Source organism: Candidatus Villigracilis saccharophilus (assembly GCF_016711665.1).
In genome coordinates this window covers 1-48,771 of record NZ_JADJSO010000025.1, presented here as the reverse complement: position 1 = coordinate 48,771, position 48,771 = coordinate 1, and the positions used below count along the sequence as shown (strand labels likewise).

Annotated in this window: 49 protein-coding genes; 28 read left to right on the top strand and 21 right to left on the bottom strand. The window is 51.5% G+C overall.

The genetic code is table 11. The features are described 5' to 3' along the window. The 7 genes from IPL17_RS10275 to IPL17_RS10245 all read left to right on the top strand — a co-directional run. Positions 1-215: zinc metallopeptidase (locus IPL17_RS10275; protein WP_345306998.1), on the top strand; the 215-nt coding region annotated here is incomplete at its 5' end. Between the two features lie 80 nt (positions 216-295). Further along, on the top strand, positions 296-1,315 hold the full coding sequence (locus tag IPL17_RS10270) for a lysylphosphatidylglycerol synthase transmembrane domain-containing protein (RefSeq protein WP_345306997.1): 1,020 nt from the start codon (positions 296-298) through the stop codon (positions 1,313-1,315). An 11-nt stretch (positions 1,316-1,326) separates the two neighbouring features. Next, positions 1,327-3,873: a DEAD/DEAH box helicase gene (locus IPL17_RS10265; protein WP_345306996.1), complete on the top strand. Its 2,547-nt coding sequence runs from the start codon at positions 1,327-1,329 to the stop codon at positions 3,871-3,873. Between the two features lie 3 nt (positions 3,874-3,876). Continuing rightward, positions 3,877-4,446 (top strand): hypothetical protein, encoded by a 570-nt coding sequence (locus tag IPL17_RS10260; protein ID WP_345306995.1) that lies wholly within the window; start codon positions 3,877-3,879, stop codon positions 4,444-4,446. Positions 4,447-4,478: 32 nt separating this feature from the next. Next, positions 4,479-4,913 carry a chromate resistance protein ChrB domain-containing protein gene (locus IPL17_RS10255; protein WP_345306994.1) on the top strand — a complete coding sequence of 145 codons (435 nt, stop codon included), beginning with the start codon at positions 4,479-4,481 and terminating at the stop codon, positions 4,911-4,913. 388 nt (positions 4,914-5,301) lie between these two features. Further along, the gene (locus tag IPL17_RS10250; RefSeq protein WP_345306993.1) at positions 5,302-6,159 is read left to right on the top strand and encodes an RsiV family protein; all 858 of its coding nucleotides are present in this window, start codon (positions 5,302-5,304) and stop codon (positions 6,157-6,159) included. 17 nt (positions 6,160-6,176) lie between these two features. Then, a complete protein-coding gene (locus IPL17_RS10245) occupies positions 6,177-7,433 on the top strand; it encodes an MFS transporter (RefSeq protein WP_345306992.1) in 1,257 nt (418 codons plus the stop codon). Here the strand turns inward: IPL17_RS10245 and IPL17_RS10240 are convergent. Continuing rightward, on the bottom strand, positions 7,410-8,183 hold the full coding sequence (locus tag IPL17_RS10240; protein ID WP_345306991.1) for a hypothetical protein: 774 nt from the start codon (positions 8,181-8,183) through the stop codon (positions 7,410-7,412). The two genes, IPL17_RS10245 and IPL17_RS10240, sit on opposite strands and share 24 nt — an antisense overlap. Positions 8,184-8,281: 98 nt before the next feature. Between IPL17_RS10240 and IPL17_RS10235 the strand changes: the two genes are divergently transcribed. Further along, positions 8,282-9,595, top strand: a complete 1,314-nt coding sequence (locus tag IPL17_RS10235) for an alpha/beta hydrolase (protein WP_345306990.1) — start codon at positions 8,282-8,284, stop codon at positions 9,593-9,595. 8 nt (positions 9,596-9,603) lie between these two features. Here the strand turns inward: IPL17_RS10235 and IPL17_RS10230 are convergent, their stop codons facing one another. The 3 genes from IPL17_RS10230 to IPL17_RS10220 are packed head-to-tail and all read right to left on the bottom strand — an operon-like array spanning position 9,604 to position 12,031. Further along, positions 9,604-10,215 carry a CPBP family glutamic-type intramembrane protease gene (locus IPL17_RS10230; protein ID WP_345306989.1) on the bottom strand — a complete coding sequence of 204 codons (612 nt, stop codon included), beginning with the start codon at positions 10,213-10,215 and terminating at the stop codon, positions 9,604-9,606. 17 nt (positions 10,216-10,232) lie between these two features. Then, a complete protein-coding gene (gene mvk, locus IPL17_RS10225; RefSeq protein ID WP_345306988.1) occupies positions 10,233-11,162 on the bottom strand; it encodes a mevalonate kinase in 930 nt (309 codons plus the stop codon). Continuing rightward, complete coding sequence (locus IPL17_RS10220; RefSeq protein WP_345306987.1) at positions 11,159-12,031, bottom strand: decaprenyl-phosphate phosphoribosyltransferase; 873 nt, start codon at positions 12,029-12,031, stop codon at positions 11,159-11,161. The genes mvk and IPL17_RS10220 overlap by 4 nt, the downstream gene beginning before the upstream one ends. A gap of 29 nt (positions 12,032-12,060) precedes the next feature. On the opposite strand from IPL17_RS10220, the gene IPL17_RS10215 reads away from it, so the two are divergent. Next, positions 12,061-12,858 carry a TlyA family RNA methyltransferase gene (locus IPL17_RS10215; protein ID WP_345306986.1) on the top strand — a complete coding sequence of 266 codons (798 nt, stop codon included), beginning with the start codon at positions 12,061-12,063 and terminating at the stop codon, positions 12,856-12,858. Between the two features lie 3 nt (positions 12,859-12,861). Beyond that, positions 12,862-13,281, top strand: a complete 420-nt coding sequence (locus IPL17_RS10210; protein ID WP_345306985.1) for a zf-TFIIB domain-containing protein — start codon at positions 12,862-12,864, stop codon at positions 13,279-13,281. 17 nt (positions 13,282-13,298) lie between these two features. On the opposite strand, the gene IPL17_RS10205 is transcribed toward IPL17_RS10210, so the two are convergent. The 4 genes from IPL17_RS10205 to IPL17_RS10190 form a co-directional block, all read right to left on the bottom strand. After that, positions 13,299-14,327 (bottom strand): cation diffusion facilitator family transporter, encoded by a 1,029-nt coding sequence (locus IPL17_RS10205; RefSeq protein WP_345306984.1) that lies wholly within the window; start codon positions 14,325-14,327, stop codon positions 13,299-13,301. A 36-nt stretch (positions 14,328-14,363) separates the two neighbouring features. Beyond that, entirely contained in the window at positions 14,364-17,267 is a 2,904-nt protein-coding gene (locus IPL17_RS10200) for a cation-translocating P-type ATPase (protein ID WP_345306983.1), read from the bottom strand. 390 nt (positions 17,268-17,657) lie between these two features. Continuing rightward, entirely contained in the window at positions 17,658-18,035 is a 378-nt protein-coding gene (locus IPL17_RS10195) for a phage holin family protein (RefSeq protein WP_345306982.1), read from the bottom strand. Between the two features lie 160 nt (positions 18,036-18,195). Beyond that, positions 18,196-19,170: a GNAT family N-acetyltransferase gene (locus tag IPL17_RS10190; protein ID WP_345306981.1), complete on the bottom strand. Its 975-nt coding sequence runs from the start codon at positions 19,168-19,170 to the stop codon at positions 18,196-18,198. Between the two features lie 176 nt (positions 19,171-19,346). On the opposite strand from IPL17_RS10190, the gene IPL17_RS10185 reads away from it, so the two are divergent. Continuing rightward, positions 19,347-21,824: an AAA family ATPase gene (locus tag IPL17_RS10185; RefSeq protein ID WP_345307000.1), complete on the top strand. Its 2,478-nt coding sequence runs from the start codon at positions 19,347-19,349 to the stop codon at positions 21,822-21,824. 80 nt (positions 21,825-21,904) lie between these two features. Here the strand turns inward: IPL17_RS10185 and IPL17_RS10180 are convergent, their stop codons facing one another. Together IPL17_RS10180 and IPL17_RS10175 are read right to left on the bottom strand one after the other, a co-directional pair. Then, entirely contained in the window at positions 21,905-23,038 is a 1,134-nt protein-coding gene (locus IPL17_RS10180) for a trypsin-like peptidase domain-containing protein (RefSeq protein WP_345306980.1), read from the bottom strand. A 16-nt stretch (positions 23,039-23,054) separates the two neighbouring features. After that, positions 23,055-23,960 (bottom strand): J domain-containing protein, encoded by a 906-nt coding sequence (locus IPL17_RS10175; protein ID WP_345306979.1) that lies wholly within the window; start codon positions 23,958-23,960, stop codon positions 23,055-23,057. A gap of 127 nt (positions 23,961-24,087) precedes the next feature. On the opposite strand from IPL17_RS10175, the gene IPL17_RS10170 reads away from it, so the two are divergent. Further along, positions 24,088-24,669, top strand: a complete 582-nt coding sequence (locus IPL17_RS10170) for a TIGR00730 family Rossman fold protein (RefSeq protein WP_345306978.1) — start codon at positions 24,088-24,090, stop codon at positions 24,667-24,669. 40 nt (positions 24,670-24,709) lie between these two features. Here the strand turns inward: IPL17_RS10170 and IPL17_RS10165 are convergent, their stop codons facing one another. From IPL17_RS10165 to tmk, 4 genes are read right to left on the bottom strand one after another with little or no spacing between them, the layout of a single operon-like run. Continuing rightward, complete coding sequence (locus IPL17_RS10165; protein WP_345306977.1) at positions 24,710-25,213, bottom strand: ClbS/DfsB family four-helix bundle protein; 504 nt, start codon at positions 25,211-25,213, stop codon at positions 24,710-24,712. Between the two features lie 10 nt (positions 25,214-25,223). Further along, positions 25,224-25,907: a Type 1 glutamine amidotransferase-like domain-containing protein gene (locus IPL17_RS10160; RefSeq protein WP_345306976.1), complete on the bottom strand. Its 684-nt coding sequence runs from the start codon at positions 25,905-25,907 to the stop codon at positions 25,224-25,226. A gap of 3 nt (positions 25,908-25,910) precedes the next feature. Then, positions 25,911-26,654, bottom strand: coding sequence for a type I methionyl aminopeptidase (gene map, locus IPL17_RS10155; protein ID WP_345306975.1), 744 nt, complete (start codon positions 26,652-26,654; stop codon positions 25,911-25,913). Then, on the bottom strand, positions 26,651-27,271 hold the full coding sequence (gene tmk / locus IPL17_RS10150) for a dTMP kinase (protein ID WP_345306974.1): 621 nt from the start codon (positions 27,269-27,271) through the stop codon (positions 26,651-26,653). The genes map and tmk overlap by 4 nt, the downstream gene beginning before the upstream one ends. 145 nt (positions 27,272-27,416) lie before the next feature. On the opposite strand from tmk, the gene IPL17_RS10145 reads away from it, so the two are divergent. Beyond that, positions 27,417-28,574 carry a trypsin-like peptidase domain-containing protein gene (locus IPL17_RS10145; protein ID WP_345306973.1) on the top strand — a complete coding sequence of 386 codons (1,158 nt, stop codon included), beginning with the start codon at positions 27,417-27,419 and terminating at the stop codon, positions 28,572-28,574. An 86-nt stretch (positions 28,575-28,660) separates the two neighbouring features. On the opposite strand, the gene IPL17_RS10140 is transcribed toward IPL17_RS10145, so the two are convergent. Both IPL17_RS10140 and IPL17_RS10135 read right to left on the bottom strand, forming a co-directional pair. Continuing rightward, positions 28,661-30,262, bottom strand: coding sequence for a R3H domain-containing nucleic acid-binding protein (locus IPL17_RS10140; RefSeq protein WP_345306972.1), 1,602 nt, complete (start codon positions 30,260-30,262; stop codon positions 28,661-28,663). Between the two features lie 254 nt (positions 30,263-30,516). After that, positions 30,517-31,359 (bottom strand): hypothetical protein, encoded by an 843-nt coding sequence (locus IPL17_RS10135; RefSeq protein WP_345306971.1) that lies wholly within the window; start codon positions 31,357-31,359, stop codon positions 30,517-30,519. A 119-nt stretch (positions 31,360-31,478) separates the two neighbouring features. Between IPL17_RS10135 and IPL17_RS10130 the strand changes: the two genes are divergently transcribed. Further along, positions 31,479-32,789 carry a DUF389 domain-containing protein gene (locus IPL17_RS10130; protein WP_345306970.1) on the top strand — a complete coding sequence of 437 codons (1,311 nt, stop codon included), beginning with the start codon at positions 31,479-31,481 and terminating at the stop codon, positions 32,787-32,789. 153 nt (positions 32,790-32,942) lie between these two features. Beyond that, complete coding sequence (locus IPL17_RS10125; protein WP_345306969.1) at positions 32,943-34,391, top strand: phosphoglucomutase/phosphomannomutase family protein; 1,449 nt, start codon at positions 32,943-32,945, stop codon at positions 34,389-34,391. Positions 34,392-34,512: 121 nt separating this feature from the next. On the opposite strand, the gene IPL17_RS10120 is transcribed toward IPL17_RS10125, so the two are convergent. Further along, complete coding sequence (locus IPL17_RS10120; RefSeq protein ID WP_345306968.1) at positions 34,513-35,499, bottom strand: integron integrase; 987 nt, start codon at positions 35,497-35,499, stop codon at positions 34,513-34,515. Positions 35,500-35,661: 162 nt separating this feature from the next. Between IPL17_RS10120 and IPL17_RS10115 the strand changes: the two genes are divergently transcribed. The 9 genes from IPL17_RS10115 (at position 35,662) to IPL17_RS10075 (ending at position 41,614) form a co-directional block, all read left to right on the top strand. After that, on the top strand, positions 35,662-36,261 hold the full coding sequence (locus tag IPL17_RS10115) for a hypothetical protein (protein WP_345306967.1): 600 nt from the start codon (positions 35,662-35,664) through the stop codon (positions 36,259-36,261). A 99-nt stretch (positions 36,262-36,360) separates the two neighbouring features. Next, positions 36,361-37,593, top strand: a complete 1,233-nt coding sequence (locus IPL17_RS10110) for a transposase (protein WP_345306966.1) — start codon at positions 36,361-36,363, stop codon at positions 37,591-37,593. Continuing rightward, complete coding sequence (locus IPL17_RS10105) at positions 37,590-37,871, top strand: transposase (protein WP_345306965.1); 282 nt, start codon at positions 37,590-37,592, stop codon at positions 37,869-37,871. Before IPL17_RS10110 ends, IPL17_RS10105 begins: the two co-directional genes overlap by 4 nt. A 190-nt stretch (positions 37,872-38,061) precedes the next feature. Further along, complete coding sequence (locus tag IPL17_RS10100) at positions 38,062-38,676, top strand: Ig domain-containing protein (RefSeq protein WP_345306964.1); 615 nt, start codon at positions 38,062-38,064, stop codon at positions 38,674-38,676. A gap of 51 nt (positions 38,677-38,727) precedes the next feature. Next, complete coding sequence (locus tag IPL17_RS10095; protein WP_345306963.1) at positions 38,728-38,940, top strand: hypothetical protein; 213 nt, start codon at positions 38,728-38,730, stop codon at positions 38,938-38,940. Positions 38,941-39,101: 161 nt separating this feature from the next. Then, positions 39,102-39,779 carry a hypothetical protein gene (locus IPL17_RS10090; RefSeq protein WP_345306962.1) on the top strand — a complete coding sequence of 226 codons (678 nt, stop codon included), beginning with the start codon at positions 39,102-39,104 and terminating at the stop codon, positions 39,777-39,779. After that, entirely contained in the window at positions 39,763-40,044 is a 282-nt protein-coding gene (locus IPL17_RS10085; RefSeq protein WP_345306961.1) for a hypothetical protein, read from the top strand. The genes IPL17_RS10090 and IPL17_RS10085 overlap by 17 nt, the downstream gene beginning before the upstream one ends. A gap of 385 nt (positions 40,045-40,429) precedes the next feature. Beyond that, positions 40,430-40,600 (top strand): hypothetical protein, encoded by a 171-nt coding sequence (locus tag IPL17_RS10080; RefSeq protein WP_345306960.1) that lies wholly within the window; start codon positions 40,430-40,432, stop codon positions 40,598-40,600. Between the two features lie 801 nt (positions 40,601-41,401). Continuing rightward, positions 41,402-41,614 (top strand): UPF0158 family protein, encoded by a 213-nt coding sequence (locus tag IPL17_RS10075; RefSeq protein ID WP_345306959.1) that lies wholly within the window; start codon positions 41,402-41,404, stop codon positions 41,612-41,614. A gap of 49 nt (positions 41,615-41,663) precedes the next feature. Here the strand turns inward: IPL17_RS10075 and IPL17_RS10070 are convergent, their stop codons facing one another. Then, entirely contained in the window at positions 41,664-41,792 is a 129-nt protein-coding gene (locus IPL17_RS10070) for a hypothetical protein (RefSeq protein ID WP_345306958.1), read from the bottom strand. 143 nt (positions 41,793-41,935) lie between these two features. Here IPL17_RS10070 and IPL17_RS10065 point away from each other — a divergent pair, with 143 nt between their 5' ends. The 4 genes from IPL17_RS10065 to IPL17_RS10050 all read left to right on the top strand — a co-directional run bounded on the left by IPL17_RS10065 (position 41,936) and on the right by IPL17_RS10050 (position 45,179). Then, positions 41,936-42,475 (top strand): isoprenylcysteine carboxylmethyltransferase family protein, encoded by a 540-nt coding sequence (locus IPL17_RS10065; protein WP_345306957.1) that lies wholly within the window; start codon positions 41,936-41,938, stop codon positions 42,473-42,475. Positions 42,476-42,719: 244 nt separating this feature from the next. Beyond that, positions 42,720-42,959, top strand: a complete 240-nt coding sequence (locus IPL17_RS10060; protein WP_345306956.1) for a DUF3955 domain-containing protein — start codon at positions 42,720-42,722, stop codon at positions 42,957-42,959. A gap of 447 nt (positions 42,960-43,406) precedes the next feature. Beyond that, the gene (locus IPL17_RS10055; protein ID WP_345306955.1) at positions 43,407-44,288 is read left to right on the top strand and encodes a GNAT family N-acetyltransferase; all 882 of its coding nucleotides are present in this window, start codon (positions 43,407-43,409) and stop codon (positions 44,286-44,288) included. Between the two features lie 84 nt (positions 44,289-44,372). After that, positions 44,373-45,179 carry a class I SAM-dependent methyltransferase gene (locus tag IPL17_RS10050; RefSeq protein ID WP_345306954.1) on the top strand — a complete coding sequence of 269 codons (807 nt, stop codon included), beginning with the start codon at positions 44,373-44,375 and terminating at the stop codon, positions 45,177-45,179. 108 nt (positions 45,180-45,287) lie between these two features. Here the strand turns inward: IPL17_RS10050 and IPL17_RS10045 are convergent, their stop codons facing one another. The 3 genes from IPL17_RS10045 to IPL17_RS10035 all read right to left on the bottom strand — a co-directional run. Further along, a complete protein-coding gene (locus IPL17_RS10045; protein WP_345306953.1) occupies positions 45,288-47,060 on the bottom strand; it encodes a GAF domain-containing sensor histidine kinase in 1,773 nt (590 codons plus the stop codon). Further along, complete coding sequence (locus IPL17_RS10040) at positions 47,005-48,492, bottom strand: substrate-binding domain-containing protein (RefSeq protein ID WP_345306952.1); 1,488 nt, start codon at positions 48,490-48,492, stop codon at positions 47,005-47,007. The genes IPL17_RS10045 and IPL17_RS10040 overlap by 56 nt, the downstream gene beginning before the upstream one ends. Positions 48,493-48,611: 119 nt before the next feature. Beyond that, positions 48,612-48,771, bottom strand: a 160-nt coding sequence (locus tag IPL17_RS10035) for a zinc ribbon domain-containing protein (RefSeq protein ID WP_345306999.1), incomplete at its 5' end; no start/stop codon positions are given.

Genomic DNA, 48,771 nt, shown 5'->3' with positions numbered 1-48,771 from the left:
TCTTTGCACTGGCGACCCTGCCCGTGGAATTTAACGCCTCTGCCCGCGCGAAGCAGCTGCTCGTGCAAAGCGGCATCATCCAAACTGAACAGGAACAGCGCGGCGTCAACGCCGTTCTTAACGCAGCCGCATTGACCTATGTGGCCGGGTTGATCACAGCCATCCTGCAATTGCTGTATTATGTTTCACTGGTTGGCGGCGGCAGACGCAGATAATTTAAAAACAGAATACAGAACTCAATTCGCAAAAAAGAGCAGGGCAAACCTGCTCTTTTTTTATGTGTATAATCATTGGAATGAAGAAATTATTCCTGGTGGTTATATTATTCCTTGGAATTGCAGTAGTGGCGATCAGTTTCAGTGAACTGGAAACGATCATGCAAACTTTGCAAAAAGCGCACTTAACTTTTTTTATTCTAGCCATCCTTGTTCAACTGATCTGGTTCGTCACCACGGCGCGCATGTATCAATCCATTTTTCATTTGCTTGGAGTACACGAATCTGTGCAGACTTTGGCAAGGATATCCACCGCGGCAAACTTCATCAACGTGGTGGCACCAACTGCCGGCGTAGGCGGAATCGCCCTCTTTGCGTCCGAAGCGCGGCGGCGTGGGCATCCGCCCGGCAAAGTAACAGTCGCTGCCGCATTATTCCTGCTGCTGGATCAAGCCGCGTTTCTGGTTGTCCTGTCACTTGGGCTGATGGTGCTGGTTCGCCGCAATGATTTACAGGCAGGCGAAATATCAGCTTCCTTGTTCCTGCTTGGAACCGCCGTCACATACGCCTTTGTACTGTATCTTGGATATCGCTCTGAGGAAAAACTAGGCAACCTGCTGGGGAAGATCGCGCGAGACATCAACCGCGTTGTAAAATTATTCCGCAAGGAAGATTACCTGAGCGAAGTTCGCGCGCATGAGTTCGCACATGAGGTTTCGGAAGGGCTGGCCGGACTAACCGAAAAACCATCAAGTTTGGTCAGGCCGATCCTGTGGGGGATTTTGGATAAAGGGCTATTGATGCTCGTGCTGGTATTCTCTTTTCTTTCTTTTGAAGTTCCCTTTTCCGCCGGCACCATCATCGCAGGATTTTCGATCGCATATCTTTTTCTGATCGTTTCTCCCACACCTTCAGGCATCGGCATCGTGGAAGGGCTAATGCCCATCGCGCTGACATCCCTGAACGTCAATTGGAGCCAGGCGGTCGTGATCACCCTCACCTACCGCACGGTTACATTTTGGGTCCCGTTCGGGATCGGAGCATGGGCATTCCGCACCCTGCACACATTGGGCGAAGAGCCATCAGCCAGCAGCGCATAATCGGCAAAAAATTGAATCACCTTCAACAATTATTTGAGCATTGGAAACAGGACGAAAATACCGCGCCGAATTTTTCTGCGTGGAAAACGACTCCGCCGCGCGCGGCACAGACGCATCCCTTCCCGGCCGATCTGCCTGCCGCGCTTCGAGAGACATTGTCCACCCGCGGCATTGACCGACTCTACTCGCACCAACTTTCGGCGTGGACAAATGCCCGCGCCGGGAAAAATATCATCCTCGCCACCAGCACCGCCAGCGGAAAGACTCTCGCCTACAACCTGCCCGTCCTCGCAGCAATGATCCAAAATCCCGAAGCGCGCGCGATTTACTTATTCCCGACCAAGGCCCTTGCGCAGGATCAATACTCCAATCTTCAATCCATCCAATCGAAAATCGTAAATCTGAAATCATCAATCTATGACGGCGATACCCCCCAATCACAACGCTCCGCCATCCGCAAGAACGCCCGCATCGTACTCTCAAACCCAGACATGCTTCACACGGGAATTTTGCCGCATCATTCCAACTGGAGCGATTTTCTCAGCAACTTAAAGTTTATCGTCATTGACGAAGCCCACACCTATCGTGGAGTCTTTGGCTCGCATGTCGCCAATGTCATCCGCAGACTCAAACGTGCGGCGAATTTTTATGGAGCAAAGCCGCAGTTCATTCTCGCATCTGCAACGATCGGCAATCCAAAGGAACTTGCTGAAAACTTAATTGAAGAAGATGTTGAACTCATTGACAACGACGGCTCGTCGCGCGGCGAACGTCATTTCATTATTTACAACCCACCCGTTACAGATCATTCGCTGGGATTAAGAAAAAGCAGTTTATTGGAAAGTGTACGCCTCGCAACAGATCTGTTAAATCACAATATTCAATCTGTTGTCTTTGCGCGGACAAGAAGAAGCGTGGAAATTCTACTTACCTATTTACAATCATCAATCGTCAATCATCAACACTTGCACCGCACGCAAGTGCAGGTGTCGTCAATCAGAGGCTATCGTTCCGGCTACCTTCCCCATCAGCGCCGCGAGATCGAGCAGGGATTACGCGACGGCTCTGTAAAAACTGTAGTTGCCACCAATGCCCTTGAGCTGGGAATTGACATCGGTGGATTGGGCGCGGCAATTCTCGTCGGGTATCCGGGCACCATCGCAAGCGCGAGACAGCAATCGGGTCGGGCGGGACGCGGAGATGCTCCAGCCGTATCAGTGTTGGTCGCGTCGCCGAATCCGCTGGACCAGTTCCTCGCGCATCATCCAGAATATTTTTTCGGCAGTTCGCCGGAGCAGGCATTGGTCAACCCGAATCATTTGCTCATTTTGCTCGAGCATTTACGCTGTGCCATGTTCGAGTTACCCTTTCAAAAGGGAGATGGCTTCGGAAGCATCTCCGATGAGTTGCTCGATGAATATCTCGAATTTCTGGTTGCGAATCAAGATGCACATTTCTCGAATGAAAAATATTATTGGATGAAGGATCAATATCCCGCCGCGAATATTTCACTGCGTTCCGCATCGCCGCAAAGCATTGTTCTACAGAGCACGACCGAAGACGGCAGACCGTGGACAGTGGGAACAGTCGATGGCGAATCTGCCGCGTGGATGGTTCACCCCGGCGCGATCTACATGCACGAAGGTCAGCAATATTTTGTGCAGGAATTCAACCTCGAGCACCAACTCGCCCAGCTCGTTCCTGTCGGCCTAGATTATTACACCGAAGCGCAAAGAAGCTCTGAGATCGAAGTTATATCTAAACAGGCTCTAGCCGTCGTCCACGGCGGCGAAAAAGCGTACGGCGAAATTCAAGTGACAACTCAAGTTGTCGGCTTCAAAAAGATCCGCTGGTTTACGTATGAAAATTTAGGAGAAGAAACATTGGATATGCCTTCGTCTGAATTACAGACGACCGGCTACTGGCTTTCTCTTTCCGAAGAAGCAGTCTCGCATCTACGCGACGCCGGGAGCTGGTCCAACGACCCAAACAATTACGGCCCCGACTGGCTGAAGATCCGTGAGCGTGTGCGCGCACGCGACCAATATCAATGTCAGGTCTGCGGCGCCATCGAAAGCGGACGGCAGCATGATGTGCATCATAAGATCCCATTCCGCGCCTTTGTGCGTGAAGGCGCATTGGACCGTGACCAGGCTAATCGTTTGGAGAATCTCACAACGCTCTGCCCGACCTGCCACAAAAAAGTGGAACAAAACGTCCGCATCCGCAGCGGACTGGCCGGGCTGGGATTCGTGCTCGGCAACCTCGCGCCGCTCTTTCTGATGTGTGACCCGCGTGATCTTGGAATTCACACAGACCCGCTGTGGAAACCCGCAAATAATATGCCGTCCGTTGTCTTATATGACCATGTCCCAGCAGGAATCGGATTCAGTCAAAAGCTATTTGAAATTCATAATGAACTAATCCGCCGCGCATACGAACTGGTCAGTGAATGCGAATGTGAGGACGGCTGTCCCTCCTGTGTTGGCCCCGGCGGAGAGAATGGCATCGGCGGAAAAGTTGAGACGTTGGAGATATTGAAAGTTCTGACAGAATAAAAAATGAAGACCAAGTTTGTTATCCTGTTTACCATGTTATTAATTTCTGCTTGTTCATCATCGCTGCAAGTACCTGAGGTTACTACAACACTCTCTCCCACAAGAACCATAACGCCATCCCCAGAACCGACAAGCGCCGCTGCAATTGCGCCAACGCCAACAGGCATTCAATTGCCTTACAATGAAGTGCAAGAGAGTTCGGCGTATTGCCAATCACCATACGCGATTTTAGCAATCGCCAACGCGGAAGGTTTATCAAAAGAAAAAATTGCGCGGGTACTGGTTGGTATATGGCTGGAGCGATACAAAACCCCCAAGGCACATCCCTACTGCCGGATTGAAGATTATCGAGTTGATGATATTTATTCGAATCCAAAGGTAAACGCTACTTCACTTCAACCCAAGGGAGATTTTATGAGGGTGGTAAAGTTCTCTATAAAGTTGATCCAGGTGCCTACTGACTGGCTGGCCTTTCCTGGTGAAATTGATACAGAAAATTGGCTGACTGTTATTTGGAACATTTCGATTTCAAAATTAGATGATAATTATGAAATGGTTTTTGCATACCCCTAAAATTCTTCAAATAACTCAAAAGGAGAAATCCCATGAAATGGATCACCCGTTCTCATGTTCACGTTGACCGAGTCGCATGTCCGTGGCTCATTACCCGCTTCATAGACAGCGAAGCGGAATTTTTGTTCGTACCCGCCAGTCAAATTGAGAAAGTCGCCACAGAAAGCGGCGCGATTCCCTACGACACGCCCGGCGCGGAATTGGGTCACGTAGATGGTCGCTGTTCATTTGAATCGATCATTGTCAAATATGGATTAAAGGAGCCGGGGCTTTTGCGTCTGGCAAAAATTATCCACGCGGCGGATGTGGAGGAGGATATTGACACCGATCCCATCGGGCGCGGACTCGAAGCCATCGCCAGCGGATACAGCCTGCGCTTCCCGGAAGACCTCGAAAATATTGAAAATCAATTTGAAGTCTATGACGCCCTATACGCGTGGTGTCGTTTGGATGTAGCGAAAAAGTGACATACTCCCCACAGCTAAAGCTGGGGGCTTCTACCGTCAACACGGTTGCGAAGGCGAACCCTCGTCTTACTATCGCTCTGGTAGTACGCTGATGTCCCAGCGTATTTGAGATGTTAAGGACTTTTCATGTCCAGTTTTCTCTTGTGGTTGTTGAATGTTTCCGGGATGGACTACCCATCCAACCAACATTCAGTTGTTAAAGAGCCCGAACATTTGTCTACCATCCCATGACAGGCTTGTGTAGTGTTTCGTCCAGCCGTATTAAAGAAATTGTATCTTGCAAAAAAAAACAAATTCAAAATCAAAACCACGCCGTATAAAAATTCAACGTCATTGCGAGGCGTCGTTATGCAGCGGCGAAGCAATCCCCTAGTTAGCAGGAGTTATTATGAAAACAAATAATCTATTCTTGTTGGTTGTTCTTGTGATGAGCGCACTTGCGTGCAGCGTATTGGGAGGCGCGCCAGGAACTCAGCCTATTGACCTGCCCATCTCTGCCACTGCGCCTGGGGTCATAATCGAACCAACCTTCACACCGATCCCAACCCTCACACTGGCCGCGCCGACGCTCCCACCGCCCACCCCGATGCTAAGTCAGACGGTTTCCATACAACCCTCGCCATTCAGTGAAACAGGAAATGCGCCAGTGTACACGATCACAGCACAGATCCCTACACTGCAAGGCTCAAGCGACACGCGCGTGACGAACTTCAATACGCTCATCAAGCAAATCATCCAGGATGAAATAGCTCAATTCAAAACCGATGTGCTGGCTTTTGCATCCAACCCGCCCATCGCGGCAGGCAGCAGCTTTGACTTGCAGTATGCAGTCATCGGTCAGCGCGCGGATATTTGGAGTATCAAACTCGAAATCTACGTTTATTCAGACGGCGCAGCGCATCCAAACGGATACAGCCGCACCTTGAATTATGATCTTTCGAATGGCAGGGAGATCACCCTCGACGAACTTTTCCTTTCAGGCTCGAACTACCTTCAAATGCTCTCGGATCTCTGCAAAACTCAATTGTCCACGCGCGATATTGGTTTTGAGATGTTCTCCGCCGGCGCGGATCCGCTTGCTGAAAATTATCAGCGCTGGAATATTTCCGATCAAGGCTTGACGATCACCTTTGACGCGTATCAGGTCGCGGCGTACGCGGCGGGTCCGCAGCTTGTAACGATCCCATTCTCTGAACTGCAAAGTATGATCAACCCGCAAGGCGCGCTGGCGGTATTTTCCCAATAAAAATTATAGGACACTTCATGACCCATCAACGCGACATTGTTCTGCTTTTCGCAACCCGCATCATCCGTTTGTTCTGTTACGGATTTCTCTCGGTGGTGCTCGCTCTTTATCTCGCTGAAACAGGCTTCGACGAAAAGATGATCGGTCTGCTCTTTACGCTGACGCTGGCCGGCGACGCGGGCATCACCTTATGGCTCACCACGCATGCGGACCAGTTCGGGCGCAGGAAAACTCTGTTGGTCGGCGCCCTGCTCATGGTCGGGGCGGGTGCCGTGTTTGTCATCACAAATAATATTATTCTGTTGATGGCGGCTGCCATCATCGGCGTCATCAGCCCAAGCGGAAATGAGATCGGGCCGTTCCTATCCGTGGAACAAGCGGGACTGTCTCAACTCATCCCCGACAAACAACGCACGAAATTCTTCGCATGGTACAACATGGTCGGCTCGTTCGCAACTGCAACAGGCGCGCTCGCGGGCGGATGGCTGGCAAAGATTTTGAATGGCAACGGCATGTCTCAACTGGAGTCATACCGCGTTGTGTTGATGGGATACGGGCTCGGCGGAATTTTACTTTTGATCTTGTTCATGGGCGTTTCATCCGCAATCGAAGTGACCGAAATAAAAACAGATGTCAAAAAGACTCTTGGCTTGCATCGCTCGCGCAAAGTTGTTTTCAAATTGAGCGCTCTCTTTGCACTGGATGCATTCGCCGGCGGATTGGTTGTGCAAAGCATGATCGCGTACTGGTTCCATGTGAAATTCGGTGTGGACTCTGGAACACTTGGCAGTATCTTCTTTGGCGCAAATGTGCTCGCAGGAATTTCGGCATTGCTAGCTGTGCCCCTCGCTACAAGGATCGGATTGATCAACACGATGGTCTTCACGCACATCCCATCGAATATTTTATTGATGCTCGTTCCGTTGATGCCAAATCTGCCTCTCGCCATAGGGATTTTGCTCCTGCGATTCAGCATCTCGCAAATGGATGTCCCCACACGTCAATCGTACACCATGGCTGTTGTTGCCCCCGACGAACGATCCGCCGCTTCGGGTGTGACCGCCATCGCGCGTTCTGTTGGTGCAGCCATCTCCCCCATGTTGACAGGCTTTTCTTTAGCATTCCATTCCTGTTCAATGCCCCGCTATTCCTCGCCGGCGGACTTAAGATCATTTATGACCTTTTATTATTCAGGGAATTTCGCTCTGTCAAACCACCGGAAGAAAAGTAGGGGCGAGGTGACCTCGCCCCTACTTTCTGTGCAACAGATTTAAGATCATCAAAGATGAGCCTTGAATCACCAACGCAGTCAACACCGCTGCTCCGAAAGAAACGGCCAAACTTGTCTTTTCGATCAATAGACTCAACACAATAAAAAATCCCGTGAACGCGAACATCCCATACAGCAGTCCGCGCAGAACATGCGCTGCTGCGGCTGGACCTTGATGCCGGTGAGCAAAGACCGCCAGAATAGTGACATATAAGGGAATGGTGGTCAGCAGGCCCGTCAAGCGTGAACCGATCAACGGCGCAATGCCGGTCAACAACAAAATAAAACTCGTTCCGATCAAGATACGGATTGGAATATCCCATTTCCCCGGTTTTGCTTCACCTTCTTTCGCCACCGTGTCATTGGGCATAAACAGCAAACCAAGCACGATCGCTGTAGCTACCATGAAAAAGACAGGCAGGAGTGGAAAAGTGAAGTTTTGCAAGATCGTAGTGCTCGTGGCAAAAACAAGCAAGCTGCCCGTGATGGCGATCTGCCAGCGGAATTTCACCGCCAGCCAGGAATAAGTTAAAGCATAAGCTACGAGCGAAAGCCCGCCGCTCAAGACTCCCAATGCCGCATTCGCCGCAAAAGCGGAGCTGTGACTAAGCGCCACAAAAAAGATGACCGGTCCGGATGTGAGCGGCATACCGACGATCCAGCCGCTGACAGCCGGTCCCCAGCGACGGCCCGCAAGACTGGCGGAGCCGATAATGATCGGGGCAAGAATTAATTTCAAAACAAAGATGTTCATGTATTTTCCAGAGTTTAGGGAGTTGGCCTGCTGATTATACGACGATGATTTCCGAAGTCTCATAATTGAACTGCCCACATGGGGATATAATGCCGACCATGAAAAAACTTTCCCGTTTCCTCAGTTTTGTCTCGGCATTCTTTGGCCTGCTGACCCTCATCCGCTCACCCAAAGGCCGTGCGGGCGGGGTCATGTGGCTGCCAAAATTATGGGCGGGCGCATGGGCGCCGTTCCTCGCCATCGCGGGAGGACTCGGCGCATTGATCGGGCTCATACGCGGTGACCGCGAAGCGGCCGTCAGCGGGCTGTTCGGCGCATTTGCCGGCATCAGGCACACAGTCCGAGTAACGAAGCGGCATGATGCCTTCGAGGTTGCGTTCGGAAAGGATTGGGAGCAGCGGATCGACCCCGATCTGTGGAAGCGTTTATCGCGTCCCTATCAACTGATCCAGCCGTCCAAACCATTCGGACTCTATCAAAGGGATATCAACATTGGCAGCGCGGCGCCTCTTTACTGCGACCTGTGGCTGCCACCGTCCGAAGTCAAGCGCACCCGCCTTGGCATTATCTACCTGCACGGCGGCCTATGGCAGGCCGCAGACAAGGATTTTCTCTCACGCCCGTTGTTTTCGCGATTGGTGAATCAAGGCCACGTGGTCATGGATCTGGCCTACTCACTCGCTCCTGAAGCGGACATGAAAAAAATGCTGGATGATGTCAAGCGTTCCATCATCTGGATCAAAGAAAATGCCGCACGTCTTGATATTGACCCCGAACGAATTGTATTGATGGGCGGCGCGGGCGGCGGGCAGCTTGCATTGCTTGCGGCATACACGTCGAATATTCCGTCCTTCCAACCAAAGCGGGTGGATGCTGACACATCTGTCCGCGGAGTGGTCTCGATCGCAGGCATCACAGACATGGCCGCATATTTTCATGAATACGGCGAAGCGAATCCAGGTCAGCCAGAATCGAGCTCAACGATCACAGAAGACCTGCTGCCGTATGTCCACGACAAGACCTGGCTGGATAAATTTTTGACCCGCTCGCGCGCTTTCCCCGCTTACCGCTATTCAAACATGCCCGGCGGCGCATTGCTGCTGGTAAATTTGATCGGCGGGACATTGAACGAAGCTCCAAAAAAGTATCATCTGTATTCCCCGCTCACATACGTAGACTCGTGCTGCCCGCCAACTCTGCAGATCTTCGGCGACAATGATTTTGTGATCGACGCGTCACAGGGCAGGAAGTTACATCATGCCCTGCAAACAGTGAACGTCCCTTCGGTGTATATTGAACTTCCAGATACGGTCCATGCCTTCGACCAGTACATCGGCGTATCGCGCCGCATCGCGCCCGCCGCGCAAGCCGCTACAAACGATATTGAACAATTTCTGGCTATGATGGTTTGATGAACGAGTCACGTGGTCAGCCAATAGACAGTCAATAAGATCGAGAAATCGGCAGCCATATGACCCAGCACCGGCGCCAGCAGACCTTTATCCTCCCGCGCGATCTGACGCCACAGCCAGCCCGCGGATGTGAGAACTGCAAACGCGAACAGAATGGAGAATGGATGGACCCTGCCCCACAAGATCAGCGTGTGGTAGCCGGCAAAAATCACATCCATGAAATACAACTGTTTGGAATCACTGCCAAGGATGCCGCGCCAGAAATATTCTTCGACGAATGGATTTACAAGCACAAAATAAGTCATGAACATCGGCCATGAGGATGGGTTCAAGCCGAGATTTTTTAACTGAAATGGCAGGTCACTGGCAATACCAAATAGATCCCAAAGAAAATACAAGCCAATTCCGCTGGTACTGCAAATCAGCACACTGACCAATATCCATTTTGGAAATTTGCTTTTGAAAAGAATGTTGACTGGAAGATTGGGGCGCAAAAACAAAAGTGTCAACAGAATCGCAATATGGAATCCGACCAGAGTCATCCATGCGCTTTTGAACAAAAACAATCCCGCCCACACGGCGAGATAAGGCGGAATGGGAGCGAGCCATTTTTTGTTCATAAGACTGCAACACAGTTTTAACTGATCTCAGTGATGATCGTCCGTTTTGCGCCAGCGGAGATTAATGCATTCGCAACAGCCTCCGCCTTATCCTGCTCCACCAAAGCGATCATATTGCCGCCCCGTCCGCCGCCGCTGAGTTTGGCGCCAAGCGCGCCAGCCTTGCGGGCGGCATCCACTAATTTATCCAATTCGGGAGAGGAAACTGTCATCCGTTGTAATAACGCATGATTTTGGTCCATGAGTTCGCCAAGTAATTCAGGCTTTCCGTGTTCAATGGAACGACGCGCGATCAATGCGATCTGAGCGATCTCATCGAAATAATTCTCAAAAACTGCCGTGTCTCTCAACCATGAGCGGCGCACATCCCCAACGGATTCTTTTGTCAGCGCTGAGACGCCTGTATCACCAATCACAACGGTAAAAGGCTTGCCCACTTTAAACGTTTCCACTGGCTGACCTTTTATGAAATAGACGGGCTTGTTATACGTAATAACGGTATTGTCGATCCCTGATGGCGTGCCGTGATGAAGTTTCTCGATTTCAAATACTAAAGAATTGACCTCATCATCCGTGAAGGAACGTGACAGATAAGATAAAAGCGCGCGGGTCAACGCCACGGAAACTGCCGCGCCGGAGCCGAGTCCCGATGCGACAGGAATGCTGGATGAAATATTTATTTCGAGATCAGGCGGCCGGGAAATCTCAAAGCGTTGAAACAGTCTGAGAATAACCGAACAAATCGGATATTCAACGGGGAGCGAATCCAGCTCGGCGTACAGGTCAATGCCGGGGGCGTTGATGAATATCCCTGCGCGAGGTGAACCCAAAACTTCAACATCCGCATGAACCTGCGTGACGGGAACGGCGAGCGCAGGGCGGTTATACACCACCGCATGTTCACCAAAGAGGATGATCTTGCCGGGCGCAGACGCGAATGTGTTCACAGGAGATAAAAGATTGCGATTACAGTGGCTCCCCAAAGGAACATCGCGATCTGGAATGGTCGGTCTGATAATAATATTTCTTCCGGCGCGCCGCCCGCATGCTTCACTTCGATCAAATAGAGATAACGAAAGATGGTGTAAACCACGAATGGAATGGTCAACATCATGCTGTGATTCTGCGGCAGATTGGGAGCGGAAAATGTGTAAAGTGAATAGGCAACGATGGTCGTGCCTGAAACGATCATGATGTATTGGTCAAGAAGCGGAAGTGTATAGCCGTCCAATACTTTGCGGTGCGAGCCCGCACCCTGCGCGAGCAGCGCAAGTTCGGCGCGGCGTTTGCCAAAGCCAAGAAAAAGCGAAAGCAGGGTCATGACCACATACAGCCAGGGCGAAAATCGTTCCACTTGAATGAGGGTCACGCCCGCGCCAACGCGCAAAACAAAGCCCGCTGAAATGACAAGCACGTCAATGATGGGAATATGCTTCAGCCACTTTGAATAAGCCATGTTGATTAGGAAATAGAGCCCGATCACATAGGCAAAAGACGGCGCAAGCAAATAACCAGTTCCGAGCGTGAATACAGCCAGAAAAAAACCCGCGGCCCACGCGGCAGGGACCGGCAGTTTTCCAGACGGGATGGGACGTTTCTTTTTTTCGGGATGCTGGCGGTCTGCTTCAATATCGGCAAGATCATTGAAAATATAAACGCTAGATGAGATGAGGCAAAACAACGCGAAACCTGCAAGCGTTCGCAGGAACGAATCAACAATGAATAATTGCTTGTCAAATACGATCGCGGCAAAAATAAAAATGTTCTTGGTCGCCCATTGACGCGGACGCATGGTTTTCAGCAAGGCACTTATCATGCATCTATTTTACCTGATACAATATTTTCATGCCCAAAACCCGGTTGGATGTTTTATTGATGGAACGCGGATTGGCTGAATCGCGTGCGAAAGCACAAGCCCTGATCATGGCTGGACAGGTGCGGGTGAACGATCAGGTCGCGCTCAAGCCTGCCACTGCAATTGATCCAAAATCCACGCTGACAGTTGACCACGGTCCGCGCTTTGTCTCACGCGGCGGCGAAAAACTGGATGCGGCGCTGGAAGCCTTTGGGATCGAAGTAAAAGATTTGGTGTGTGCCGATGTCGGCGCATCAACGGGCGGATTCACGGACTGTATGTTACAGCGCGGCGCGGCGAAAGTTTACGCGATCGATGTAGGCAAGGGGATTCTGCACTGGAAGCTGCGAAACTATGCGCGGGTGGTTGTCATGGAAGAAACCAATGCGCGCCATGTTGAAAGCCTGCCTGAGAAAGTTTCCTTTGTAACAGTGGATGCTTCCTTTATCTCATTAAAAATATTATTACCTGTCACAAAGAACTGGTTGGCTGAAAATGCCCAACTGCTTTGTTTGATCAAGCCGCAATTTGAAGCGGGAAAAAAAGATGTGTCCCGCGGCGATGGCGTGATCCGCGATCCCGAGATCCATAGGCAGGTCTTATTGGACGTGCTTGGATATGCAAAACAGGAAGGCTTCAGTTTACTGGGGCTGATCAAGTCACCATTATTAGGTCCCAAAGGAAATACAGAATTTTTAGTCTGGCTTGACGTTCATTCAACAGGAAAGTCTGTAGAGGAATTGGTGAATCAAGTCCTCCCTGAGGTTGAGGACCTGGCAGGAGAATAGCAAATGAACTGTCCAAAATGCGCCACGGATCTGGTAAAGAAATACTATAAAGGTATGATCGAGGTGGACTCCTGCCCCAGCTGCCGGGGCATGTGGCTTGATACGCCTGAATTGGATCGTCTTGAAGATGTCGCCTTTGACGATGACGCGCACAAGGGGTCATTGGTGCATTTTCAATCCAAAACAAATTATCCCTGCCCGCACTGCGGAGACAGTCTGGATGAGTTCCAATATCGATTATATGACCTCAAGCTGGATTATTGCTCCATCAACGATCACGGCTTCTGGCTGGACGCTGAAGAAGATGAACGCGTATTGACTCTCATGCGCCACCGCGCGGGGGAGATTCAACGCAAACTGGATGTCGAATCTGCCTGGAAACAAACGCTAAAAGAAATGCACTCATTCCTAAGAAAAAAATAGTCACGCTTGAAGCGTGACTATTCATAATATTCAGGCTGGTAAGGCGAGGAATGTTTTTGCGATTCTCCCAAAATATCGTCAATGCTCATATCCTTGTGGCGTTTGTCAGCCGGGTGATAATGGACATGCACCCGTTTTATATTCGGGACCGAACTGAGCAGTTTCTCTTCCACATTACTGGCAATGATATTTCCCCTGCGAACGCTGATTCCACCGTCAATGCCGATCGTCAAATTGACCACGATATGAGGTCCAAAACGATGCGCCTGCAATTCCTCCAATTGCTTTACCCCGGGCACGGTCTTCAGCAGGGCCGCGATCCGTTCCGCCAGGTCGCGGTTGGGGACAACTCCCATTAGATCCGTGGATGATTCCCTCAGCACAAAGATGCCTGTTCGCATGATCAGGAACGCAACGAATGCCCCCGCCAGCGGATCCACCCACGGCAGTCCGCGCTGACCGAGGAAGATGCCAATCGACGCGGCAGACGCAGAAAACAGGTCATTGCGATGATCGTACGCGAGCGCGTTCACGACCGGGTTATTTGTGTCCCGCCCAAGTTTACGAATATACCAGGTTAGAAAGACCTTTATGACGACAGTCCCAAGAGCCACCCACAGCGCGAATGGATGCGCGCCCTGGGAACTGACCAATCCATCTGCCAGATCCCAAACCTTGTCCACCGAGTCCCAAAAGACCGCGACCGCTGTCGCAACAATGAATGAACCGATCACCACGGAGGCGATGCTCTCCATCTGACGGTGTCCGTATGGATGCTCATGATCAGCGGGCTTGTTGGCAAGCCGCACGAAGATACTGGCGGCAATATAATATGCCACATCAGAAGTTGAGTTGATGCCTTCCGCCAATAATGCCGGGCTATGCCCCAAAATGCCGAAGATCGTCTTGATAAAGGCAAGAAAAACATTAATGCCTAGTCCAAGATTGATAGCTAGCAAACTTTTACGGTCACGCTCATTGATCATGGGTTGATTGTAATTGGTCTTTATCGCGAGCCATACCTGACAAATATCATCTTTTGACAAAGAAAGTTCCCGTCCATGGACGGGAACTTTCTAATTCTATGCCTTGCTTCTTCGCAGGAAGAATTTGGTGATCTCCTCCGCCACAGCGGGCATCAGCGCAAGCCCAAGCACCACGCTCCATTCACGGCCAGTCAGGAAATGTGTGTTGAAGATCGGCTGCAGGAACGGAACCGCGCATACGATCAACAGCAGTGCGATGGAAAGTCCCACCGCGTATTGCATATATCTATTTGAGAAGAACCCGATCTGAAATACAGATGCGCGTTCCGAGCGGACCGTGTAGGCACGGAACAGTTCAGCGAGGGATAAAGTGACGAATGCCATCGTCTCGGCAGTTTGGACATCAATTCCGCGCCAATCATGCGCGAGGATGAAGGACAGCGCGTTCGTTCCTGACGGGATGATTGCTCCCGCTTCGAGATGCCAGATCAACCCCATCACGAAAGCGCCCAACACAGCTCCGGTTTGCACAATGGTCTGAATCACAATGCCAACACCCATCGAACGATTAACGATCGGTTCATTTTTTGCGCGCGGTTTGCGATCCATGATATCGGGATCGCCTTTTTCCATCGCAAGCGCCAGCGCGGGCGCGCCATCTGTAATGAGATTAAGCCACAAGAGTTGAATGGCGGTGAGCGGTGCAGGCAAGCCTGCCAGCGTGGCAAGGAAGATGATCATGATCTCTGCCACATTTGATGAAAGCAGGAAGAACACGAATTTTCGGATATTGCTATAGATGATACGTCCCTGCTGGACCGCCGAAACGATGCTGGCATAATTATCATCCGTCAGAACCATATCCGCTGTTCCCTTGGCGACATCTGTGCCTGTAATGCCCATTGCCACACCAATGTCGGCGCGCTTGATGGCGGGGGCATCATTCACGCCGTCGCCGGTCATCGCGACGATCTCGTCATTGGCTTGCAGAGCATCCACGATCCGCATTTTATGTTCAGGCGAAACACGCGCAAAGACATCTGTGTCTTCAATAATATTCTTTAATTCTTCATCGTCCATATCATCCAGAGCCGCGCCTGTGAGCACCTTCTTGCCGGGTCTCAAGAGACCGATCGCTTCGGCAATGGCCTTGGCTGTATTGGGGAAGTCACCCGTGATCATCACCGTGCGGATGCCCGCGTGGCGCGCACGCTCAAGAGCGGGTTTCACTTCCGTACGCGGCGGGTCGATCATGCCGACCAGACCCACGAAGACGAGATTCTTTTCCAGTTCTTCTGCTTTTATTTTTTCAGGATCATCAGGAACATCTCTTTCCAGACGATAGGCGAGACCCAGCACGCGCAGTGCATCCCTGGTCATCGCATCGTTCGCGGCCAGAATACGCTCCCTGGCCTCTTTGGTCATTGGCTGCGGCTTATCGTCCATGCCTTGATACTGCGTACACAGCTCAAGCACGATATCAGGCGCGCCTTTGACCGCGATCACATCCCAATTTTTATGTTTCTCATCATAGAACGGAGATGGGTCGTGCGGTTTTGGGTCTCGCACATCGTGAATGGTGATCATGCGCTTGCGTTCCGAGTCGAACGGTACTTCATTTTCGCGCGGATACGCCTCATCGATGTCGAGATGAATTGCCCCAGCCTTGGCGGCAGCCACCAGCAGCGAACCCTCTGTCGGGTCGCCCACGATACGATAGGTCTGTACCGCATCGTTCTCACCTGTTTTTTCAATGGTGGCATCGTTGTTCAACAGACCAAGCCAGAGCGTGGAAAGGATCGCGGGATATTTTTTCACATCCACTTTCGCGCCATCCACCTGGAATTCACCCTGGGGTGCGTATCCTGTTCCAGTCACATGCACAAATTGGTCGTCCGCCCAGATGCGGGTCACGGTCATTTCATTTTGAGTCAACGTGCCGGTTTTATCCGAACAAATGACGGTGGCAGAACCAAGCGTCTCGACCGAGGACAGTTTGCGGATGAGCGCGTGGCGCTGGATCATCTCGCGCATCCCAAGCGCCAGCGAGATCGTCACAACCGCGGGCAGACCTTCGGGCACGGCCGCGATCGCGAGGCTGATGGCGATGATGAATACTTCGGTGATCTGTTCGGCGAATTCGCCAAAATATGCGAGCGGACTTGTGAACAACTGACTGATATTTGTCTGGTTGATCAGCGCAACGATAAAGACAACCGCAACCAGGATCAACGAACCAATGCTGAGCGACCTGCCAAGCTGGTCAAGTCTTCTTTGTAAAGGCGTTTCTTCCGTTTCAACACTTTGCAGCATGGTGGCGATCAAGCCGAGCTGGGTACGCATCCCGGTACTGGTCACGACCCCGCGCCCGCGTCCATAATTGACGAGTGTCCCCAGAAAAGCTGTATTTTTTCTATCCCCCAGCGGAACATTCTTCTCAAGCACGGTTGCCGCGTTCTTTTGCACAGGCAGCGACTCGCCAGTGAGGGATGCTTCCTCCACCCGTAAATTAACTGCTTCAAGCAAACGCAGGTCCGCGGGAATAAAATTCCCAGCTTCCAGAAAAACGATATCGCCTGGCACCAGATTATAAGAAGGCACAGAACGGCGTACACCATCACGCAATACCTGCGCATCGGGTGCGGCCAGTTTTTTCAACGCCGCCAAAGCCTGTTCTGCCCGCTGCTCCTGTACAATGCCCAGCACGGAATTCAGAACAACGATCGCCATAATTGCAGCTGCTTCGACATAGTCGCCCAGCAGGGCGGAGATCACAGAAGCCACGATCAGCAGGATCACGACAAAGTTATTTAACTGCGCCCACAGCAAGGCAAGAAAGCCCGGGCGCGGCGCTTCTCTCAGCTGGTTTTGCCCATAATATTGCAGGCGTTTTTCAACTTCCGCTGAAGATAGTCCAGCATCCTGAACTTCAAGATGCTTTAAGACATCCTCTGCTTTTAGCGCATGCCATTCCTGATCTTTTATTTCTTCATGTGACATTCAAAATCTCCTGGATGAAGTTCCGCAGCCCAAACTCCAAAAAATATCGTTTCTCTGAAAATTAAAACGAGGCCACCACAGCCTCTGTGATGGTCTCGTCAACGCTTTCAAACGCACAAGCTGCCGATGGCGCGCGGAGCCTACCAATGGAATGACGACAACTCATTCCGCGGGGTGACAGGCGGCTACTCCCCAAACGTCACGTAGTGTATCCACATGCAAATGGATTGTCAAGCAGTGTGTCAAAATTGCGGATGGGGTAATGATTTGACAACTGGGGAAGTGTTATCAGGGTCCCGCGCTGAAACTGTTTTTGGAGATCATGGGAATAAAAAAAGTTCGGGACTGTGGTGTTCCGAACTTTTTATCCTTTTTCGTTTATCCGTAAAATTACTTCCGCTTGCCTTTCAACTCATCGCGCACGAGCAGGCTCAAGACCACGCTCACGAGACTGATCACGATACTGCCGAGCAGGGCGGGCCAGAAACCGTCCACGGTCAGTCCGAGGTTGAACGCCTGCCCGATCGAGCTGGTCAACATCAGCACGATCGTATTGATGACGACGGTGAACAGTCCAAGCGTGAGGATGATCAATGGGAATGTCAGCAGCTTAAGAATAGGCCGCACCAGCGCGTTCAACAAACCGATGATAAGCGCGAGCCATAACAAGCCTGTCCACTGTCCCTGAAAGTCAATGCCAGCCACGAATTGAACCGCAACATACAATGCGATCGCATTGATTGCCCAACGAAGAAAAAATTTAGTCATTGAAACTCCTTTTGATATATATGTCTTTGCGAGGAAGGCGCTTGCTCTTTCTGACCAGGCAATCTCATCATGTTTTGGAGATTGCTCACCGCATGATTTGCCAGGCAAATCAGGTACGCCGCTTTCGCAAATACGGAATATATTAAATACGCAGGCAGCCTCACAAAGTTGCCTGCATCCAGATCAGGGTACGCAATGATTTGAATCCAGCGGAAAAAATGGCATGGTCAAATTCACCGGATGGGAATTCCAACGCGATGGTTGGGTATAGTTGATGGAGATCGCGGCGTGCTTTAAGCAGCAGGGAAGTTAACGCATCTGGGTCCGACCCTTCGCCGGTTGCGGCGAAAAGGGATTCTCCGCGCCCATTGGGAATCCACGCCAGCGCGGCCTCCATGCGGTCATCCTTGACAGCCGTCCACTGGCGGATGCTCATGTCTATGAAAAGCAGGTACAGCCAGTTGGCGACGCCAGGCCGAAGGTAGTGAAAATTCCAGTTGCGGTGCCAGCTTAAAGGGTCGGGATAGAGACGTGTAAGCCAGTTGAGTTGTGTCTGCCAATCGCCCGGGTTTTTGCTGGTTACCGTGATATTCGGGTGCAGGAGCGTTGCGTTGAGGTCGGTATTCGCCTGCCAAGAAGTGCGCCGGGCGCGCTCCACAAACCCAAGCTTGGTATACAGTTCGATCGCCGCAGGGTTATCGTCGCGGACATGCAGCCAGATGTTCCCTACTTTCTTATCGTGCGCGTGTTTGATGGCGCGTTCGGTAAGGGCGCGCGCAATTCCATGACGGCGATAGTCCGGGTGGACCGCGACATTGGCGATCAGATAAACACGTTGATCTTTATTTCGAAATGGGACCAGGCTGGCGTTGCCGACGATCCTTCCGTTCTCCTCCCAGATATAACCCGTCAGCGGCAGGGATGTGGACTCGGCGGCACGGTTCGCCCATTGCAGGAAGGAATTATCCTTGCCGGCACGGCGCATATCCTGCACATAACGCCTGCCGTCACTGTCCATAGTGCTGGAGAAACACACCTCGATCAGGTCTGCAACCGCAGGCAGGTCCCTTAGTATGCTGAGCGGGCGCAGGTTGGCATGCTGCTCTGCGCGCGCAGGGATGGTGAAAGATGCCATATGGATATTATAGCTGTTTATTCATACACATTTCTTATGCCGTATATATCTTTTGCCAACTTTCCTTTTGTTATAATGCCCTATTGACTGACCGTAGACTTTAGACTACAGACCCGCGTAACTGTCCGTTGTTCATTGTCTTTTTTCCTGTCAGCCAACGGAGGTTACCCCTTATGATGCGATTTGATAGATTTACCGAAAGAGCGCAGGAGGCCGCGCAGCGTGCCGCCGAGATCATCCAGCGCTACGGACACAACCAGATAGACACCGAACACATCCTGCTGGCTCTTATTGAACAGCCCGGCGGTGTGATTCCCCAAATCCTTGAGAAATTAAACGTCAGCGCCGAAGCCCTGACCGAACGGCTGGACGCCACTCTGCGGGCCAGCCCGAAGGCGAACATCTTCGGCGGCGGCGCGGGACAGATCTTCATCACGCCGCGCGTCAAGCGGATCATTGATCTTGCCAACGAAGAAGCCAACCGCCTGAAGGATGAATACATTTCCACCGAGCATATCTTCCTCGCCATCCTGACCGAGCGCAACACCCCCGCCGCCCGCATCCTGGAAAGCGCCGGGCTGACCCGCGACCGCGTCTACGATTCAATTCAAGATTTGCGCGGTGGACAGCGTGTGACCGATCCGCAGGCCGAGACGAAATACCGTACCCTCGAAAAATATTCGCGCGACCTGACCCAATTGGCGCGCGAAGGCAAACTTGACCCGGTCATTGGCCGCGACAAGGAAATTTTGCGCCTGATCCAGATCCTTTCCCGCCGCACCAAGAACAACCCGGTTCTGATCGGCGAAGCAGGTGTCGGCAAGACCGCCATTGCGGAAGGGTTGGCGCAGAAGATCGCCAGCAACGATGTGCCCGAGATCCTATCGGGCAAGAAAGTCGTCGCGCTTGATCTCGGCGCGATGATCGCCGGGTCGCGCTTCCGCGGTGAATTTGAAGAACGCCTCAAAGCCGTGATGGATGAAGTCCAGCGCTCGAAGGGCGATGTGATCCTGATGATCGACGAACTGCACACGGTCGTCGGCGCGGGAGCGGCGCAAGGTGCGATGGATGCGTCCAACATGCTTAAGCCGGCGCTCGCGCGCGGCGAACTGCAATGTATTGGCGCGACCACACTGGATGAGTTCCACAAACATATTGAAAAAGATGCGGCGCTTGAAAGACGTTTCGCTCCCATCCATGTGGATGAGCCGAGCGTGGACGATACGATCAAGATGCTGCACGGCTTGCGCGACCGCTATGAAGCCCATCACAAAGTCCATTTTTCGGACGAAGCCCTCACCGCCGCAGCCCGCCTGGCTGACCGCTACGTGACCGATCGTCACCTGCCCGACAAAGCCATTGACCTGATCGACGAAGCCGCGGCCAAAGTCCGCGTGGCGTTGTATTCCATGCCTCCCGATCTAAAATCCATGAAGACCGATGTGGACCGCCTGCGCGCGGAAGAAGAGCAGGCCGGCTTGGAACGCGATTACGAACGTGCCGCGCAAAAGAAGGCCGAACGGCTGCGTCTTGAAACTGAGTACGCAGAAAAACGTGATAAATGGGAAACCGAACATCAACTCGATGAAGTGGTCGATGTGGATGATATCGCTTCGGTCGTGCATCAATGGACGGGCATCCCTGTCAACCAGATGCTTGAGACTGAGTCTGTAAAACTCCTGCACATGGAAGCGCGTTTGCACGAGCGCATCATCGGTCAGGAGGAAGCCATCCACGCGGTCTCGGACGCAATTCGCCGCGCGCGTTCTGGTTTGAAAGATCCTGCCCGGCCGATCGGCTCCTTTATTTTTATCGGCCCGTCCGGGGTCGGCAAGACCGAGCTGGCAAAAGCCCTGGCATGGTTCATGTTCGATGATGAGGAAGCGCTTGTCCGCATTGATATGTCCGAATATCGCGAACAGCACACGGTCAGCCGCCTGTTTGGCGCGCCTCCGGGATATGTCGGTTACGAAGAAGGCGGTCAGCTCACGGAGGCGGTCCGCCGTCGCCCGTACCGCGTGGTGCTATTCGATGAAATTGAAAAGGCGCATCCCGAAGTGTGGAATGCCCTGCTACAAATTTTGGATGACGGCCGCTTGACGGATGGACAGGGCAAGGTGGTGGACTTCCGCAATACGGTTCTGATCATGACCTCGAACCTGGGTACTGAATATGTGACAAAAGGCGGCACCCTCGGATTCCTCACCCAAAAAGCAGATGATGATGAGCGTGCCATGCACGACAAGATCGAGAAAGCGCTCAAAGCCGCCTTCCGACCGGAGTTCATCAACCGCGTGGATGAGACCATTATGTTCTCGCCGCTGACCGTTGAGCAGATGGAAGAGATCGTTGTTCTACAGATGAAGGAAGTGCAAGACCGCTTGAACGAACACGATATCACAGTACAACTCAGCGACGCCGCCCGCATCTGGCTGGCGAAGGAAGGCTTTGATCCCGCCTTCGGCGCGCGTCCGCTGCGCCGTGCGATCCAAAAATATGTCGAAAGCCCGCTCTCTGTGGAATTGCTCGGCGGTAAATACAAGGATGGCGTGGTTGTGCAGGTGGATGTGGACGCCGAGGCGAACAAGATCATATTCCACACCACTGCGGCCGCCAGGAAGTCAAAATCAAAGCAACAAAAAATTGAAGCGTAGCAACGCAAGGCTTATTAAAGCCTGCTGTTCAAAGTTAATATAAAAATCTCCGAGTTCTTTTAGAACTCGGAGATTTTGTTTTATGGGCGCTTATCCAATTTTATGGGCACATCCACTTTTTCGCTGCCGCGCAGTACGGTCAATGTGACCGTGTCGCCAGGCCCTTTGTTCGTGATGAGATATGCCAGCAGTTCATCAAACGTGCGGATGTCCCGCCCGTCGATGGCGACGATCAGGTCACCGCCGCCAAACAATCCCGTAATGGCGGTGGAGGTGGTCCCGGCTTTTATTCCGGCTTGTTCTGCGGGACCGCCCGCAACAACATCAGTGACATAGGCTCCGGTAAACGAGCTGAGTCCCAACTCCTTGACAACTTCCAGGCTTAATGAATCCATGGATGAGATGCCCAAAAATGGATAATCATATTTGCCGGTTTCGATCAAAACAGGAGCGACGCGTTTGACCATATTGACCGAAATGGCAAAACCAATTCCAGAATTGACCGGTTCGCCTGCGCTGGTCGAGCTTACCGTGCGAATGGCGCGATTAATGCCGACCACCTCACCATTGGTATTAAAGAGCGGACCGCCGGAATTGCCGGGGTTAATGGCGGCATCTGTTTGGATGATATCGCCGGCAGTGAATGGCCGCCCATCCGGAGTTTCATGGATGGCGTCCAACGTGCGCCCAAGCGCGGAGATGATGCCGACGGTCATGGTGCCGTCCAGACCAAACGGGTTGCCAATGGCCACCACGGTCTGACCAACTTTCAGCGCGTCTGAATCGCCGAGCGGGAGCGGATGAAGCTCTTCAGCCGGAGCGTCCACTTTGATAATGGCGAGGTCTGAATCAGTATCTGTCCCAACGAGCGTCCCATACGACATGAAGCCGGACATAAACCTGACTTCGATGGTTGTCGCGCCTTCGACCACATGGAAATTGGTAATGACATGTCCCTGCCCGTCGTACACAAAACCAGATCCCTGTCCCTGGTCTGTAATGATGGCAACGGTGCCCGGGCTGACGTTTTCATACAGCGCCACCAAACCACCCGACTGGGAGGCGGGGTTTTCAGCATTTGAAATGATCGGGGCAATGGCCTGAACCGATTCAGCCACAGACGCGGGCTGTTGATTGGATAACGGTAAAGACTGACAAGCCAGCATGGCCGCGATCAAAACAGTAAAAGCCAGAATGCTTCGCTTTGTTTTCATAAAAATCTCCTCTACACTAAAACTTGATTCGTGCCGCTTCTTCAAGCAATTCTCTCTGCTTGGACGACAATTGCCTGGGAATTTGTACTTTCAACTTCACAAAAAGATCGCCCTTTGTTTTCGGGTCCTTCACGTGCGGCATGCCGCGCCCCGCAAGACGAAAGACCTGGTCTACCTGTGTGCCGGCCGGAATGTTCAACTTGACCTTGCCGGTGGGCGTTTCGACATCGGTCTCGCCGCCGAGGATCAACGTGAACACGCTTAATGTGGATGTCGTGGTCAGGGACTGCCCATCGCGTTCGAAATTATCGTCTTCAGCGACATTTACGATCAGATAAAGATCGAGTCCATCGGGACCCGCGCCTGCCACTCTTACTTTTGAACCGGTCTTCACCCCGGCAGGGATGCGCACCTGCAGTTTGCGTCCATTGCTTTGCAGATGGCGTAATGTACCGCCATACGCCTCTTGAAAACTGATCTGAATTTCCTGCTGGTAGCCTTGCTGTTGCTGCTGTTGTCCAGCCTGACCACGCGCAGAGTTTCGCATCGCCTCACCGAAGATGGTGCGGAAAAAATCTGAAAAGCCGCCTGCCCCCCCCAGTGGATCATCGCCGCCTGCATAATTTCTTTGTTGACCATTCTGCTGAAACCAGTCATCCCAGCGGAAGTCTGCGGGCCGCCCGCCGCTCGATCGAAAATCAGTGTAGGCGCTCCCCAACTGGTCATAACGAGCGCGCTTTTGATCATCGCTCAAGACCTGGTAGGCCTCGTTGATCTCCTTGAACTTATCCTCGGCCTTTTTGTCGCCGGGGTTTTTATCCGGATGAAATTTCATGGCCAGCTTGCGATATGCCGTGCGGATATCATCCGCGCTGGATTTGCGGTCCACACCGAGTATTTTGTAATAATCCTTATAGTCCATAATACTATTGTTATCACCGCGCAATGGCTGAGTCAAGCGCCCAACAGGCACACTAACACAACTCTAACCTGTGAAAATTTGTGATACAGTTGCAGAAAATATTCTACAAAGGGAAGATAAATAGAGAATGAAATCAATATGTGTTTATTGTGGGTCTTCTGACCTGGTTCACGCCGATTACAGGACTGCCGCCCATACAATGGGCAGGATGCTCGCTCAAAGAGGGATTCGTCTCATCTATGGCGGCGGTAAAACAGGGTTAATGGGCGAAGTGGCGAATGGGGCGTTATCCGCCGGAGGCGATGTAATTGGGGTCATCATCCCGTCCATGAACACCACCGCCCTCGCGCATAGCGGTCTGACACAGATGGATGTCGCCCCTGACATGCATGGACGCAAGGCGCGCATGCACGAACTCGCGGATGGATACATTGCCCTGCCCGGCGGTTTCGGCACCTGGGATGAACTCTTCGAAACCATCACCTGGGCGCAGACCGGGGCGCATGAAAAACCTGTCGGAATGTTAAATGTAAAAAATTATTATGTTCCCCTGCTCGCCGCCATGGATCATGCCGTGATGGAAGGCTTTATTTTTCCCGAGCATCGCAAAGCCGTGTTCTGCGAATCAGACCCTGTAAAATTAATGGATGCCATGGAAAAATATGTGCATCCGCATGCCGCCGTCAAAAGATGGTTGAAGGAAGACTGAACAAACCTCCCGCAGACTTGTTTTCTGCGGGAGTATTGCTTTACGCCTGTACCGTCTTTTCAATGGTCTTGCGGTGTTCTTCAAAATGTTCAATGGTATCTCCCAGCACCCAAAGGACCAATGGCCGTTTTTCAGGGTCGTCAGGATGACGGGGTGCCATCAAGTTTTCAAATGTCATCGAATCCAATTTATTTGTCAGTTGTCGATAGACCTGCATCATTTCATCCAAAACATCCTGCCGTGAACGTTCGCGGTTTCTCTCAAACAAAAGCGGATTGATAATATTAAAATCCCAGTCTTTGACGGCTGCGGGGGAAACACCCAGGACCTCATGACTCGGACGATGATCCATGTGATACCCCATCAACACCTTCATCCATTCCGTCAGATGAGCCAGGTTATCCCTGGGCGACCAGCCGCCTTCATCTGGAGATGTCATTTGCCGGTCGGTAAGTTTTTCTGCGACAGCCCTTAACAGTATCCACTCTCTTTCGATCGCGGACATTAATTCCTGTTTATCTTTGGGGATCCATTGTTCGGTCATTGGACAACTCCTATAATGTGATCAACTGATGCTCTTCAAGTTTTTCTTTTTCCTGTCCTTTACGCAGGATCCATGCCTCGCCGCGGACAAGCGTTGTTTTCTTTCCGATAACTTTTACATACGCGCCGTCAGACATCATGACCACAGGGTTGTCATGGAAGAAATGATAATCCGCCAGCCACTCATCTTTTACAGATTGACCATACGCATCCAGCGGATAATGAGGCGAGAAATTAAAAGGCGTCACATTCAACCCTTCAAAAGTTGATGTTGCGACCGTGTTCATATCTTTGGATGTGAGAATGTTCGGTCCGCATAAAATCGCGCCGGCGCTGAATGCGACCACAGGCAGTCCTGCCTGAACTTTCTTGCGCAGAAAAAGCATTAATCGGCTGACGTGCAGGCGGTGATTGAGCAGGAATGTGTTTCCACCTGGGATATACACCAATGAAGCGCGGCGGATAATGTCTTCCATCTGCGTCAACGACATGGTCTCAGCATTGATCGTTTCGAGGCGCGCCAAACTCTTAAAGGAATTTTCTGTATCCACCTGCCATCTCTCAGCGTAAAGAGATGCGAGCGGCAGATACGCCACCGTAGCGTCATCCTTATCTTTTAGATAAGGCCGGCTGGCTTCGATGATATAGCGAATATCATCTTTGCCGGGCGAGGAGAACAGATGCAGGTTGGGCATTCTTTAGACCGTAAGAATGATCGGCTCGTTCTTTGTGACGATGACCGTGTGTTCGAATTGAGCGGCGATCGTGCGGTCGATCGTCCGCAGCGACCAGCCATCCCGTTCTTCGAAAACGTGTCCTTTGCCGGTGGTGAGGAAAGGCTCAATGGCCAGTACCAGACCTTCTTCAAGAATGCGGCGGTCTTTGGGCTTGTTATAGTTGAACACTTCAGCGGGAGCTTCGTGTAATTTATGCCCGATGCCGTGACCGGTCAGATCAAAAATGACGCCGTATCCGTTGCGTTGGGCTTCCTGTTGAATGGTTTGACCGATCAAATTGAGCGGATTCCCCGCCACAGCAACCTGCAGCGCCTTCTCAAGCGCGGACCTGGCAGCCGCGAGCAGTTTTTCATATTCAGGCACCTGCCTGGCAATGACCATCGAAGCGCCGGTGTCTCCGTAATAGCCGTTCATCTCAGCCGAGACATCGATATTGACCAGGTCGCCTTCCTGCAAAACACGTTCATTGGGAATGCCGTGCGCGATGACCGGCGACACGCTGATGCAGGTCGCGCCGGGAAAATGATACATCGCCATCGGCGCGGATTGAGCGCCTGCTTTTTTCAGGAACTCCATGCCGATATTGTCCAACTCCAATGTGGTCATGCCGGGTCTGGCGCGTTCCATCATGGTCTGCAAGGTCATGGCACAGATATGACCAATGGCTTTCAGATGTTTGATATCTTCTTCTGATTGAACGATCATGATCCAGTTAATCCTGTCATAATGACTTTCTTCAACTCTGCCTGCACATCATCCCACTTCTGATCTGAGTTAACCACAACCCAGCGCCGTGGTTCCTGCCTGACCATTTCCAAATATCCCGCGCGGACTCTTTCGTAGAATTTCACTTCATGATCGTCCATGCGATTCCATTCGGACTCGTTTTGTTTCTTTCGTTTCAGTCCGACCTCCACATCGAGGTCAAGCAAGATCGTCAGGTCGGGAGTCAATCCGCCGGTGGCGTATTTCACCAGCGCGCGCACCTGTTCCAGATCCTGCTGATGTCCATAGCCTTGATAGGCGATGGTTGAATCATAATAACGATCTGAGATCACAACTTCGCCCGCAGTTAAACGCGGCTTGATGACCTGCTCCACGATCTGCGCGCGCGCGGCTTGATAGAGCAAGGTCTCGGTGCGCGGGTGCATCTCGGTATTCTTCAAGTCATGCAGAATATCGCGGACCTGCTCGCTGATGGACGTCCCGCCCGGTTCACGGGTGGGGAAAACGGTATGCCCCTTCTCGCGCAAATATTCCACGAGGTAGGGGATGTGTGATGTCTTGCCGGAGCCTTCGGGGCCTTCCAAAGTAATGAACATGTCGTCTCTTGATGGAAAGAATGATGTTGATATTTTCTACAAATCTCTTACAAGATTATTAACCTGGTTTAATTTTAACGCCGATAATTTAATTTTGTTGTCATCTTCGCGTGCAAAAATATTTTTACTACTATCGGAGGTAAAAATGTCCTGGAAAAAAATAATCTACCTTTTACTGGTCATGGTCATTGCCGGGCTATCGGCATTGACAGGCGCTGCCGCGGGCGGCGCGGCTGTCTACACAGTTGTCAGCAGGGAGCAAGCCGGCAATCTGTTCACTTCAATTCCCATGTTCGCATCCGACCCCAATAATAACACCCCGGGCCAAACACTCGTCCTTAATTCCACAGATGTGGAAACTGCCATCACTCAAGCCGTACAAAAAGTCGGTCCGGCGGTTGTGACGATCGTGGGAACCATTCCCGGCCAGATGACCTTTTTCGGTCAGACCGGCGATCAAACCGTCAGCGGCAGCGGATTCTTCATATCCGACGAGGGTTACATCCTGACGAACAACCATGTGGTTGAAGGAACCAAGGAAGTCAGCATCATCCTGTCTGATGGGAGGGAGGAAAAAGCCGCGCTTGTTGGCACAGATCCATATTCTGATATCGCCATCTTGAAGACAGAAGGGGCTGTGCCGTCCGTCGCAGTGCTTGGAAATTCAGACCTGCTCAATTCCGGTGAATCAGTGATCGCGATCGGGTCTCCGCTGGGAGATTTTAAGAACACGGTTACGGTCGGCGTGGTCAGCGGCACGGGGCGCTCGATCGACACCGGTCAGGGCTACCAGGTCGAAGGGTTGATCCAAACTGACGCCGCCATCAATCAAGGCAATTCGGGCGGACCGCTCGTCAACCTGGCCGGTGAAGTGATCGGCGTCAACAACATGATCGTGCGCGGTTCCGCAAGCGGCGCTGTTGCGGAAGGATTGGGATTCGCGATCCCGGTCAATACCGCCCAGGCTGTCGCGAATCAAATTGTGGCGCAAGGCTATTTCTCGCGGCCGTTCATGGGCATCAGCTATCAGGCCATTTCGCCGGACATTGCCGCCAATTACAATTTACCGGTGCAATGGGGCGTGTATGTGACCAAGGTCGCCGCTGACAGCCCCGCCAGCAAAGCCGGCCTGCAGGCCGATGACATCATCATCAGCCTCAACAATGTGAAAATGGATGAAACGCATAACTATCTGAATGTCCTGTACACCTATAAGCCCGGCGACCAGGTCACATTGGGTGTGATGCGTGATGGCAAAGAGATCACGATCCAGATCACCCTTGGCGAGTCAAGTCAAACGTAAAATAAAGCAGACAGGTACAAATGGAAAGAGGTAAACAAGTGTAATTCGCCTTGTTTACCTCTTTCCTTGTTTAAGTATTTTCCTTCTTATTCCCTGAAAATCCTGACATGCCTTCTTGGTTCTTTTCCATAGGAATGTGATACCAACTCGGCATTACGTGCCAGTTCATGCTGCAATCTCCGCACAAGCGAGGTGCCGGGCGGCAAATCCACCCAGCGCTCACCATTCAGCACGGCAGAGATGGCTTGCTGGGTCTCTTCGCGCACACTGTCCATGCTGTCACGCGGATGCTGCTGCTCGCTGATGTTGTACAGGTCGCCAAGGAATTGCTCCACCTGCGCCACCGTGTTCGCGCGCAGGACATAAATGGGCAGGCCGCGATGCTCGGCATCCATCACTGTCTGTTCACGGTTACGGTAATACGTGCGCAGCGTGACCAGCGCGTCCGCTTCACCGACATCCGTGACCACGACCGCCGGCACGCCCAGTCTCTTCGCGGCTTGCGAGAGTCTATTGCGCGCCACCCCGTACGCGTACACTCGCACCGTTTGTAAAGGCGATGTCAGGACGGGAGGAGCGGGAGTCTGCTTGGATGAAGGAGCCTGTTCCTCGATAACGGGAGCAGGCTGACGTCCGCGCCGAGGCGCTTTGGTGACATCCTTCACTTCCATTTTCGACTTGGGAGTTGGCGCGGCTTTCTCGATCACGATCTTCCCTTCGGCATCGCGCGTGCGCACTTCTGCCGGCAGGGGCGAGCCGCGCAAAAGCGAATCCACCGATTCACTGATATCCAGATGAACAGCGAAGCGGTCGCGGGTTTGGATCTCGATCACCACATCAAAGGTCGGGGGGGAACGTCTCTCCAGCACCGTCTTCTGGGTGCCGCGCCGGCGGGCTTCTTCGTCTGAAAGTGTGACCGCTTCGATGCCGCCGACCAGGTCGCTGAGAGTCGGGTTGAGCAAAAGATTATCGAGGGTCTGACCATGCGCCGTGCCGATCAACTGCACACCGCGTTCGGCGATGGTGCGCGCCGCCTGCGCTTCGAGTTCGCGCCCGATCTCGTCAATGACGATGACCTCGGGGTTGTGATTCTCAACGGCTTCGATCATCACTTCATGCTGCTGCATGGGCTGGCTGACCTGCATGCGGCGCGCCCTGCCCACGGCCGGATGCGGCACATCGCCGTCTCCGCCGATCTCATTGGAGGTATCCACGATAACAACGCGTTTGTTCTCAGCCAGGATGCGCGCGGCTTCACGCAGGAGGGTGGTCTTGCCAACGCCGGGCCGTCCGAGAATGAGCACGGACTTGCCCGATTCGATGATGTCTTGAATGATATCCACCGTGCCATACACGGCGCGCCCCACGCGGCAGGTTAAACCAACGATCACTCCGCGCCGGTTGCGGATGGCGGAGATGCGGTGCAGGGTGCGTTCCATACCGGCGCGGTTGTCGGCGTCAAAGGTGCCGATGCGCTCCGTGATGTGGTCGATCTCTGTACGTGTGATCTCTTTTTCCAACAAAGTGATTTCGTTTTCAACGAAACGCGCGGCGGGCATACGCCCCAGATCGATCACGATCTCGAGCAGTTTATCGCTATTGTTTATTTTTTCCACAGCGTGGCGGATGGTTGTGGGAAGCACTTCGAGCAGGGCTTCCAGGTCGTCTGTAATTCGATGTTGAGTCATGGTTAAGGTACCAGGTAATTATGTGTCAAGTGTCAGGTTCCATGTTTGCAGTCCTGGGCGTGCCGAAGGATTGAAACTTGAAACAGTTATTTGCGCGCAAAAAAAACTGCGCGGTTTGATTTTGGGAAAAGTTAGCGGGAAATGTGGAACATGGCAACATGCCTGCCTTGTTGAAGAAAGTCACGCGCCGGGCATTGGTCACGTGCAGACATATTATAGCAGTCTCCCCGTTAACGATAAATTAAAGGCGTATGTTAATTTCGTTGATCTTCCAGAGCGGTCCGCGCATACTTTTTATGCCAGTTCTTAAGCACGTGATAGACCACAGGTGCGTTGGGTCTTAACCCGGATATGCGGATGGGCTTCCCCTTCGCCAAATTAAGCGCCACAAAATAATCCTTCCCATTGCGGGTTTGGGTGAACTGCAATTCGACCGAAGCGATCTCAGCGGCAGGCAGTATCTTTTCCCTTGAAAGATACTTTATAAGCATGGAGCTTCCGTTCAGCGTCACCGACTGCGGCATGGAAAACACCATCCAAAAAAGTACCGCGTTAATGATGACGACCAGCAGGATGGGGAGCATCACGACCACAGGTTCCCCGGGAGTGTCCAAAAACGCGATCGAAAATCCGATCAAAATCCCCAGCGTGAGCAGCGCCAGCACGACCAGCAAGGTCAGGACGGGTACGCCTCTTTTCATTTCGCTGAATGCCAGCGGATCGAACAGGTCAGGCCGTTTCGTGCCGATCCATTCCACGATCTCGGCGTAGCCGGGCAGCTGCACATTCGGGCTGACCGTCACATCGCCGTCGAGGTTATGCAGTTTGACCGCATTCCCGCTGCCCGAGATACGGCTGATCTCACTCCAGCGCAGCGACTTTGTACCAAAGAGACTGCGCGTGGATATCTCGTCGTCTGAAACCGCGGTACTGATCGACATCACATACACAATTCCCAAAATACCCGCAAAGGGGATCAAAAAAGCGTACCCCGCGTAACGGTTCACGAACAGCAAAACAACCCCTGACAGCCCAAGCAAAATAATGAGCAATCCCATTTGAATAAGTGAGTGACGATAGACACGCGGTTCATTCATGGTATTCACCCTGTCCCTTATTGATTCGAATACTGCCGTTTTATGATTGACTCTCTCTAGTATAATTGCGGCATGAATTTGCGTGTAAAGTAATCTCATTGCAGTTCCTAAAAAAAACTATGCCTCTTTCTGATGAACCCATCATTCCCCTAGAACCGTCTCCCCGACCGGCGCACGACCCCAACGCAGGGCGCGGACGCCGCCGGCGCGTGACCCGTCGCGACATGATCCCCAATGATGCGGTCGGACAAGCCGCGTTCGTTTTCGATCTTGCGCGCCGCGCGTACCCATCCTTCGAATTATTCGTCTTCTCACTGGTGTGCGGAGCGATCCTCGGGCTGGGGTACCTGTTGGATTCACAGGCTGTACTTTTACTCGGCATTCTTGTCGCGCCGTTGATGACTCCCTGGGTGGGTTTTCTGCTCTCCATTCTGACAGGCTCGCCGCGTTTTCTCTTTGAAACATTCATGGCGCTGCTCATCAGCGCCGGCATTATTTTCCTGGGCGGCGTGTTAACCGGGTTCGCCGCGCGCCTCTTCCTGCCGATCACGCTTACCAACGTTTTCACACATTCGCGCTTGTGGATCCCGGAACTGGTCGTGCTTATCATCGGCGCGATCACATTGGTGATCTCATTTGCGCGTTCAGAAAACAAGCCCTTCCTGCCCAGCGTTGTGATCGCCTACACATTCTTTTTGCCGATCAGCGCAAGCGGATTTGGTCTCGGCTCCGGTCTGGAAGGTCTTTGGCCGCAAGGCGCGCTCGTCGCGGCCGTACATTTTGCGCTGGCAAGCATCTTCGGTCTGGGCACGCTCTTTCTCTTAAGACTCCGCCCGTCGAAATGGGGCATCGTGATCAGCCTGATCGCGCTGGTGCTCTTCGCGGGCGTCCTTTATCGTTTGATGGGAGCCGGCATCCCGTCCGGTCAAGCCGCGAGCATCGCCACATCCACACCCGCGTTCGAGTCTACAGAACTGCCCGCTGCAAGCCCGACCCGCAGCCTGCCAACCCCGACGAAGAATAGTCCCAGCCCCTCAGCGACGGTCGCGGCCACCAAAGCCCTGTTAGGCACGGCGGTGCCCTTGACAGTAGCGGTGACATTGCCTGTGACTGAAACACCCACCATCACAATGACCATTGAGCCGACACCGATATTCGGTCAGGTAAGCGCGAGGGAGGGCGGCGGCGCGAACCTGCGTGAAGTGCCGAACGGAACCCTGCTGCGGACTCTCAACAACGGCACGATCGTGGAAGTTTCATCAGAATTCCGACTCGTGAACGGCGTGACATGGGTAAAGGTTGCCGTCACGCTCAATGGTGAGCGCGTGGAAGGCTGGCTGTTGGAATCGACAGTGACCTACGCCACCCCTGCGCCAAACTTTGAAGCGTCAGCGACGCCATCCATTGGTCTGCTGACCGTGGTTCCGTAAAAGAAAATTAAAGATGTCGTTGCGAGGAGCGCTTCTTGCCCCCCGTTCGTTGCGCAGGTAGCAACCTCCTTGGGAACAACCATTGAGGAGGTTGCTCCGTCGGGAATAGCACCCGCCCTCGCAACGACTTATAAATTAATTGGAGAAATATACATGCCCATACATTTTGGTACGGACGGCTGGCGCGCTGTCATCTCGGATAGTTTCACTTTCGATAATTTACGCATCGTGGCGCAGGCCATCGCGGACGCGGTCGCATCGGAGCATTGGAACAAGTCACCCGGCGTGGACGTGAACAAGATCGTGGTCGGGTACGATACGCGCTTCCTGTCGGATCGTTTCGCGGGGGAAGTGTCGCGCGTGCTGGCCGCGAACGGATTCACCGTGCTGTTGGCGCAGGCTGATTCACCGACACCGGCCATCTCTTTCGCGGTGAAGAATAACAACGCCATCGCGGGCGTGATGATCACGGCTTCGCACAACGCGCCGCGTTATAACGGATTAAAACTCAAGGCCGCGTTCGGCGGGTCGGCGTTATCGGAACAATGCCGCCGCGTGGAAGTGTATATCAACGACAACGAAGAACAGGCGCGCGGACCCAACCTGATGGATTTCAAGAAGGCGCGCGACGCGGGCTTGATCCAGAAGTTCAATCCATTGACAGCGTATTTCGAGCACCTGAACAAACTGATCCGCACCGACATCATCGCGGACAATCCGCAGCGTTTTGTGGTGGACGCGATGTACGGCTCCGGGCGCGGCGTGATCAAATCCTTTTTGCAGGGCACGGGCTGTGAGATCGCCGAGATCCGCGGCGAGATGAATCCCGGCTTCGGCGGCGTACATCCAGAACCGATCGCCAAATATCTCGGTCCGCTGGCGAGCGCGGTCAGTTCGGGGATGGGTAATTTTGGCGTGGTCACAGACGGCGACGCGGACCGCATTGGCGCGATGGACGAGCGCGGGAATTTCGTCGACCCGCATAAGATCATGGCGCTGTCGTTGAAGTATTTGGTGGAGAATCGCGGCATGACAGGCGCGGTCGTTCGGACGGTATCCACCACCCGCATGATCGACCGTCTCGCCAAACGCTACGGCTTGAAGTTATATGAAACGCCCGTGGGATTCAATCACATCGCCGATTATATGATGAAGGAAGATGTGCTGATCGGCGGCGAGGAGTCGGGCGGCATTTCGTTCAAGGGACATATCCCCGAAGGCGACGGTCCCATCATGGGCTTGCTGTTGGTCGAGATGATCGCCGCTTCGAAGAAGTCGCTGTATGAGATGGTGGAGGATCTGCTCGCGGATGTGGGTCCCGCCCTATATGAACGCGCGGACCTGCGCCTGAGCCGTCCGATCGCCAAAGCCGAGATGACCGAGTTCCTGACCCAGAAAGCGCCAAAGGAGATCGGCGGTCAGAACGTGGACGAGGTCAGTCAACGCGACGGCGTGAAGTACATCATGGCAGACGACTCGTGGCTGTTGATCCGCCCGTCGGGCACGGAGCCTGTCCTGCGCGTGTACGCCGAAGGCAGGAGCATGGAAATGGTCAAGGCGCTGCTGGCGTATGGGAAGACAGTGGCTGAGAGCGTGGTGTAGAAAATGAAAGACCGTTGAAAAAATCAATGGTCTTTTTTATTTGGGCGAGTGTGTAAAAAACCTGCACAACTATTAATTCGGCGCGAGGGAAAAGATGGAGAATGAACGCTTCGCGTGAAGGTCAGGAATCGAGGGGAGATTTGACGGCGAGACCGCCGCGCTGAAGCACATGGGTGTAGATCATGGTGGTCTTGACATCTTTGTGACCAAGCAGTTCCTGGATGGTGCGGATGTCGTAGCCGTTTTGTAAAAGATGTGTGGCGAAGGAATGGCGGAGGGTGTGGGGAGTAACGTGTTTATTGATGTCGGCGCGGCGGGCGGCTTCCTTGATCGATCTTTGTACAATCGTTTCGTGGATATGATGACGGCGGATAATGCCTGTGCGTTTGTCTGTGGATATTTCCGCCGCAGGAAAAAGATATTGCCATATCCAGTCTTTATCTGCATTTTTATATTTACGTTCCAAGGCATTAGGCAGGTATACCGAACCGTGACCATCGGCAAGATCTTTTTCGTGAAGGGATTTTACGTATCTTAGGTGAAGCTGCAGTGGTGAAATGAGCGAATCGGGGAGGATTGTGAAGCGGTCATTTTCGCCTTTGCCATCCCGGACAATCACCTGATGATTTTCAAAGTCAATGTCCTTGACGCGCAAGCGCATACATTCCATAACGCGCAATCCGCCGCCGTACATGACCTGAGCAATGAGTTTATTTGTGCCGGTGAGGTTGGCGATGAGGCGCTTGACTTCATCTTTGGAGAGGACGATCGGAACAGTTTTGGCTCGCTGGGGGCGAAGTTCGGCGAGTTGGAGTTCGTCGAGTTGGATGTTAAGGATATGGCGGTAGAGGAAGAGGATGGCGCTGAATGCCTGATTCTGGGTGGAGGCGGCAACTTGCTGGTTGGTTGCGAGATGGGTGAGATATTGTCCGATCTCTGGGATGCCCATTTCTTTGGGGTGGCGTTTGTTATGAAAGAGAATATAGTTCCTGACCCATTGGATATAGGTGCCTTCGGTGCGCGGGGAGTAGTGTTTGATGCGGAGGGCATCGCGGTATTGATCGAGAAGTCTTTTTTCTTGAGGGGCTGCTGAAATTGGTTGAGACATGTTTTGCCTCTCTGGTAAAATAGCGTTACGGTATATAGTATGTTATACGATTTTCGCTGTATAACACCCCGCACGGGAGTATTTTACAACAATTGTTGCTGAACACATAGTTGGGCGTTTGTCTTATGACTGGCGTTATCTGAAAACAAAAGGATTTTGGGATTGAACAAGTATATTTCTGCATTTTTTATAATATTTTTTCTTTCTGCTTGCTACACTCCCACCCCACCGCCGCCATATAACCGCTACACTCCTTCAAAAGCATCTGGTATTCACTTGGAATTTGATTATCCAAGTTCATGGATTGTTAGTGAAAATACACAGGATATGGATTATATATTTATTGGTTTGACAGATTCGCAATCTAATACCGTTCCGACTCGTTCTCCTAATGACCCTCACGGTACACCAAGTGATTTTAGGAGAATCCGTATTTTGGCTGTTACAAGACCAGGACAAACTCTTGCTTCTCGATTTAATGAATATAAACAGGGCGGAAGTAATGAAAACTGGATAATGCAGCTAAATGAATACAAGACTACAGTAGATGGGTACGATGCGAATGCTCTAGAATATCAAATCCAGCCAAATGCTAGTATTGATGGCAATGGCTATACATCGTTGATGTTTGAAAAGAGCGTGTTTTTCGCTGTCAAAAATCAAATGTATCAGATTACTTTTTTGGTTTCAGAAAAAGAGCGTGGCGGTGAATTTGAACAAGGATATGAGTATTTTTTAAACAGTTTGAAAATAGTACCTTAGCTTACACTACGTGAACGCAATCCGTTGAAACTGTCGAAAAAGGTGGGGAATTTTAATAACCAATTCCATGCGACGGGGGTTTTATACGCAGAGGACTCTATGGCAAAATACAAACCAAGCAATGAAAAACAAATGGTCATGCTGCCCATATCACTCCAGGACCAACTTGTTCCTGGAACCTTGGAGCACACCATCAACCGACTGGTGGAGGAGAACATCGACCTGTCGGTCTTTGATGAACGCTACAAAAACGATGAAACAGGCGCAGCCGCCATCCATCCCAAGATCCTGCTCAAAGTGATCCTGCTGGCATACGCCAGAGGCATGATCAGTTCACGCCAGATCGAGCGTGCCTGTCAGGAAAACATTATCTTCATCGCGCTGTCGTATGGGTATGCCCCCGACCACAGCACGATCGCTTCCTTCATCTCTTCGATGCAGAGCGAGGTTCAGACCCTCTTCAGTGATGTCCTGCTGGTCTGCGAAGAGTTGGGATTGCTTGATGGCACACACTTCAGCCTGGATGGGGTGAAACTCTCGGCCAATGTCTCGAAAGAATGGAGCGGCACGATCGAGGAACTCAAACACAAACGCGATAAGTTGGAGGAAAAACTAAAGCGGGTAATCGCCGAACATGGACAGGCGGATCAACATCCGCAAGTGGAAATCGAACGACAGAAGAAACGCGAGCGCCGTTTTCAGTTGCAGGTCGAACGTCTGAATGAATTCCTAAAGGATCGTGAACCGAAGCTTGGCAGCGAAGGCAAAGAGATCCAAAGCAACGCGGTGGATAATGCATCGGTCAAGATGCCCTCCTCACACGGAGTGGTTCAGGGATACAACGCCCAAGCCTTGGTCGATAGCAAGCATCAGGTCATTCTTGCGGCGGAAGCGTTTGCCAGCCAGGATCACGAAAACCTCAAACCGATGTTGGATGGCGCGAAAAAGAATCTGGTCTCCATAGGCAAAACCCCAGACTACTTCGAGGGGAAAGAACTCACTGCCGATAGCAACTATCATTCGCTGAACAGTTTGAAGGTCTGCAAAGAGGAAAAGGTGGACGCGTACATTCCCGACATCCAGTTCCGCAAACGCGATCCGCGCTTTGCCGATCAAGAGCGTTTCAAAGAGAAGAAGAAAGCAGATGCCCAGTCGAGTCCTTTCAGCGCGGCTGATTTTTCTTATGATGAAAGCAAGCGCGTCTATCTCTGTCCGAACGGAAAAGAACTGAAGTGTCATGCGCGCAACCAGGTCAACCGTCACCGAACGTATGATGTCTATCATGCCCGTACCGAAGACTGCCGGCCTGTCCGCTGCGCTCGCGCTGTTTGAGCAAGTCGGATACTTCGCGCAGGTATCTTTCCATTCAGGTGGATAGCCAGCAGCCAAACCTGATTGATGAGATGAAGGCGAAGATCGACAGCGAGCAGGGCAAGAAAATCTATGCGCGGCGGCTCGCGATTGTGGAGCCGGTCTTTGCGAACATCTGTGTGCATAAACACATGGACCGTTTCACCCTACGCTCCAAACGGAAAGTGGATGTACAATGGCGGTTATTCGCTCTGGTTCACAATATCGGCAAAATCCAAATGTTCGGGGCGCTGATCTAAGCCTAGTTTGAGCCTGTTCACCCCACTCCACCGCTACCTGCAGGGTTTGACCGATGTTGGTCTCAATCTTTACTCTCAATATTCGTTTTTTCGACAGTCTCGTTGAGCGGTTAGACCTTTATTTCTGCTAAGCCGATCTGGGCGGTGTAGGTACATTCCCCTACCATTTGCTAGCCAAATAGGTGTCAACATGTCAAATCAAGATCAAGCAGAGGCCTTTGCACTAAGCTGCAAGACGATATTGCTCACTTTTATACTGCTCTTGGTCTGTCTGGGATTGTTTGCGTGTGGCGGTGGGACAGATAACGCCGGTGGGGGCAATACAACAGCGCCAACAGCTATAACTTACAGCACCAACCCGGCTGCTTACACCAAAGATATAGCTATTACAGAAAATTGTCCCACGGTTAGCGGCGGCAAGGCGACCGCATTCACAGTAAGCCCTGCTTTGCCGGCCGGGTTAAGTTTGGATCCGTCTACCGGTGTAATTACCGGCACCCCAATAACTGTTGTGGCGCAGACCTCATATGTGGTAACGGTCAAAAATGCGACGGGCAGTGTAAGCGCGACACTTTCACTATCGATTGAGAAAGCTGTCGATCTTCTGGAAAAGTTGGCAATAGCCAGGGAATCTATGGCGTATGGGATCGATCTGGTTTGCATCTTGTTTCGGACTATCCGTTTATCCGCGGGCAAGGGTATGAGCAAACGTGGGATGAAATCAACAGAACAGTCCGCAGCTCGTACGACTGGTCGAAGCTGGATGCACGACTGCAGTTTTCTGAGGAGCAAAACGAGAAAATAAACATCAGATAACAACGGTTGGTGGTGCTTCCAAGGCACCATGCCATCTTGGATGTTCGAAGAAAATGGCGGAGGGGTGCCAAAAGTCTCAGGAGATACTTATACCTATGGTTTTTATCTCGACCCTGAATTCAAGGTTTATTACGCCGAGATGGTGCAGGCCTTAGCCAGACATTTGCGCCATGAAATTCCGCCAAATTTACAAGCGCGGATCAATTCTGTTCGGGTTGACACTGGTGCCACTGGGGACGAAGCCCCCCTATGAAAATCCGGGTAGGTTTGCGAATACTCCGTTTGAGATTAGTGATACCCAGTGGCAAGCCCATCGGCTTTGGGCATTCGAAGTCTATCGGGCAGCCTTCCAAGACGGAGCTGGTCCTGTAATTTCATTGTTGTTTCAGGATATTGAGAACACCAATTATCCTGTTGAGTGGAAATGGGTTAACGGTTAACGTCAAAAGGGGTTTTGGTGCCAAATATGGCGGCGCCGTACGTGGTCACCACCTGACTAGCTCTCAAGACGTGAGTGATTCGTTCCGCAGTGTTGCCATTGATCCACCTCTAGGTATAAAAATGTTTTCTCGCAATGAAATGGACAGGACTTGTACTAGATCTTTTTTTCAGCTCAATATACGCCTGAATATGTATTGGGCGGCTGTAGAACAATTGCATGCTGGTTTAAATATATGGGATATCACTGGGGTGTGCTTGGAAAGCACTTATGTTGACAACTTTCCTTTTGCTTTCGAGTTTTTCAATAAGTGGGCGGCAGAGCTTGACCCAGTCACCGCAGGTGGCGGGTTCAGTATCTTTCATGAGGGGCTTGATTCCTCAGATACAAATGAATTTCGAGAATCGACGTTTGGACGGGCCATAAAAACTAACAAAGAGCGATACAGCGCAATCACGAATGCCTACTCCGGGCAAGGCGCGCTGATGGATGATCTGGAGGCTGCTATCGAAGGCAACGTAAAGCAGCGCGTTATCCAGAAGGGGTTTAATGATGCAAGCTGGAGAATCGTTCCGGGCAATTACGAACGATTCATCACGCAGATTGATCCTGAAACCACAAGCGAAGGTGTGTGGCGTGTCAAGGACCATTGACATCCACTTCCATCCTTATGATCGCTTTGCGCGGAGATTCGATCATGCTTCTGGTAAGGATGCAATGTATTTTGATATCCATGACAAGCTATTGCAGTCGCAGGAACAGCCTGTGCAGATTTCTGTAGATTATCTTGATCGTGGAACCGGCCTATTCTCATTGCAATACGATGCTGTTGGGAATAACCAGAAAACTGCATTTGGTAACAAAAAACAACACAAATACATGGAGGACTCGCTCGGTTGCTCACAGATTGGTTTTTAAACTATGGCCCGCGTGGAGCAGATTTCATGTTAGTAATATGGACTCGGATGATGAAATTTTCCATGCGTGGAAATTATCAAACTTGCTGATATTAGTGCGGAACCATTGGCCAAGGTACCGTTACCGCTCGAAACAATGCCGCGGCCTATACCGCTATACCAAGTTCTGTGATGGAGGGCAACGACTAAGAGTTGGAGGTTAACCTGCAGCAAATTGAGCAATGCATCGGCTGGAGTGGTTCTTTGACTGGAACAAACATACGGCCATTTCTTTTCCCGTCTCAGGGATACTCGACTTACAGCGCATTTCTCGTACATCGGTAGCGGGTCTCAAACGAACCATTGTTTAGCCTTGATCCGATTAGTAAAGCGGATGCCAGCAGGTCTTGCCTACTTGGCAAATATTTCGGGAACTGCTAGCATCCAATAACCCATCCGTAACCTTCTCCAAAGTTTCCAGCCCTGCGTGGCTTATTATCGCCGCCAATGGAGCGCTCTCCGGTACACCGACTTTAGCTGATGTTGGCTCGATCGCTGGAGCATCCAGGTTGCGCTAGTGATGGTGGCACGGATGACAATACTCGTGATTCGAGTTAATAGTGTGGGGGCTCCCAGCGAGCAGCACATCATCAGAGCCACTTGGTTTAGTTATCCGCCTCCCGCCAGCAGACTACCGCTGTGACCGCTCATATCAAGAGGAACCCTCGCCACTTTGCGAAAGACCCGCCAGTCTAGGTAGTCGCCCTTGACGTCCGTCGTCCTGACGGGTCAAACCGTCTGCGTCTACCTATGATGTGAACAAGGTGTTCAGAGCGATGGGTCTGGGGTGTGATCGGCGGGTATCCTGAACAGAAAAACGCCGAGATATAGTGTCTAAGACAAGATAGAGGGATACTGACCAGTGAGAGGTAGACCTTCGCTGTTTTGTCTGTTCGATCTGCAGTTTTGGGGTGTTTTAGGTGTTTTGGGTTGGTTAGTTTTCCCGATTTTTTGCCCGTTTCTGTCTCAAAGTCCCTACTAATAATCTTTGGGGACTTTCAGGTTTTCCTAGTTCACCTCCCCGCGCTCAGTGGCGCGGTATCCTTGCTCTGCAGATACCTCCGCGCCTGAAAAGTCCACAGGTAAAGTAATTACGATTAGAGATGATGATTTTGATTTCGTAAGTATGGAAGAAATCTTTGATAAAACCGAAGAAAATGACGATGAAGTTGAAATTGATAACCCTCAAGTGGCTATTCAGATTTAGAGACAGAATTCTTCCAAGATGTAAGAATGTCAAATTGTTCGATGATGATTATTAAAGTGCCAACCAAGTTTGATATTCATGAGTATGAACTTATGGAAAATTTGGTCTTTCCATGTCAAACGAAAAGATTAGCGATACGCTCTTAAGTAAAATTCGTGGTTCTGGCGCATTTCGCAGATTCAGAGATACGATTTATCAGTATGGGATTGAAGAAGAGTGGTTCAAATATAGAGACCAAGCATATAAAGAAATTGCTATTTCATGGCTTGAAAGTCACGGTTTCGATTATATTGACGACATGAATAGGCGTGAAAAAAGCGTTTGAAAATTTTATTCGTTTGCAAAAGTCAATTTATTCTTTCGGTTTACGTCATCTAAAAAGCCAGCGTTTTAGGTAAGCAGGCAGATTGCGCAGCCAAGCGTGCGGTGTGCGTGTGGGAGTCTGCGCGATTTACCAGCATTTTTCTGGCTTCGAGTTTTTCCTGCTCCCAGGCAGAGTCCACGCCCGCCTCAAATGCAAACGTTTAAATTTTCCAAACTCCCGCTTGGCTCGAAAGGTCGGCGGGAGTTTTTCATTACAATGACACATGAAACAACAAGGGAAATGACATATCATCTTAATGAAAGAAAAACCATGGAGCGAGACATGTCACTTTACTCCAAATGGGCAAAAAAGAAACAAACTGAGACAGGAAGAATATTGGCACTCATCCCCGCGGGCGTGCTATTTTTGTATCTGCTTCCGCTCGCCATCACCAAGGGCGGTACATCCATCGACCGACATTTTGTCTTGCCTGCCCTTGATTTCGGCACGATCAACCACATCCTCGGTGGAATATTGATGGTCTTGGGGTTCTCCTTCGCCCTTTGGTCGATCTATGATCAATTTTCGCGGGCAAGCGGAACGCCTTTGCCAATGTTACCCACTCAGAAACTGCTTGTAGGAGGTCCGTTCCGCTATTGCCGCAACCCGATGACCCTCGGGACCATCACAGCCTATCTGGGTATTGCGGTCTATGCTGGAACCATTACAGGCATCGGCATCGTGCTTTGTTTTGGCACGTTGCTGGTGCTCTATCTCAAACTGCTTGAGGAGAAGGAATTAGCCGAAAGGTTCGGCGAAGCCTACCTGATATATAAGCGGGAAGTCCCCTTTATCATTCCGAGACTTCCTAAGCGGCATTAACCGCGGGCGGGCTGTGAACGCAGGTCGCAGGGCGGGTCCGTGCGTTGAGTATGGCACATCGGAAGTTGTATGGAAATTTAAGTGGATAAGGAAGGGCTACCCAAGCCATTGGACAGTTCCTTGCACAACGAAAATGCGCATATCGCGATTGAAGAGTCATGATCCCGATAGTCTTTGCAAGCTCTTGAAAGCGCCATGGCTTTATCTTTGTAAAAATCCATGACGAAAAAGGAGCAAAGAATAAATGAATAAAATAATTCGAGTTTCTTCCTGGCTGAGCATTCTTCTATTTGTTGGGGCTGTGGTTTGCATGCTCGCGTTCAACATGATTGGTGCAGAAGTTGACGCGCAAGGCATGCTGCACGAGCCTTTCTTTCTGATCCCGCTGTTTTGGTTGTTCTTTATGTTCAGCTTGATTGCAGGCGGTGTGAATATCCTTGCACGGATTACGCAAACAAAACAAAAGAAACAGATAAGCCAATAGATCAAATGTAGTATCTTGATTATTGTTTCGATAATTCAAATCAATCTTATTAATTCGTCATGGATTTTCAGCTGATAAGTAAAAGGCCTCCTACTGCAAAGTGGGGAGCCAGAAGGGGACTGCCGCTTCGACTCAAGCAATTCCATTCTTCCAGTTGGACGGCGTGTTACATCATCACATCATAAGTAACGTGAATAATGGATAAGCCAAACCCACCATAATGTCACCCTGAGGGAGCGTTTTTCAGCGACCGAAGGGTCTCGGATACGGCCTGGTAGTGATGCTTCGGGGCACACCGTCCCTGCGTTCGGCGCAGGGAAAACCGCCCCTCAGCATGACATTCATTCGTTATCCATTATTGAAGTTAATTACCGATAAAATCCAATGATCAGAAGGGCAATCCATGCTTACTGGCGGGTGGTTGCGTCTAAAGATCGGAGCTCATTTATGGAAAGTTCAATACTGTTCGATGACAATGACATTCAGGCGATGAGAGAGCTAATGGAGCGAATCGCATCCAGATCAACGATCGTTGACTTTGATGAGCAAATACTGCTGTCATCGACCAGGGAGACGACTCAGATCTGGAAACAGGATAATAAAATCGTTGGTTTCGCATTCATGGACGAATACAACAATTTATGGTTTGATACCGAAACGGAATTTTCCCTGCTCGACGAGTTGGAAACTGAAATTATCGAGTGGGGTGTTCTTTGTAGAAAAAGACACATTGTTGAAATAAGCGCAGACCATACATTGGATTGCACCTGTAACGCAGATAATTACCGCCGCATCAGCACTCTGGAAAATCATGGATTTATCCTCGAACCAGTTCGCTCTCTACAATATTCACGCCCTCTCAATAAACAAATTGCCGAATATCCACTTCCAGCAGGCTTTTCAATTCGTTGCGTAAAAGGCAGGGACGAAGCATGGCAACTCGTTGCCTTGCATCGAGCCGCCTTTGGGACAAATAATATGACCATAGAATACCGTTTGGCGATGATGAGCACGCCGCAATATATTCAGGAAATGGATTTGGTTGCAGTTGCTCCAAACAATGAATTGGCTGCTTTTTGTGTCTGCGGTTTTGATGATCCAGAGAAAAAAATTGGCACGACCGATCCCATTGGCACCCATCCGTCATATCAAGGAATCGGACTGGGTAAGGCAATAACTTCCGCCGGCTTAATCGCCCTTAATAATGCGGGCGCGAACACAGTCAGGCTCGGTACAAGCAGTGAAAACATCGCCATGCAGAGACTGGCAATTGCCTTGGGATTTGTTTGTGTCTCCGAAAAACTATGGTTTTCAAAAGTCATCTCATAGCCGCCCACCGATGAGCGGCAGCGCCATCCCTGCCTGACAGGGATATAAAGCAAATCAGCAGGCCAGCCTTTGATAAGTTGGCAAATGAAATTTCAAGGAGGCGTTCATGAACAAAATGAGGGACTCATCAACAGTAAAATACAATATGAAACGACTGCCAATCTTAAGACACGAATCTCACTCCATGAAAAATATAGTACGAACAAACTGGGGTTCGGGAATTGGCTTTTTAACAACTACCAATTCGGGGAACAAGCCTCGATACTTGAAGTTGGCTGCGGAACTGGAGATCTGTGGAAAAGTCGCAGCGCCAGTATTAAAAACATAAAGAGACTGGTAGTCTCCGATTCCTCTGAGGGGATGGTGAATGCAGCCAGGGCAAACATGGGAGATCCTGAAAATATTGAATACAAGATCGTTGATGTATCGGATATTTGCTTCCCTGACGGGTCATTTGATTTTGTAATTGCCAACATGATGCTCTATCACGTCCCTATGATTGAAAAAGCGATCTCCGAGATCCATCGAGTATTAAAGCCGCGCGGCATTTTATATTGCACCACATTTGGCGAAAATGGAATTGCAAAGTACATCAATCATCTCTTTTCAGAACTTGAACTCACCCTGGGCATTGACAGCTCATTCACCCTGCAGAACGGTGGTCAAAAACTTGGCAGGGAATTCTCCAGGGTAACACGGATTGATTACCCGGATGGATTCGAGATTTCAGATCCGTCTGATCTTGCCGATTACATACTCTCTCTTTCAAGCCTGATGAATTCCGGCAATCTATCACACGCCGCTCTGGTTGAGGTATTTGAAAAAGAGAAAGGTCCCGATGGCCTGATCAAAATTCCAAAGGAATACGGAATGTTCATTTCAGAAAAGTAGCGCGCGCGAACTTATGAAGGTCGAATTTTCGACAAAGGATTGATCAAAACAAGAACGGGACAGCGAATTCGTTGTCCCGTTCTCATTCCAGAAGAATGATCTTTACTTTCACTTCACCAGAGGGATTCGTATAAAGAACGTGCTGCCCGGGAACCTTTCCTCATCCTGTCCTTCACTCTCCACCCAAACGCTGCCGTGCAGCGCTTTGACGATGCCGGAGGCGATCGCAAGGCCAAGCCCGGCGCCGCCGCCCTTGTAACTGGCGCGGCTGGAGGAGTGCAACTCCACCTTGCCCAGTTGATATAACTTCTCAAAGATGATCTTGTGATGCTCCGCATCAATGCCGATACCGCTATCCTTCACGCGGATCTCCGCGCAGCGGCCGAGGTGCGGATCATCCACCACACATGCAGACACATGGATCGAGCCGCCGTCAGGCGTGAACTTGATCGCATTGACAATGATATGTTCAAGCGCCTTCTTCAGCAGGTCAGAATCAGCCATCAGCGGGGGAATGTCGCGAATGGCATCCTCGATGCTCACGGTCTGCCCGCGGTTCGCGAGATCTTCCATGAAATCCTTATGGATCAGCCGCAGGATCAGGCTCAAATTGACAGACTCAGTATGCGGGGTGATGGACTGGCTATCGAGACGCGCCACATCCAGCATACTGGTGACGATCTGCTGCAAACGGTTGCTGCCCTGCAAGACGCCTTCGACCGCCTGTGACAGCGCGGGGTTGTTTTGAACGAGCGGGTCGATCTGCAGCATGCCAAGATAACCCAGCACCACGGTCAGCGGGGTGCGCAATTCATGCGCAGCCACCTGAATGAACACGGATTTATTCTGGTCATGCTTTGCCAGATTCTTATAGGCAGCGTTCAACTCTTCCACCCTTTGGGAGACCATGCGTTCCATCATCTGATTGATGCTGGTGACCTCGTTATATAAACGGGCGTTCTCCAGCGCAACGATCGCCTGCATCGCAAAGGTGGTTGCCATCAATCCGTCATCGTCGTTGAACGAGCTCAGCGCTCGGCTGAGCAGCAGCAAACCGATCACCTTGCTCTTCGAATACAGGGGCACACCCAGCCAGGAACGGTCTTTGGGCAGCCATGCGGGTTGTTCCCAGTTCTCCACTACTTTTGAATCTTTGACGAGCAGCGTCTCTCCCTTACGGGCGACCGCCTTGTAAAAATCAAGTTGATTGACCTTCAGGAAAAAGCCTGATAGATCCGCATCCACCTCAAACCCGTGATGCGCATGGATCTGCGGTCTGCTGTTGACATCCTCGATGAACAAGAGTCCCCGGTCATAAGGCAGGACTGCCTGCAGTTGTTCAAGGATCTGCTGCGGCAGTTTCTCGATCGTGGTCAGCGACGACAACTGACGCGACGAACGAGCCAGCGCTTCCGCCCCCCGCCGCCGCGCCTGCTCAGACTCATAAAGTTTTTCGTTCTTCGCCGCGGCTTTTTCCGCTGCATCGCGCGCGCGCGCAAGTTCCACCGCGCGTTCACGCGCTTCGTTCAGCAGGCGCTCCACTTCTTTCTTGGCCTGTTCACGCTGCTGGACAAGCATCGTCCGCAGCAGCGCGCTGGAAAGCAGATTCTTCAAACGAACATAAATATCCCAATCGGCCGGACCCATTTCAGCCCACATGAACCCGAAACGGTTGCTCGCCAGGGTCAATGGCATGACGACCGCGTCATAGCGGTGGTCTTCCGGAGTCTTTCCATGTGGCACCAAACCGCCAGTGGCAAGCGAACGCTTTTCCTTTGGGATGCCAAATTTGTTTTCATCATATTGCAGCAGCAGTTTGTAACTTTCAGGCGGCGGCGAGGAGATCGAGCCCGGCGCTGACATCACTGTAAAACATGACATACCAGCGTTTGAATCCCAGCAGCGGGAAATTCTTTGAGATGGCACTCCCGATCTCTTCAAGCGACATGGCCGGAGCCATTGAGAAACTGAAATTGTTAAGCGCTTCTTCGCGCCGCTCGAACTGCAGACGGCGATAGGCCTGCGCGCGCTGCGACAGTTCACCCACCAACAAACGCGCCTGCTGAAATAGATTTTCCGCCCGCAGCATTGTGGTGGTGCTGGTGATGCCCCCCAGCGCATATTTCCTGAACGTCGAGATCACATTATGCCAGGTGGCTGAATCAAACCCGTTATCCTGCAATACCTCCACCATGGATTGCACGGTTTTCATAAAGGCGTTACTCCTGTCTGTGTCACGCAAACTCGCGAGAAACACATCCCAGGCGCGGCCAAATACGTCGCGGTATTGATCCTTGAGAGGATCATTCTCAAGGATCCCCGCCGCTCCGAACAGGGCGTTGATGGCGGTATCCCTTTTGTTCTCAAGCCGCCCGGTATGCGAGACCTCTTTCGGGAGGACGACCGCTCTTTGCACATTTTCCGGCAAACATCCGCACGACCAACGCACGATCAATTGCACCGGCAGAATATTAACATCATTCACCTGCACACCGTTCATTCGATTCAATAACGCGCCGAAAGCCTGCCTGCCTGCCTCGATAAAGGATTGATGCACGGTGGTCAGCGGCACACCCAGTAATTGGGATTCTTTTACATCATCAAAACCGGTTAATGCTATTTTGTCAGGGACTTGGATACCGCGCTGCTGCAAAGCCTCCATAACGCCAAATGCCATACGGTCATTGGATGCAGCGATGGCTTGCACCTGAATACCGCGTTCATCAAGCAAGGTACGCACAGCCGCGCGTCCGCTCTCTACTGTGTGATCTCCCTCCATAACGAATTGTTCTTCGAATGGGATATCGTGCGTCTTGAGTTCATCCAGATAGGCGTTAAAACGCAGGTCAGACTCCAAATGTCCCCTGGGACCGCGCACGAAGGCAATGCGTTGATATGCATGCGCTTCGATCAGGTGGCGGATGATGGAACGCATCCGCCGGGTATTATCCGCCATAAAAGAAGATACGCCCTCCGCCTGTATCGCAAAAGAAGCGACAGGCGCGGGCTCAAAAAGGCTGCAAAAATTCCTGATTTCATCTGCGGAGGTATCGTGACCCATGTCCGCTGTGAGCAGGACGCCATCGAACTGCCCTGGCTTGATCAGGTCATACAAGCCGTAAGATTGCCTGTCCATACCGTGTGCGGTCAGGGCGGCCGGTTTGCCGCCCACAAAATAGATCACATTCGTATCGTGGGTTTTGGCTGATTCCAGGACGCCGGTCATAAATTCCGAGTCAGCCAGGCGGCTTAGCTGCGCGCCAAGTACGGCAATTGTCTTCCGTTTTCCGTCCAATCTTTTTGTAGGTGACATAGTGGTGTGCAGAAATTATAAGACAGGAGCCGTGTATTGATATTGTTAATATCTTAACAATTTTCTTTGCGCTCTTTGCGGCTCAACGGCAGAGAAAGCATAGTAAACGAACCCCACAGCTAAAGCAGGGGGCTTTGTCCCTGAACACGAAGGTTCGAGACCATTGGCAGGTTTACTTCTGCCCTGACTGCGATATTCACAGCCGCTACTCTGTCCGCATTGCCAGAGAAGTTGCAAGCGGTACAAAGGAAAACAGATTGAGATTTACGATTGGCTTTA

Coding starts and splice junctions, on each gene's coding strand:
- IPL17_RS10180 (WP_345306980.1), bottom strand. CDS start 23,038: ATGAAAACAAAGCGAAGCATTCTGGCTTTTACTGTTTTGATCGCGGCC.
- IPL17_RS10230 (WP_345306989.1), bottom strand. CDS start 10,215: ATGAACAAAAAATGGCTCGCTCCCATTCCGCCTTATCTCGCCGTGTGG.
- IPL17_RS10075 (WP_345306959.1), top strand. CDS start 41,402: ATGTCAAACGAAAAGATTAGCGATACGCTCTTAAGTAAAATTCGTGGT.
- IPL17_RS10045 (WP_345306953.1), bottom strand. CDS start 47,060: ATGTCATGTTTTACAGTGATGTCAGCGCCGGGCTCGATCTCCTCGCCG.
- tmk (WP_345306974.1), bottom strand. CDS start 27,271: ATGTTCATTACTTTGGAAGGCCCCGAAGGCTCCGGCAAGACATCACAC.
- IPL17_RS10135 (WP_345306971.1), bottom strand. CDS start 31,359: ATGAATGAACCGCGTGTCTATCGTCACTCACTTATTCAAATGGGATTG.
- IPL17_RS10235 (WP_345306990.1), top strand. CDS start 8,282: ATGAAAAAACTTTCCCGTTTCCTCAGTTTTGTCTCGGCATTCTTTGGC.
- IPL17_RS10140 (WP_345306972.1), bottom strand. CDS start 30,262: ATGACTCAACATCGAATTACAGACGACCTGGAAGCCCTGCTCGAAGTG.
- IPL17_RS10270 (WP_345306997.1), top strand. CDS start 296: ATGAAGAAATTATTCCTGGTGGTTATATTATTCCTTGGAATTGCAGTA.
- IPL17_RS10260 (WP_345306995.1), top strand. CDS start 3,877: ATGAAGACCAAGTTTGTTATCCTGTTTACCATGTTATTAATTTCTGCT.
- IPL17_RS10170 (WP_345306978.1), top strand. CDS start 24,088: ATGAAATCAATATGTGTTTATTGTGGGTCTTCTGACCTGGTTCACGCC.
- IPL17_RS10110 (WP_345306966.1), top strand. CDS start 36,361: ATGGCAAAATACAAACCAAGCAATGAAAAACAAATGGTCATGCTGCCC.
- IPL17_RS10220 (WP_345306987.1), bottom strand. CDS start 12,031: ATGATAAGTGCCTTGCTGAAAACCATGCGTCCGCGTCAATGGGCGACC.
- map (WP_345306975.1), bottom strand. CDS start 26,654: ATGATCGTTCAATCAGAAGAAGATATCAAACATCTGAAAGCCATTGGT.
- IPL17_RS10055 (WP_345306955.1), top strand. CDS start 43,407: ATGGAAAGTTCAATACTGTTCGATGACAATGACATTCAGGCGATGAGA.
- IPL17_RS10185 (WP_345307000.1), top strand. CDS start 19,347: ATGCGATTTGATAGATTTACCGAAAGAGCGCAGGAGGCCGCGCAGCGT.
- IPL17_RS10250 (WP_345306993.1), top strand. CDS start 5,302: ATGAAAACAAATAATCTATTCTTGTTGGTTGTTCTTGTGATGAGCGCA.
- IPL17_RS10255 (WP_345306994.1), top strand. CDS start 4,479: ATGAAATGGATCACCCGTTCTCATGTTCACGTTGACCGAGTCGCATGT.
- IPL17_RS10100 (WP_345306964.1), top strand. CDS start 38,062: ATGTCAAATCAAGATCAAGCAGAGGCCTTTGCACTAAGCTGCAAGACG.
- IPL17_RS10065 (WP_345306957.1), top strand. CDS start 41,936: ATGTCACTTTACTCCAAATGGGCAAAAAAGAAACAAACTGAGACAGGA.
- IPL17_RS10050 (WP_345306954.1), top strand. CDS start 44,373: ATGAAATTTCAAGGAGGCGTTCATGAACAAAATGAGGGACTCATCAAC.
- IPL17_RS10210 (WP_345306985.1), top strand. CDS start 12,862: ATGAACTGTCCAAAATGCGCCACGGATCTGGTAAAGAAATACTATAAA.
- IPL17_RS10240 (WP_345306991.1), bottom strand. CDS start 8,183: ATGAACATCTTTGTTTTGAAATTAATTCTTGCCCCGATCATTATCGGC.
- IPL17_RS10125 (WP_345306969.1), top strand. CDS start 32,943: ATGCCCATACATTTTGGTACGGACGGCTGGCGCGCTGTCATCTCGGAT.
- IPL17_RS10215 (WP_345306986.1), top strand. CDS start 12,061: ATGCCCAAAACCCGGTTGGATGTTTTATTGATGGAACGCGGATTGGCT.
- IPL17_RS10095 (WP_345306963.1), top strand. CDS start 38,728: ATGTTCGAAGAAAATGGCGGAGGGGTGCCAAAAGTCTCAGGAGATACT.
- IPL17_RS10200 (WP_345306983.1), bottom strand. CDS start 17,267: ATGTCACATGAAGAAATAAAAGATCAGGAATGGCATGCGCTAAAAGCA.
- IPL17_RS10120 (WP_345306968.1), bottom strand. CDS start 35,499: ATGTCTCAACCAATTTCAGCAGCCCCTCAAGAAAAAAGACTTCTCGAT.
- IPL17_RS10165 (WP_345306977.1), bottom strand. CDS start 25,213: ATGACCGAACAATGGATCCCCAAAGATAAACAGGAATTAATGTCCGCG.
- IPL17_RS10040 (WP_345306952.1), bottom strand. CDS start 48,492: ATGTCACCTACAAAAAGATTGGACGGAAAACGGAAGACAATTGCCGTA.
- IPL17_RS10060 (WP_345306956.1), top strand. CDS start 42,720: ATGAATAAAATAATTCGAGTTTCTTCCTGGCTGAGCATTCTTCTATTT.
- IPL17_RS10190 (WP_345306981.1), bottom strand. CDS start 19,170: ATGGCATCTTTCACCATCCCTGCGCGCGCAGAGCAGCATGCCAACCTG.
- IPL17_RS10195 (WP_345306982.1), bottom strand. CDS start 18,035: ATGACTAAATTTTTTCTTCGTTGGGCAATCAATGCGATCGCATTGTAT.
- IPL17_RS10130 (WP_345306970.1), top strand. CDS start 31,479: ATGCCTCTTTCTGATGAACCCATCATTCCCCTAGAACCGTCTCCCCGA.
- IPL17_RS10145 (WP_345306973.1), top strand. CDS start 27,417: ATGTCCTGGAAAAAAATAATCTACCTTTTACTGGTCATGGTCATTGCC.
- IPL17_RS10245 (WP_345306992.1), top strand. CDS start 6,177: ATGACCCATCAACGCGACATTGTTCTGCTTTTCGCAACCCGCATCATC.
- IPL17_RS10160 (WP_345306976.1), bottom strand. CDS start 25,907: ATGCCCAACCTGCATCTGTTCTCCTCGCCCGGCAAAGATGATATTCGC.
- IPL17_RS10175 (WP_345306979.1), bottom strand. CDS start 23,960: ATGGACTATAAGGATTATTACAAAATACTCGGTGTGGACCGCAAATCC.